Origin of the sequence: Enterococcus rivorum (assembly GCF_001742285.1) — a bacterium.
In the GTDB taxonomy this organism is placed as follows: Bacteria; Bacillota; Bacilli; order Lactobacillales; family Enterococcaceae; genus Enterococcus_L; species Enterococcus_L rivorum.
On record NZ_MIEK01000014.1, the window covers coordinates 1 to 57,671 of the forward strand.

Below are 57,671 nucleotides of genomic sequence, written 5' to 3' on the forward strand. Positions count from 1 at the left end.
TATACCAAGAAAATCATTAAAGTATCAGACACCATTAGAGGTATTTTTGAGTTACGTAAATGATAAGCATTTGTCCAGCTTAATTTGACAAATCAAACATATAAAAAAGTTAGTCATGTTTGTAAGAAAAATTAGTCTAAATCTTCTTTGGAAAATAATTTTTTTAAAATCATTTTTTGGATAATTTGAGTCAAATCTACCCATTGCTCGTATTTTTTTGAGGAGCCTAAAACAAATACACTTTTATTTGTCTTTGAAAACTCGAACGTGTCTGCAACAATTAGATTCGCTTCTTCAATATTATCGGTAATCAAAACCACTTCAGGATTAAAAATCTGAGAAATCTTGTTTTTGAAGTAGGCATTTCCGGTGATATCTTTTGATATTCGTAAATAAATGAAGACTTCTACTTTTTTACCCATTAGTAATAATCTGTAAATTAAGGTGTAAAATATTTCTTTAAAAACAAAAGCCTCTTTTTCTTCCTCAAGGTTTATTTGAAAAAAGTCATTTAAAAAAACATCAAAAAATTCTTCGATATTCGCTCTTTTAGGGTTGTCTTTAGGAACAATATAGCTGACTCTTGGGAAATATAATTCAAAGAATAGGTGGCTTTTAGAATTTAGTAATTGAAAAGCTAAGTACATAATCGTGAAAAAATAGATAAAAAGAGATTCTGTTTCATCGGTAAAAGTTCGGTTAAATTTTATTTTTGTTGCATCAATTAGCAGTTTAGAAAATTCGCTAGCTAAGAAATTTTGTTTTGAAAAAAGGGTGCCCAAATGAACCATCTGCTGATATGGAACAATATCTGAAAGGATAAAAAGTGACGCAAAAATAAAATATAAACTTTCGTTAGCTAAATAACTTTTTTCAATATCTGAAAAAATATGATAATTGAAATCATTTAGTAAATGATAGTTTTCTTTAATTAAGTTTAAAGCATCGGCTGTAGCAATGTCAGGGTTAGGAAGAAACGCCTGGTGTTGGACACGTGTATGGACTATCGCAAACCAAAAATATACTGAATTTGTAGCTATTGTTGAATCAGCAATAGTCTCTTTTGGCAGTATAGGTGCCAGTTCTTCTTTGGTTATTTGTTCAAAGGGCCATTCTAATAATTGAAAACTATTGTTTAAAAAAATAAAGCTGAAAAGGCGAATGGAGAATTCGTCTCCAGTTAGGGAAAGATACGTTTTCGAGTTAGTAATTTGGAACCCATAGGCAACCAATTCTTTATTCAATGTTTTAGTAATCCGCGTTAAATAAGAAGAGGTGATAAATAATTTTTCAGTAACTTCTTTAGAGGAGACTTGGAAGTTGGTTGTCAAAAGTACAAGTAATTGAAAGTAAGAAGACTTTTTTAAATGATCTAATTTAAGTTCATGAAAAACCAAAATCTTTTTTTCAGAGTATTTATTTGGAATCCAATATTCTCCTTTTTTATTTGATTCAATAAAGATAGACGAAGTAAAGGATTGTTCTATCTCATAATTTAAATTTTGAATGTAATTTTTTACGGTGTGTTTTGGAATATTTAAGTTAATAGATAGAGAATGAAGTGTTTGTTTTTTTTGAATAATGGAATAGAGTACTAACAGTTCTTTTTGTTTTGAGGTTGATAACATTTTTTTATACATAAGCATGTCCTTTCATATACTAGTCTAACGATAGACTAAAGTTGGAAAACACAATTCGTGTTTTACCTGATATAATAACTAGATATTAATGATAAAGAAAAGTTGTAATTTATTATAAATAACAATTAATATCGTTTTTTTCTTTAAAGTTAGTACTATTCAGATGTACATAAAGAGTTCCTTTAGATTAGCCTGATAATAGACTAATACTAGAAAATCAATAAGTGTTCGGGATGATATAATAACTATATTTTAAAGATATTGTATATTAGAAACTGAATTAAAAAAAGCTTTATCTAATTATTATTTTAAACAATTGTTACAAAAAAAGAAAGTAAATCAAAAGGAGGAGAGAAGGAATTTATGAAAAAAAAAGGTTATTTATTTGCTGTATGTCTGATAGCCTATTTTTCTTTAGCCTCAATGACAGTTACTAAAGCTGCTGAAGGAGGACAAGTAGACAATCGGATAGGTATCACGTTTGAAGAGCCTTCACAATCAACAGATGTTTCTAGTAGTTCTTCTTCAAGTACGCCAGAAGCATCCAGCGAGTCTAGTTCTTCCGCAATTCCAAGTGAAAAGCCTAGAGGTAAATTACCAAAAGCAGGGGAGCTACTTGGCAATTATGGCTTTATAGGGCTTGCTTTATTCTTATTGTTTCTGATTCTATTCGTTATTAAGAAAAGAAAGGGGGAACAATAGTGAATATAAACAAGCAAAAATTGTTTGTAGCTGCTGGTATGCTGACTTTTTTCGGAAGTTTTAATGTAGAGGTCAATGCAAATGACCTTGGAAGTACTGGCACAGTTACTGTTGAAAAAAGTCCAAAAACAGCCATTGTTGATCCAGAGCATCCTCAAGAAGAGCTAATACCAGAGAATTCACATTCAACAGAGGGAGCATTGCGAATTGACTCTGTTTCAGATTGGAATTTCGGGAAAGTCTCTTTGAATCCAAAAGAAGGAGATTTGCTCTATTATTTAAATTCCCAACGCTTCTTAAATAGTGATGCCGTTCGTGGAAGCCATGTTCAGATTACAGACAATCGAGAAGCTGCAGGTAGTTGGACACTGCAAGTGAAACAAAATAGCCAATTTAAGAATTCAAGCATTCCAAAGAAAGAAGAGCAGGAATTGAATGGAGCGACTTTTTCTCTAGACAAAATTTGGGTGAACAGTATTGGGGAGAGAGAATTGCCAACGGTGACACGTGATACCATTGCTTTTCAAAATTTCGATCAAACCTATAATATCGCTCATCTAGAAAAAGAAAAAGGTCAGAATGGCACTTGGTTGATTGTTTTTGGCGCTTCGGCGACCAACGAAGATCATCAAGAGAACACTTTAAAACCAGAGTTAGATTTAGAGGGCAATGCTGTTGTTGATGAAGAAGATGGGAAACCAATCTATAGAAATGAAGCAATTAGCATTAGAATTCCCAAAAAAACGAAGATTCATCCAGTAACCTATGAAACAACGTTCACGTGGATACTAGGGGACTTACCTTAATTAGTGATACCTTTGAGGCAACTCAAGTGATCAAATATATAAATTATACTACAGGAGGAAACACAAAATGAAGAAAACAACATTTGCATCATGGGCTTTATTAGCCGCACTAACAGTAGGAACGGCTATGCCAGCAGTATCTTTTGCTGAGGAAGCAGCAGAAAATAATCCAGAGCTAGCTAAACAATTAAACTCTACAGGTACTGTAGAAGTAACAGAAGGACAGTCTGGTGACAAAACACCGCTTGATCCAGAAGATCCATCAACTGAAGTACCAAAGGATCCAGAAGTAGTTGACAACAACCCTAATACAGGAGCAATGTCAATCGAAAAAACAACTAGTTTGAACTTTGGGAAAATAGCAACATCTGCTAACAAAGTAGTTCAATATGCTGTCCCAGTGATATTTGATATCCCAGTAATCCCTGGAGAGCTTGATGGAGAAACAAAAAAAGAGAATCGTGGGAATTTTGTACAGTGGACAGATGTTCGTGCAGGTGCAAATTATGGTTACACTATTACAGCTGAATTATCAAGTCAATTTACTGGAAAAGGTGGAACAAAATTAAACGCAGCACAAATCAATTATAGTAATGGTGAGGTTAGAACAACAGACGCTGATCAGCCACAACTAGACCAAATGAACACAGCCTTCTCATTAATGGAAGCTGAAGAGGGTAAAGCAGGCGAAAATGCAGTGACAGTTGTGACTGCTGATAAAACAAAACAACAAGGTAAAGGTCGCTTTATTATGGCATTTGGTAAATCAGACGCAGATAAAGATAAAGATACGACTGGTAAATCTGTTCAATTAGAAATTCCTTCAAAGACAGCATCTAGTATGGCTGCTGATACTTATACTGCAAAAGTGACATGGAAAATTGTTGCTGCGCCATAAGGATTAATAGAAGAGAAGATGACAGTTGTTTCGGCATAAGAAATTTTCCGAAACAGTCAAGAACGTAGTGTTTTCATATGATTAGAATAAAGTGAATCACTATTTTTGACCGCTGTCTACTCAAATTATGAGTGCCTAAATAGAGGTTGGTACAGAAAGTTTAGCTCTGTAGGAGTGACTTCTGTACCACCATTTATTCATAGTTTGAAAAAAGTATGCTGATAAGATTTATTTACTTAGAGTTCACTGAACTAAAGGAATTTAACATACATACATAAAAACATAAAAAATGTGAGGTTTAATATGAAAAAAATAGTTAGTAAGAAAAAGAGTTTAGTATTATCTGTTATTGCATTACTTGTTTTATTTTTGGGACTAAATATTTCAGAAAATGCCTATGCAAATGAAGAAAAATCAAAGAATCTAGATACAATTACAGGATTTACCTATAGTCTCACTTTTCCAGAGAATCAAGTATCTCAGGATTTGGGATACTATAAACTAAAAATGGCGCCTGGCCAGAAACAAACAGTGCAGTTTGAATTAAGTAACCCTAGCACTGAAAAATTGGTGGTAGGGATTTCTAAAAATGGCGCTAAAACCAATCAAAATGGTGTGATTGAATATGGGGAATCAACTATAAAAAATGATCCATCCTTGAAATTCGATTTTAAAGATTTGATTGAAATGCCGAAATCAGTTGAACTAGCCCCAGGCGAAACGAAAAAAGTTCAAGTGAATATTTCGATGCCTAGTACTGCCTATGAAGGTACGATTGCGGGTGGTATTCAATTAATGAAAGAAGAGCAAAATCAGCCAGAAACAAGTGGGGGCGGCTCGCAAGTTATTAATCAATATGCTTATGTCATCGCTTTTTTATTGGAAGAATCAGCGACGGAATTGAAACCAGATTTAAAATTTAATAAGGTTTATGCAGGACAGAATAATTATCGCAATACGCTTTTCGTTAATTTTTCTAATGTTTTGGCGACGTATTTAAATGACATGACCATTGAAACACAAATTATGAAAAAAGGTAGCAATGCAGTTTTGTTTGAACGGAAACAAGCAGGAATGCGAATGGCTCCTAATTCTTTTATTGGGTTTCCAGTTAGTATGAATGGAGAACAGATGGTATCTGGTGACTATACTGCTAAGATTCTGGTTACTTCCGGAGATAAGAAATGGGAATGGACAGAAGGATTCAAGATCACACAAGAAGAGGCTGATAAATTTAACGAACGAGATGTTGGCTTAGTCCAAGAAAAAGGACTAGATTGGAAATTAATCGCTCTTTTAGTTGGGGGTATTCTATTTGTTATTGTGATTGTCTTTTTGATTATTCATTTGATTCGTAAAAATAAACAGAAGAAAGCAATAGCCAAAAAAAGAGTACGAATGAACGCTAAAAAGAAAGCATCAAAAAAATAATGTGGAATCCGTTATACCGTAAGGAATAGGAGAAAATGTATGTCGATTTTAGAAATGGTTTTTATTGGTGGCGTTGTATTGACACTCCTTTCCGTTCTGAGTTTGAGTTTCAATAGCATTCAATTTATTCGTTACAATAAACAGCTTAAAGCGCTGCCGATAAAAAAAAGCAAGAATAAAAAGAGAAATAAACAAGTGAAGAATAGACGTCGTCATTTGTTAAAGAAAAAAAAGGGGAGTCTAAAAGGGATAGTGGTCTTTTTACTACTGAGTGTGATAATTGGACTAAGTTCAGTCTACGTATCCTATTATCAGTCTATGAATTTATCTACTGAAGATTCTAATTCGGTTGTGAAGGGCTATTATTTACTAAGAGATTTTGAAACGCAAGTGAAGCTTGCGAAGGAGCAAGGAGAATCCGAAAAAAAAATCCAACAAAATTTACGCTATCTAGCAACAAGTTTAGCTAGTTATGGCATAAAATCGGCTAGTGAGTTAAATGCCAAAGAAGGACAGTTGGTACTAAATCGTTACTATAATGCTTTGAAAGAAATAGGAACGAATGCAAGTACAAATACGGGTAATTTTTACGGGAATAGTAAGCTAGAAGAAGAGTTTTTGACAGATATTGGCAAAGTAAAAAGATACGAAGAGTCGGTTTTTGATTTCTATAAGGTTAATGCAGAAGCCTTTAAGGAAGAAAAGTGAGTTGTTTTGAACCAGACGGGGATTAAGGAGTGAGTTGATGAAAAAAACACGAATAAGTATTTTGTTAATGACTTTATTTGGCGTAAGTCTCTTTACAAGTCAAACAACTTTCATTGCATTGGCAGAAAAAAACGTAACAAGCGAAAGTTTGATTCAATCAAGTAAAAAAACAAGTGAGGCTAATTCAGGAAGTGATGAGACGCAGAGTACATCAGTTTCAGAACCAGAAGAACCTAGTTCATCTAGTCAAGGGTTAACAGAGTTGAATCCAACGACAAAACCGGCTAAATCTGTTATCAAGCCTAAAGCCGGTCCAGCACCAGATTTAATCAGTGAGTTTTATGTTATCAAACCTAAGTTAACAAGATATGATCATCTTGTTCTCGATTTGAATACAACGAAACAAAGTTTAAATTTAAGTAAGCAAAATAGCTTAGGGAATCAATTGCTTGGGGTTGAATGGCGTCCAGAGTCTAATGCGTATATTATTTATCTTTCAGCTGATAAGCAAGTCCTTTTGAAACCAGCTGGGAATACAGCTGGCAGTAAGATTACATCTGAAACCCAAAAAAATTCGGTAAATAATTTATCTCGTTTTACTGATGACTATTTGTGGGATATAGAAAGTGTTAATGGCAGCTACAAAATTATAAATAAAAAGAATCAATTAGTTTTAGCTTTGAAAGGGACGTCTAATCATGCTATAGGTGACGATTTAATCTTAGAGAAACGATCAACCGGAGAAAATCAAGAAATGCTGATGACACGTTTTAATGGGTATTACGCAATTAAATCAGAGGGACTATCAGCCACTGGAAGTAACGTTATTGATATAAATAATGGATTTGGTATTGGAAATGATATTATGACATCCTTAAATGGTGGTTATGCTAGTCAAAAATGGTTTGTCTTATATTCAAGTGACGTGAATGCCTATGTTCTAGGGAATGCTTTTGACAAAAGGATGTTGTTAAGTGCAGAGAAGGGACCAGGTAAATCGCCTATAACTAGTTCCTTTAATCCTAAAGCCTCATTATCGTATAAATATAGACATATCCTCTATTCAGTTAAGGATTATAAAAATAGGGAAAATATTTATGAAATTTGGGGCAATCCAGGATACATGTTTGCTTCGGAAAAAAAACCTTCCTTACCTCAATTAGTCACCTACGAGTCAAAGGTAAATGGTAATCCTATGGGGCTATGGGAATTAGATCAGGTAGGAACCATTCCACCGCCTAACTTAACGGACTTTAGGTTAGATAAGCAAGGGACAAATCCTACCTACTATGTTGGAGAAACCATCAACTATTCAGCTACGGTAAAAACATCGGATTTTAGATTTATGACGGCATATTATAGGTACGATTCCGAACGTTATAAGGTGATGGATTTAGATCTTTTTGTTGTGAATAATGAGGTTAACTTTTCTGGCGAATGGGATACCCTTCAGATGGAAAAAGAAGAAGATTTTAAAGAAGGGGAACGCTTTATTGAGCTACTAACGAAAGGTGATGGTCTCTTCAATTCAAATTCTTTGGCTGCGAGAGTTAAGATTCTTTACCCAACGCCAACAGCTGAACCGATTCCTCAAAAAATTTACCGCAATAGCAAACTGAGCCAATTTAAAGGGGAAGACTTTGTCAAAGATATCAAGGATGAAGTTGGGAATCCGATCGAGGTCAAATTAGTCAGTTTAGATACTTCCAAAGTTGGAGAAACTAAAGCGGTAGTCTCTTTAACCAATCAGTACAAAACAATAGAAATAGAAGTTCCTGTGGAAATTGTTAAAGAGCCAGCGAAACTAAAGATTGATTTTGTGAATGAAGCAGAAACCTTACTACCAGGTTACAGCATAACACTGGATGGTTTTGTTGGAGATCCTATTGATTTGACTAAAGAGCAAGAGGTAATCGATCAGTTATTAAATATCAAAAGAGCAGGGTACAAGATCGTTGGAAGGCCGGAAAATGAAACAGCAGTGGCAATGAATGCTACATCTATTTCGGTAAAATATACGTTACAGGGATTAATTACTTTGACTTCAGCGCCGAAAACGCTCGATTTTGGTGCATTGACTTATGATGCAAAAGACAAAAAGGTTGAAAGTCCTTCTTTCGATCAAAAGCTAGTTGTGACAGATACGAGAGCAGATGCTAGTAAAGGGTTTAGTGTTACGGCAGCATTGACCAAACCTTTAACGAATGAAAAAGGCCAAAAATTAGAAGATGTATTGAGTTATGTTTATCAAGATGAAGAGAAGAAATTAACTGAACAGGAGCAAGAAATTTATAAAAACACTGAAGGAGTTCCAGGAAGTTATACTATTTCTGATTCATGGAAAAGCAAAAAAGAGGCAGACGGTTTGAAACTGAAGATTAAAGGCACGACAATGCTGCATACTGGTAAGTATCAAGGTGTGATAACTTGGAAGATAATGGCGGGTCAACCGTAGAAAAGTTAGTCTAGTTTATAGTGCTAAAGATTGTTTCATAGGTGTTAATTTTTAAAAACCGAGTAGTTACTATGATTCATCATAGAATTAATGCTCTTTCGTGATTTATAATCATAAGAAGAAATTCACGAAAATTGTTGTTTAAATTTTCGTGAATTTTGGTTTATTTTAGAATAGAGCAAATGCCTTTGAAATTTACATATTACTGTTACTTATTTGCTCCACTATTTCATGGTGATTATAGTGATACAAAATATTGGAGAGACTCTTTTTTTCTCATGGTGTATTCAGATTTAGAGAGTCGAAATGAAGATGAATCTGTTTTGAAGACTAGTATGGTTCAACGTAGTTTTTCAAAGAAAAAAGTGAGTTGTTTTGAACGAAACAAAATTAAGGAGTGAATGAAGTGGTAAAAAAAACACTGATAAATTTTTTGTTAATGACCTTATTTGGCGTAAGCCTCGTTGTTTGTCAAAGAACCCCAATTGTGTTAGCGGATCAAAGTGAGAGTACAAAGCAGTCAAGTCAGGAAACTAGTGCGACTGATTTCGGTGGTGTTGAGTTGGAGACTTCCACGCCTACTGAGTCAGAGAGTAGTATTTCTAGTCAAAAGGAAACTGAGTCGAGTTCAGCGACAAAACCGAAGAAACCTGTGATCAAGCCTAAAGCAGGACCGGCACCTGGGATAATCAATGATTTCTATATCATTAAGCCGAAACTAACTAAAAATCAACACCTAGTTGTCGATTTTAGTCTAATCAAACAAAATTTACATCTATATCCACAACATGGAATGGGAAATCAATTGTTTGGCGTTGAATGGCGTCCCGAATCTAATGCGTACATTATTTTTCTTTCAAGTGACAAGCAAATTCTTTTAAAACCAGCTGGGAATAGTGCTGGAAGCAAGATTACAGCTGAGAAACAACAAGTTTCAGTAAATAATTTATCTCATTTTAGTGATGAATATTTATGGGAAATTGAAAGTGCTGAAGGGCACTATAATATCATAAATAAAAAGAATAAGTTGGTTTTAACTTTAAATGGAAATAGTAATCATACAAGTGGAGACGATCTTATTCTGGGGAAACGAAATGGGGGAGATAATCAGTTAATGTCCATTCAGCACTTTAATGGCTACTATTCAATTAAATCAGAATTTTTATCGACTCAAAATCAAAGTATCGTTTTTGACATCCAAGGTGGTATAGGTCGACTCAAAAATATTATTTCGTATCCTTATTCAGGTAATAGTAATCAACAATGGTTTGTTTTGTATTCCAGTGATGTTAATGGTTATGTGATAGGGAATGCTAAAGATAAGACCATCTTAATAAGTTCAGATCAAGGGACAGAGAATCCTCCTCTAACTCGATCCTTTAATAAAAATGTAGCACTCCCAACTAAATTTAAAAATATCCTTTATCCAGTTGGTGATTGGAGTAAGAAGGAAAATGTTTATGAAATTTGGGCAGAGCCTGGCTATATTGTTTCTTCAAAAAGTGGCGCTCCCTTGACTTACAAAAAAGGGGTGTCTGGGAGTACTTCGGCTCGGTGGGAGTTGATTCAGTTAGGGACCATTCCACCGCCTAATTTAGTTGATTTTACTTTAGATAAGAAAAGTAAAGTTCCTATGTATTATGCTGGCGAACCCATTAACTTTTCAGCAAAGGTGCAAACAGAGGATTTTAAATTCGTAACGGCATTTGCCAGAAGAGACTCTGAAAAATATACTGTTATGGACAAGGATTTGCCAGTTGCCAATCATGCGGTAGATTTTACAGGGGACTTTGATACTTCGAATATGAGTGAAGGAGAGCACTTTGTTGAGATGTTTGTAAAAGGAGACGGTCTATTTGTTTCAAATGCTTTGGCTGCAAGAGTTAAAATTGTTTACCCAACACCAACAGCTGAACGAATCCCGCATAAAGTTTACCTCAATCGGAGATTTGACCAATTAAAGGTGGAAGATTTTGTTAAGGATGTCAAAGATGAAATGTCCAACCCTATAGAGACCAAATTAGTCAGTTTGGATACTTCTAAATTAGGAGAGACGAAGGCAGTTATTTCTTTAGCAAATCAATATAAAGAAGTAAAGATAGAAGTTCCTATTGAAATCGTCAAAGAACCAGCTAAATTGAGTGTCGATTTTATGAATGAAGCAGGCACCTTGTTGCCAGGGTACAATTTAACACTGAATGGTTTTGTGGGAGATCCTATTGATTTGACTAAAGAGCAAGAGGTAATCGATCAGTTATTAAATATCAAAAGAGCAGGCTACGAGATAGTTGGAAAACCAGAAAATGAAACATCCGTGGCAATGAATACTACAGCAGTTTCTGTAAAATATAAATTGCAAGGGTTAATCACGTTATCTTCCGCGCCGAAAACACTCGATTTTGGTACATTGACTTATGATGCAAAGGATAAAAAGGTTGACAGTCCTTCTTTTGATCAAAAGCTAGTTGTGACAGACACGAGAGCAGATGCTAGTAAAGGATTTAGCGTTACAGCGGCATTGACTAAACCGTTAACGAATGAAAAAGGCGATGAATTGAAAGATGTATTGAGCTATGTCTATCAAGATGAAGAAAAAAAATTAACAGAGTATGGGCAAGAAATTTATAGAAGTAATTCAGGAATTCCAGGAAGTTATGCTATTACGGATGTTTGGGAGAATCCAGAAGAGCCAGACGGACTGAAATTGAAGATTAAAGGTACGACGATGCTCTATACTGGTAAGTATCAAGGTGTGATAACTTGGAAGATAATGGCGGGTCAACCTTAGAGGGCTGCTATGGACTGGAATTTTTTCAGTGCAATAGATTATTTGAGCCATTATATGGAAATAGGGCACTAAAAAAAGAAAGAATGAAGAAAAATGAGGCAAAAAAGTTCTTCGAGAAAAGAAGTAGTTCGTAAAAATAGAAAACCTTCCTCTGTTAAAGAACGGAGGAGACATCCGAATTCCTCTACCTCTAATAAAAAAAGAAAACACTTAACTAAAAAGAGTCATAAACCAAGTCAGAAATTTTTGAAACGAAAAAAACAGGCCAAAGTCAAACGCCTACTAATAGAATTAGCACTGTCAATTATCTTTGGCTTGTTCCTGTTTTTCGTTACGACACAGTTCTTTTTTAAGGTAGTTGATGTAAATGGATACGGAATGATGCCTACTCTGAGAGAGAATGATGTTGTTCTAGTTCAACGATACAACAATATCAAACGCTTTGATCTTGTTGCATTCAAATATGGGAATGACATTCAAGTTCGACGGGTAATTGGATTGCCGGGTGAACAAATTCGCTATGAAAATGATCATCTGTTTGTTAAAGATGAACCAATTGATGAAAAATTTATTGTTGATGAAATCAACGAGAGCCAACGAAATGGTCGAGATTTTACGGAAAACTTTCCTTCTGCAGAAGGAAAGATAGTAAAAATTCCCAAAGACTACTATTTTATTTTAGGAGATAATCGACCTTATGCCACCGATAGTCGGATATATGGCGTGGTTTCAAAGGACAGTATTATAGGGATCGTTAAAATGCAGCTATTTCCGATCAATGAGTGGAAGAGCTTTTAAGAGATGCGTTTATTTTAGAAGTAGTGTTATTGATTAACAGATTTGAATAAAAAATAGAAGATGAAAAATTACAAAGTATTGTGTTGAAGTACAGGATAAGAACTCTTAATGAGTTTTTTTCCTGTACTTTTTCTATATGACAAATGTCATGTGAAGTCATGACAAGCGTTTCTAACGGAAAAGGTTTTTCTTTAGTATGATAAATATATCAGTAAGGAGGAAGTAAGGATGATTGAAGTGAAGGGATTAAGTAAAGTCATTAAGGGCAAGAAAATTTTAAATAACATTTCTCTATCTATTAATAGAGGGGAAGTAATCGCGCTCGTTGGCCCAAATGGTGCGGGGAAAACAACATTAATTTCTTGTTTGACGGGTTTGATTCGTCCGACAAGTGGAGATATTAAATTATTCGGAAAAAATCCAGCCAACAAAAAAAGTAACGCGGCAATTGGTGTCATGCTTCAAGACAGTACAACATTAGAAAATATTAAGGTGCAAGAGTTATTTACTTTTTTTAGTAGTTTTTATTCAGATACACTGTCATTAGCAGAAGTACTTTCATTAACAGGATTAGAAGAGCAACAGAATACTTATACGACTAAACTTTCTGGTGGACAAAAGCGTCGGTTAACGTTTGGTCTTTCGATTATCGGAAAACCAAATGTACTTTTTTTAGATGAACCTACAACGGGAATGGACGTGACGAGTCGCAAAGTTTTTTGGGAGAAAATTGCTACTTTAACCAAGCAAGGAAAAACGATTATATTAACAACGCATTATCTGGAAGAGATTGAGAAAGTTGCTAGCCGGATTTTACTGATGAAACAAGGAGAAATCATCCATGATGGGACGATGAAGAGTATCCAACAAGAGATGCTACAAAATAAGATTTCTTTTGAAATGCTAGATAAAATCGAGAAGGAACAATTATTAAAATTACCTTTTGTTTCAGAAGTTGAAATAAAGGAGAAGCAAGTAACACTTTATACAGGGAACAGTGATGAAACATTAATTGACTTTTTTGATGGGAAGTTTAATTTTAGGAATTTACTGGTTATCCCTGGGGATTTAGAAACGGTCTTTAATACATTAATGGAGGAGGAAGAGAAATGAACGCTTTATTAGTCCAAACTAAAACAGATTTAACTCGTTCTTTATTTAGGAGTAAGCCTTTTGTCTTTTTTTCATTGGCGATGCCAGTTGGGTTTTATTTACTTTTTACAAAAGTTTTTAACATGGGTGTACCAGAAGAGTACATGGCCATTTTTTACAAAGATAGCATGATTCAAATGTCTACTTACAGTGTGATGATTAGTTCGTTATTTTCTTTTTCTATGACGTTAATTGAAGATCGTAAGCAAGGAGTGAAGCAACTGATCCGGTTGTCCCCTTTACCGGAAAGTAGTTATTATTTTAGCAAGATTTTGACACAGTTTATTATCAATAGTGTATTGATTATCGTTATTTTTATGTTAGGGCGTTTCGTAAATGGAGTAACGATGACGGCGATTCAGTGGATGAGTAGCGGGTTGTGGATTTTGTTCGGTTGCTTACCTGTGATGGCATTAGGGACAATTGTCAGTTTAGTAAAAGATCCTAATACAGCGAGTGTTTTAAACAATATGATTTTGATGCCAATAGCAATTATCAGCGGACTTTGGTGGCCAATCGGCATGTTTCCAGCGTTTGTGCAGAAAGTTGCGCATCAGCTACCTACTTTTTATGCCGCCGAAGGAGCCAAACAGCTAGCCGAAGGAAAATTTCCAGAAAGTAAAGGGATTTTCATTATTCTCATTTATTTTGTTGTGATTATGGTATTATCAATATACTTGAATGGTCGTAAAGAAGAAGTAAGACGTTAGGTGGGATTTTATGGGGAGAAAGATTCGATTGTATCCTGAAGAAGATGGGTTCATTTCCTTTATTTGGTTGATTTTTATATTGATTCCAATAATTAGTATGTTTCCGTATGATAGTTTTGATAAAGTGTTGGCATTAATTGTTTTAGGTGTGTTTGTTGTAACTTATCGCAATTGTTTGTTTAACTGCAAAACAGCGTACGAAATGGCTCGAAAGATGCAGTTGGCAGTCCACGAAAAAACAAAAATTTATACAAAAGTAGGAATTGGAAGCAATCCTTTTTTGGCAAAAGTTACCTTGGATATCGAAGCAAAGAAGAACAAAGATTTTATTGCCGAATGGCGATATAAAGATGTTCCAATAAAATTGTGGGGCATAAAAAACATGACGGACGTTTGTGGGATAGGTCATAAAACAGCTGTAAGACTTGAAAAAATGGGGATCCGATCAATCAAAGAATTGGCGACTACTGATTACTACAAACTAAAAGATCGCTTAGGTATTATTGGTACGCAACTACATGCTCATGCGAATGGTATTGATAGGAGTTTTTTAGGAAATATGCAAGCCCCAAAAGATAAATCTATAGGGAATAGTCAGGTGTTGCCGAAAGTTTACACCAGACAAAGTGAAATTGAGCTTGTACTAAAAGAGATTGTGGATCAAGTTGCTTCTCGATCACTGAAACAAAAAAATACCTCACCATTGGGGTAGGTGAGGAATGGATATTTCTATTGTTAAAAAGGAGTAAAACTTAAGAAATTTATAAGAGTTTGCTGTTGTTGACATATTAATTGTACAAAATAGAAATATGAATAGAAAGTTCTTGAGGAACTACTTATTTGTTTTTTTTGTGTTATTCTTAGTAAAGAAACGTACAACTGAATATTGCTAAAGACCTGTTCGTACTTTAGGACAGGTCGATTCGTTGGATCGTAATAATAACAGCGAGTTCCTCACGAACTTTAAGCAAAAAACAAAGTGGCGTATACTTACCTCATCAGCATCCAAACTGTTATATTTCATTGGTCTGCACCCTTCGGGGTGTTTTTTTGTACGGATGTTCTATTAACCCCTATGCAACGAAAAAGTACCATGATTTTCATCATGATACTTTTCGTGCTTTTAAAGTCGGACATTAGTCCTATACCTATTATAAACTACAATTAATTTCCGTTCAAAGTTAACGCTAACTACTAATATCAGCTACAGGTAGATTGAAATTTGACGATAGGCTAATGAACGCATCTTTGTTCTTATTATAAAAAATTAATTGCACTTTTTCATAGATTTCTTGCCACTTTCCTTCAGAGACATTTATTTTTGATAATTATCATTTTTGAGATTACAAAAGTTCATCATGACTTCCTGTACGCGTCATTGTTAAGAGTGAACTACTTACCATATTGCTGCACATACTTCTTATGACAGCTTGGACACTCAAACGGGCCAGAATAAACAGTTAATTTCGCTAAATCTCCACAATCACATTTCACATAAAATGTCATCGCTTTATTGAACTGACCATTCGGTACTTTCCATTGATCGTAACTTTCTCGTACCATTTCTTGTCCTTCCTATTTTTTATTAAGGTTTAATTCAGGTTTTAATCGACAATAACTAGCTGAAAACGCCTCAGAATGCTCCTCTCACAACCATAGACTTGTGATTTATTGATTTTCTGGAACATTTAGAACCGATTTCATAAATCTAAACTCATGACAGCTGTATCTTTGTCTTCTTGCGTGATCCCAATGTAACGTAAGGTCACACGCTGGGAAGAGTGATTTAATAATTCTTGAATAATCTCAATATGCGTACCGTTTTTATATAAAAAGTACCCAAATGTCTTTCGCATCGAGTGACTGCCAATATTTTTTAAGCCCATTGTGTTGCCTGCCTTACTGATAACCGCCCACAACGCTTGCTGACTCAATGGCTGATTGTTCGCTTTATGACTCGGAAATAAATAATAATCAAAGTCTTGTATAAGCAACTGCTTAGGAAACTCATTTTTCAAGTAGTCCAGGATCAACTTTCGTAATTTTCTGGAAATGATGATCGAATTATGTTTTCCTGTTTTTTGCTCCTTCATGTCCAATCTTTCTTTAGCTACGACTCGGCCACGAGAAACAGTTAGCACGTCGGATAATTTTAGTCGGCGTAAATCAGAAATTCGATAGGTGGTATTAATCCCAATAGAAAACAACAACACATTTCGTTGACCCATTTTTCCAGCTGATAAAATTCCTTTGATCCCCTCGATCTGTTTTTTTCTCAAATTGTTTCGACAACGTTCAAAAAAATCCCTCTTTTTCTCAACAAGACTTAAACATATTATACCATGTATTAAGTCTTATTCAAAACAACTATAAAAAAAGAGCCTGACCATCATCGTCTGTCACCTTTAGAGCTGTCTCATTTTCCGTCATTTAATGAATATGACATAATCAGTTTGTGTCACATTCATTTATGACATTTGCATGAACTCAATTAATAACTCTTTTTGTTCTTTTCTAGCTAATTTTGAAAATTCTTTTTGTAATTTTTTTGTTGTAACTCCAACAGGAAATCTTTTATTAAAAATACAGTCAATCGTTCTGATTATTGCTAAATCCGTAATTTCCTAACTACCAGAAATATATTTTGCCAGCTGGGTCATTTCACTTTTTATTTCATCTTTTTTTCATATTACCTCTCTCCTTTATACATATTTAATTTTTTTAGGATTAGGATCAAACATTTGATGTTACAATCAAGGATTTATCTATTTCTTTAGACTCTATAAATGAGATAGCTTATCCATTCAAGGAAATTGATTATGACGAGAGAAGTGGAGAGATACTGGAGGGTGGTAATACGTATGTTTTTGTAAAATATGACTATGAAATTCTTCAGGAAGCTGTAGAGCTACGTATGGAAGAAGCTGAAAGGCTCTTAAAAGAGATAAAAAAATTTAAACCTAATTCTGATTCAAAAATCTTAGCTGAAACGGAAACCACTGAAGCGCACTTATAGAGAGCGGATGAACACAACAATTGTCTTGCTGTTATTCGATTTAGAAATAAAGACAAGTCATTAAATTTGGATAAAAGTAGATGTATCTATTACCCTTCAGATTTAGCCGAATTTTTAGCCATTAACCAATAAATAAAAGTATCAAATTTTTTAATTAGGCAGTCAGTAAGAGAAATCTTACTAACAGTCAGTAAGAGAAATCTTACTGACTGTTAGTAAATAGATTGAAACGAGGTAATAGGAACATGAATGTAAAAAGAGAATTTAAAATCAGTTTTCAATTTTTGAAAAAGGTTATTCTTTGCTTTTTTTCAATATACTATTTACACTATAAAAAGTATATTAATATCGGCCTTTATTTTATATAACAAAATTTCTATAATAAATTAGTCTTTTAATAGAGAAAGGATAAATATATTGACTATTTTTTATTTAGACCAAACGATAAAAGAATATAATTCATTTTTTTTAAAAAGAAATATTGAAATACATGGAGAAGATTTTTTTGATAAAATTCATATAAAAAAGAGTATGAACATCGACTTCTTTTTAAAACACAAAAATTTATACTACATTAATTCTGGATCAGCAATGCGTCATTTTATTGATGTGCTCGGAAATAGGAGATCCTTAAATCTTTTTTGGAAAAGCGACATAATTGGTTTCACAACACTTTTTGATGAAAAATCTGTCGAGTGGGAAACCATCGCATTGACCGATATGGAATTGATTGTTATTACTCACAAAAATCTGTTACACGACCTTAATGATGGATTTCAGTTGGTAGGTAAAAATTTCCAATATTATACAAATATTATGTATTGTAGTCAGCAATGTCTCTCTACTTCTGGGTGTGAAAGAATTAATTTTTCCATACTTTCTTTAGCCTACTATCTAGGTAACACTAATGGAAATTATAACTATTTACCTCCCTATATTACTCACGATATTATTTCATGTCTTTCAGCAGTCACTCGATCTTATGTCACAAGACACCTAAAAAAACTCATAACTGAAAATATCATATCCATTGAAAATAGAAAAATTTGTATTAATAACATAGAGGATTTAACTGCGAGAACGCCTAGCTATCAATAAAATTATGGGTATTTTTAATGGGAAAGGGCTTCCGCTCTGGATGGGGTTGATGTATGCTATTTCGTTGTTTTATATGGTCTATTTTGGCTATATTTATTTGTTTATTTACCCTGCCTGGATGATTGGTTTTATTCCAATGAAAAAGAGAATATTTGTTTATTATTATCTTGCGCTACTTTGTACTTTGACACCACTTCCTTTTACTTTAAACAAATTGCCAGAGTATATGGCTCAAGATATGAAAATCACTATTTTTGTCTATGGACTTTTTATTTGTGCCGCCCCCTTCGCTGGACGCTCTATTCGAAAGCAAGCAGAACTTCGAAAGCAAGCGCACCAATCAACTCAACGGATGGAATATGTTATTAAACAAGAAGAACGCTATCGAATTGCCAGAGATTTACACGACACACTAGGGCAATCATTATCTATTATGACGATTAAAACGGATTTAGCAGGGAAACTTTTGGATAAAGATCTTACATTGGCAAAAAAAGAGTTGTCAGAAATTGCAGAGACATCAAGAGGAACCTTGCAGACGGTTCGAGAGATTGTTTCTAGTATGCGCCATGTCTTAATTGTGGAAGAGATGATTCTAATTGAGAAAAATTTGCGCACAGCAAAGATTATTTTAACGACAGAAGGAGAAGAATTGACAGGTGAGATTCCTTCAGCTATTCAAAATACAGTCAGTCTATGCTTAAAAGAGTGTGTAACAAATGTGATTCGACACAGTAAAGCAAGTCGCTGTAAAATTATAATCAGAAAACATGGGGACGAATATCATTTTAGCGTGGAAGATGATGGTCGTGGGATGAACCAAGGTGTACCTGGCAACGGTTTGACTGGTTTGAGGGAGCGAATAACTAGTATTGATGGCCAATTAAATTTTACTGATAAGGATGGAACGAAGGTCACTTTTTCGGTTCCTGTAAATTAAAGGAGAATAAAATGATTAAATTAGTGATTGCTGAAGATCAAGGGTTGTTGTCGTCGGCGTTAGCGACAATTTTAAATTTGGAAGCTGACTTAGAGGAGTGGGCATTGCTTCAAACGGTGAGGAAGCTTTGCAACTAATCGAAAAAGAGCAACCAGATATCTGTTTAACGGATATTGAGATGCCCCGAAAAACAGGACTTGATATAGCAGAAGCTTTAAAAGATAAAAGACAAAAAGTGATTATTTTAACGACCTTTGCTAGAGAAGGGTACTTTGAGCGTGCTGTCAGAGCAGAGGTTTCTGGTTATTTATTGAAAGATACACCTAGTGATGAGCTGATTCAAAATATTCGAGCGGTGATGGAGGGGAAAAAATTTTATTCGCCTGAACTAGTTACCGGAATGCTTTTTCAACAAGATAATCCTTTAACAGATCGAGAACGTGAGGTATTATTGGCCGTTGGCGAAGGTCTTTCATCAAAGGAGATTGCAGGAAAATTATTTTTATCTGATGGAACGGTTCGTAATTATATGTCAGAAATTCTAAACAAACTAGAGGCAAAAAATAGAATTGAAGCGGTTAGTCTTGCGAAAGAGAAGGGCTGGATTTAAGTCAATTCTCTTATTGGAGATAGCTAAAACATACTAAGATTTAGAGAGCGGGACAACTAAAAATCAGTTTTTTTCGCTCTCTAAATCCGAATAAATGGCGAGAAAAAAGCAGGATTTTCGAGATGAACTGAAATTGCCATGGAACACAGAGAATGGCACCTACTTTTGGTCACAGGAATTTGAGGAGCGCCGAATAGACAGCGCGCTTATTATTTAGTCATTCTTCCTAATGATGTCTGTCAATTTTCACGAATCCCTTCTATTTCTTGCTTTATAATGACTGAAAAAGTACTGCCTTGTTCTAATGAGCTTTCAACGACCAATTTCCCGCCACAAAGGTCCACGATTTTTTTTACTAAAGGCATCCCTAGTCCATTTCCTTCTTTTGAATGAGAAGCTTCTCCTTGATAGAATTTATCAAACAAGTGAGCTTGTGTTTCCTTGGACATGCCGATCCCAAAATCTCGAATAATTACGCAGACAGAATCAAAATCAGGCTTAATCTGAACAACTAATGGACTGTCTGGATGGGAAAATTTAATCGCGTTGTCAATCAGATTGATCCATAGTTGCTGTAGTAGTTCTTCATCTGAAAAAATTTGAATGGGTGGTAGGTCCAAATCTAGACTCATATTTTTTTCTTGCCATTTAGGTTCTAAAATCAATAAGACTTGTCTTAATTGTTCGTCTAACTGTATATTTTTTTTATTTGCTAGAATACTTCGATTTTCAATATTGGTCAGGTTCAATACGTTGCTGGAAAGTTTGGTTAAGCGCCCCGATTCTTGAATGATAATTTCAATATATTTTTGACGTTCTGCTTCCGGCAAAGTCGGATCTTTTAGCAATTTGGCAAACCCTTGGATGGAAACAATCGGTGTTTTGAACTCATGAGAAAAATGATTGATAAAATCGCTACGTAGGGTTTCAATGCTATTTAATTCAGTGGTCATTTGGTTGAAACTTTCAGAAAGGCGCATTAGCTCATACCCTCCGTGTTTAAAATGAAGCTTAACATTGAAATCTCCACGCGCAACTTTATCAAGCCCGTCCAGTGCTTTTTTGTACGGCTGCATAATTTTTCGGCTAAATAAGGCGGTCAAAGTAGTTCCGATAACTAAGCTTAGAAAGAATAAAACAATGAAAGGTGCCAAGACATTTTTCTCAGAACCATATCTAGGCGAGCGCTGAATCCAATTCATTTTCACAAAAAAGATGAAAATACTGCCGATTACCATTCCAGTTATTACTAATACAAAAAAGACAAATAAAACAAGCCCCATGGTGATACTCAGGCGTCTAAATAAATTCCTCATAGATTTTTCACCACTTTGTAGCCGAGCCCTCGTACGGTAACAATTGTAAATTCAGGATAATCTGAAAAGCGTTCTCTCAGGCGGTTGATATGGACATTGACTGTTTTTTCGTCTGTTTCTGATTCATATCCCCAAATCTCATCCATTAGAATTAAACGTGTGAAGATTTTTCCCGGATAGCTTAATAGTTTAAAGAGTAATAAGAATTCCTTTTGCGGTAGGGTTTGTTGGAAACTTTCTCGAGAAACGGTGAATGATTCTGCATCAAGAACCACCTCTCCAATCACGATCTTTTGTTCGAAAGCAATTTTTGAACGACGAAGTAGCGCTCTGATTCGTAAAATCATCTCTTCAACATCCACAGGTTTCGTCATATAATCATCTGTTCCAACTAAAAAACCACGTTTTTTTTCATCAGGTGTTTCTTTGGCAGTCACCATTAGAATAGGTAATTGAAAGTTAGCCTCCCTTAATTCTTTCGTTAATTGGAAACCATCCATTTTAGGCATCATAATATCCAAAATGATTAGGCTCACGCACTGTTTATCAAGGATAGTTAATGCTTCTACGCCATTTTCAGCCGAAATTGTACGGAATCCATTATTTTTTAAAACGATTTCCATTAGGTTTCTAGTGTGTTGGTCATCTTCAACAATCAGTATCGTTTCCATTACGAATCCTCCTTTTTCGTTAGCTTGTTCTCTACTCATCTTAGCAGAAAGCCAACATTTCTTCTTCAATTTTCTTCTTTTTTCAATTTGTTAACATTGAGTTAACCATACTTAGGTAAACTCAATATCAACAAACGATAAGGGAATGAAGAAGCTATGTTAGCATTGAAAAAAATTTATAAGCGTTATACAACTGGGGATTTCACTCAAATTGCTCTAAATGGCGTTAGTTTGACGTTTAGGAAAAATGAATTCGCAGCAATTTTAGGTCCGAGTGGTTCAGGGAAAACGACTTTGTTAAATATTGTGGGAGGGTTAGACCATTATGATGATGGTGATCTACAAATAAATGGACAATCCACGAAAAAATTCAAAGATAGCGAGTGGGATGCCTACAGAAATAATAGTGTAGGATTTATTTTTCAAAGCTATAATTTAATTCCTCATTTAAGTGTCTTAGAAAATGTGAAAATGGGGATGACTTTAAGTGGTGTTTCTAATGAAGAAAAACAAAAAAGTGCCTTAGATGTTTTAGAAAGAGTCGGTTTGAAAGAGCATGTCCATAAGAAACCAAACCAACTTTCTGGTGGACAGATGCAACGAGTGGCGATTGCTCGTTCGTTGGTTAACGACCCTGATATTATTTTAGCAGATGAACCTACGGGGGCTTTGGATACACATACAAGTGAACAAATTATGGATCTGATTAATGAAATCGCGAAGGACAAACTGGTTATTATGGTTACTCATAATCCAGAATTAGCAGAAAACTATGCTGATCGGATTATTGAACTGCGAGATGGGGCTGTTATTAAAGACTCTAATCCATATGATGCACAGGAGAGGAGCAGCCATTATCAACTGAAAAAGACTAGCATGAGTTTCTGGAATGCCTTAAAACTTTCTGGAAAAAATATTTCCACCAAAAAATGGCGTACAGGGTTAATTGCTTTTGCCTCTAGTATCGGGATTATTGGAATTGCGTTAGTGCTTTCTTTATCGAATGGGTTTAATAAACAAATTAATTCTATTGAGAATGACACTTTATCAGGCTACCCTATAATGATTAGTCAAACCGCGGAGGAGATTACTTTTGGTCCTGGGACAAGCACAGTAGGGGAAGAGGACCAGGGAGAGAAGGAAAAACAGCGGAAACAAGCCGCTATTTTTCCAGAACAGCCGTCAGAAGAGCAAACGGCTCATAAAAATGAACTATCATTAGAATATCTTGACTATTTAGAGAAAATTGATTCTAAATTGATTTCAGGTCTATCTTTTACAAGAAATGCAACAATGAATTGGCTTCAAAAGGTCAATGACACAGTGACAGTTGTCAATCCAGAAAGTCTGAAATTGGCAAGTTACCCTAGAACGGAAAATAGCGAAGAAAAACCATTTTTAGAAAAAAATTATGATCTTTTAGCTGGGAATTATCCTAGTGGCAAAGAAGAGTTAGTACTTGTTGTAGGAGAAAACAATCAATTAGACCGCGGGATTGTTGATGAGCTAGGTTTGGATGGAGAGCAAAAACAATTAGATTTTAGTCAATTTATTGGAAAAGAATTTAAAACAATTGCCAATAATGAATACTACCAGAAAGAAGGCGAGTTTTTTAAAGCGAAAGGCACGTCAGAAGAATTGACCACGCTGTATGAGGATGGAAAAAGCGGAACCTTAAAGTTGGTAGGTGTGATTAGAGCAAAAGAAGATTTATCGGTTGCTAGTTTATCAGAAGGGGTCAAGTATTCAGAAGAATTGGTAAAAGATTTCATTAATAAAGCGAAAACATCAACGATTGTTCAAGCGCAGGAAAAAGCTGACTTTAATGTTATGACAGGGGAACCTTTCAATGGAGAAGCAGCAGTCACTCAAATCCAAGATCGTCGCCGTTTTGGAAATCCGGATAGCATTCAAGCACCTGCGGTTAGTTCAATTACAAAAGAACAATTGCTAACAAAGTTTGGTGGGGTGGAAACGCCAAGTAACATTACTATTTATCCAGAAGATTTTACATCAAAAGACGAAGTATTGGATTATTTGGATCAATGGAACAAAGGGAAGAAACAAGCACAACAAATTATCTATACAGATATGGCAGCAACGGTAACTTCTTTGATGGGAAGTACATTGGATGCGATTACGATTGTTTTAGTGGCGTTTGCTGCTATTTCGTTAGTTGTCTCGTTAATAATGATTGGAATTATCACGTATATATCTGTCATGGAACGGACAAAAGAAATCGGTATTTTAAGAGCATTAGGAGCTCGTAAAAAAGATATCACCCGTGTTTTTAACGCTGAAACATTTATTATTGGAATGTGTTCAGGTTTATTAGGAATTGGGATTGCGTATCTTGTAACAATTCCGGTGAATATGGTCATGGAAAATATGACGGACATCGCCAATATTGCACAACTAAACCCGTTGCATGCTATATTACTAGTCGTAGTGAGTGTTCTTTTAACAATGCTTGGTGGACTCATCCCAGCAAGAATGGCTGCGAAGAAAGATCCAGTTGAAGCGTTACGATCAGAATAGTCATCAAAAAAACGAGAATAATCTAAAGGATAAATGAATCGTAAAAGATAAAAAATACCGGGCTGACACAAATGGAAGGAGAATTCCAGTGTTGGCTCTTTTTTTTGTAGAAGAGAAAGCCAGATAAGTAAAGAGAGCTTTTAAATAAAAGCTTAAGTCTAATTGTAGAAGAATGAATGAAAACTTTCCTTTCACTGGAAAAACCTCTATAATATCAATAGAAGTTAAAAGAGAAGAGGAAATTATTTGCGTATATTATTTATAGGGGATGTTGTCGGTTCTTTAGGAAGAGAAACATTGACTACTTATTTACCAAAATTAAAAAAGAAATATCGGCCTCAAGTGACAATCGCCAATGGTGAAAATGCTGCAGCAGGCAGAGGGATTACCGGAAAAATTTACAAAAAGTTTTTACAAGATGGTGTTGATGTTGTGACATTAGGTAATCATAGTTGGGACAATAAAGATATTTTTGATTTTATTGATGATGCAAAAAAAATGGTTCGTCCTGCAAACTTTGCGGAAGGTGTTCCTGGAAAAGGGATGGTTTTTGTCAAAGTGAACCAACTAGAATTGGCTGTTATTAACTTGCAAGCTCGCACATTTATGGTGCCTTTAGACGACCCCTTCCAAAAAGCAAAAGAATTGATTGCAGAAGCCAGAAAGAGAACCCCTCTTATTTTTGTTGATTTTCATGGAGAAACAACTAGTGAGAAGCAGGCGATGAGCTGGTTTTTAGATGGTGAAGTGTCAGCGGTTGTGGGCACACACACTCATGTACAAACGAATGATGCAAGGATTTTACCTAAAGGAACGGCGTATTTAACTGATGTCGGCATGACAGGACCTTACGATGGCATTCTAGGGATGAAACGTGGGCCGATCATTGAAAAATTTATGACTTCTTTGCCAAAACGGTTTGAAGTAGTGGAAGAAGGTCGCAGCCTGCTTTCTGCATGTATTATTGATATTGACGATCAAACAGGTCAAGCGACTAAAATTGAACCAATCCAAATTAGTGAAGATCGTCCTTTTGAATAACAAGCAACTAGTTGAAGCAAAACGAATGATGTATTGGTGTTGGCGATAAATGATTGAAAAGAGGCTAGAATCAAACTCCAAGAGTTTTGTTTTAGTCTCTATTATTTTAATACGCGATAAAAGTAGTGTTGTGATAAAATAGAGACACTAAAAAAGAAAATAAATTTCTATAAATGAAGGTGTGGGCATATGAAGCCATCAACAAATGAGGAAAAAATAAATTACGAGCTAGAGCGACTTTTAGCTTTAATTGAAGAAAATGAAACGATTCAGCAATATAAAAAGCTAGAAGTGAAAGTACAAAAAAATGAAAAATTAACTGCCCTAGTAGAACAAATCAAGCAAGCACAAAAAGACGCAGTTCAATTTGCTCATTACAACAAACCTGAAGCTGAAAGAGAAGCGCTGAAGCTTGCCGATCAGTTGACCAAAGAGTTTGATGAGCATCCGTTAGTAATCGCTTATAGAGAACAATTGGTAGAAGCGAATGATTTATTACAACATATAACAGATCAAATCCAATATAAAGTAAACGAAGAATTAGAGAAAGAAGGGTTATAATGCCACAAAAAACTAAAAATACACCCATGATGGAACAATATTTATCGATTAAAGCACAGTATCCAGATGCTTTTCTCTTTTATCGTCTAGGTGATTTTTATGAACTTTTCCATGAGGATGCAAATCAAGCAGCACAAATTCTTGAACTAACCTTAACAAGCCGTAACCGCAATGCGGATGAACCAATTCCGATGTGTGGAGTGCCGCATCATGCAGCTCAGGGATACATTGATACATTAATTGAAAAAGGCTATAAAGTGGCGATTTGTGAACAGGTAGAAGATCCTAAAACGACTAAAGGAATGGTTAAAAGAGAAGTCGTTCAGCTTGTAACACCGGGCACTGTAATGAATAGTAAAGGTCTAGAAGCAAAAGACAATAACTATTTGACTGCTGTAGTAGAAGAACAGGGGCGTTTTGGCTTTGCTTATGCAGATCTTAGTACAGGTGAACTAAAAGTGGCAATTTTATCCGATGAAGATGGTGTTATCAACGAAGCTTCTGCTCTACAAACCAAAGAAATGGTTTTAGGAAGCTCATTGTCAGAAGGGTTAAAGAAGACACTCCAAGACCGTTTAAATGTTATTTTTTCTGAACAACAATCCGCAGAGGAGAACGCTGAATTTAGTTTTTTAACAAGTGAATTGACTGATTCTTTGGAAATTGATGTAACAGGTAAATTACTAACATACTTAGCGGTGACACAAAAGCGTGGCTTATCCCATATTCAAAAAGCAGTAGAGTACCAACCAGATCATTTTTTGAAGATGGATCATTATTCAAAGTTCAACTTAGAATTAAGCCAGTCTATTCGTACGGGACAGAAAAAAGGGACACTGCTTTGGTTACTAGATGAGACGAAAACCGCAATGGGCGGTCGCTTGTTGAAGCAATGGTTAGATCGTCCGTTGATTCAAGAAAAACAAATTTTTGCTCGACAAGAAATGGCTCAGTCTTTATTAAATGCTTATTTTGAAAGAGCTGATTTACAAGGTGCGTTAACAAAAGTCTATGATTTGGAGCGTTTAGCTGGTCGAGTTGCTTTTGGAAATGTGAATGGTCGAGATTTAATTCAGTTAAAAACTTCTTTAGAACAAGTCCCTCTAATTCGTGAATTAATTGTTGGAATCAATCAAGGGGAATGGAATGACTTACTGTTGGATCTAAATCCAGCGGAAGATTTAGTTGAACTAATTCATCGCGCTATCAATGAAGAAGCGCCTTTGCAAATAACAGAAGGGAATGTCATTAAAGACGATTATAATGACACGCTAGATGAGTATCGAAACGCGATGCGAAATGGGAAACAATGGTTGGCAGAGCTAGAAGCAAAAGAACGACAAGAAACAGGGATTAAAACCCTAAAAGTCGGATTTAATCGAGTGTTTGGTTATTATATTGAAGTAACGAAAGCCAATTTGGTCAATCTAGAAGAAGGAAAATACGAAAGAAAACAAACGCTGGCAAATGCGGAACGTTTTATCACGCCTGAACTAAAAGAAATGGAAACTTTAATCTTAGAAGCAGAAGAAAAATCAGTAGATTTAGAATATCAGCTATTTTTGGAAGTTCGTGAGGAAGTGAAGAAGAATATTGAACGACTGCAAAAATTGGCGAAAACAATTAGTGCTGTGGATGTTCTTCAAGCTTTTGCGACCGTCAGCGAACGCTATCAATATGTTCGTCCAACACTTAAAAGTAATAGTAAAGAGTTGCATATTACAGAAGGGCGTCATCCAGTCGTTGAAAAAGTGTTAGGACATCAGGAATACATTCCCAACAGTGTTCATATGAATAAAGACAATACGATTCTTTTAATTACAGGTCCAAATATGTCAGGGAAAAGTACCTATATGCGTCAATTGGCTTTAACAGTTGTGATGGCTCAAATTGGTTGTTTTGTTCCAGCAGAATCTGCAGAATTGCCTATCTTCGATCAGATTTTTACTAGAATTGGTGCCTCCGATGATTTGATTGCTGGCCAAAGTACGTTTATGGTAGAAATGATGGAAGCGAACCAAGCATTGCGTCATGCGACTCCGAATAGTTTGATTTTATTTGATGAATTAGGCCGTGGAACAGCGACGTATGACGGAATGGCCTTAGCCCAAGCGATTATTGAGTATATCCACCGAGAAGTTCGTGCGAAAACTCTTTTCTCTACTCACTATCACGAGTTAACCGTTTTAGATGAAGAGCTGAAAGGGTTGAAAAATGTTCACGTCGGGGCTGTGGAAAAAGATGGAGAAGTAGTTTTCTTACACAAAATGATGGAGGGTCCAGCAGATAAGAGCTATGGGATTCATGTAGCGAAAATTGCAGGCTTACCGTTGCCATTATTGGAACGTGCAGCGACTATTTTGTCTGCTTTAGAAGCAGAAGGAAATGCTGTAACAGCAACGACGGTAGAGTATAAGGACGAGGTTAAAGAAGAGACAGAGCAATTATCCTTGTTTAGAGAAGTCTCTACAGACGAGTTAGGTGTTGTCGATACACTGAAAAAAATGAATTTATTAGAAATGACACCAATGGATGCCTTGAATCTTTTATATGAATTACAAAAACGAATCTAAATTTATTGGAGCGGAGATTTAATTGAATAGGGCAACTGCGGAGGTTCATGCTAAGCCGCATATAAAAAAACACCATTAGTGTTGTGTAGGCAATACTACCAGTAGTTGCTGCCAGTAAAAAATCGTGGAACCGCTCTGAGCCCAAAGTTCAGATCTCAGAGCTTCCAAGTTTCAAACATGGGCGAAATAAATGGCAAGCCCAAGTAATTCACATTGGCTTCTGTTCACAGTTACTGGCACTAACTGCTGATAGCCCCGCTGTTTCTTCCGAAGTGAAGGCTTTTTGAAAACGTGTTAAACGAAAGGCAGAAGTTTTGTTTAGTCTCTATTGCTTATGCAACACTTGTGAACAAATACGTTATAACAGAGATATGAGGTATGATAAGGTATCTTTTGAGTCGAAATTACTTATTTATTAATGTTGGTTTAGTATAGTGTAAACTTGTTTCAGTTGTTCTCTTATGAAGGAGGTCGAAATCCATGGGGAAAATACAAGAATTATCGGAGCAACTAGCCAATCAAATTGCCGCAGGTGAAGTTGTCGAGCGACCAGCTTCTGTGGTCAAAGAGCTAGTAGAAAATGCGATTGATGCAGGGAGTACACAAATCGATATTTTCATAGAAGAAGCTGGATTGAAAACAATTCAAGTGATTGATAATGGTGAAGGAATCGTTAAAGAAGATGTTTTAAGTGCATTTAAGCGTCATGCTACCAGTAAGATTCATACAAGAGACGATCTATTCAGAATTCGTAGTTTAGGTTTTCGAGGGGAGGCATTACCGAGTATTGCTTCAGTTTCAGAAGTAACGATTGAGACTGCAAATATGGAGGAATCTGAAGGAAGTTTTGTTCGTATGAAAGGCGGCAAGGTGGAAGAACACCGTCCATCTGCTTTAAGAAAAGGAACAAAAATTACGATTGAGAATTTATTTTTTAATACACCCGCTCGTTTGAAATACGTAAAAACGATTCAAACAGAATTGGCAAACGTTGGCGATATAGTGAATCGTTTAGCTTTAAGTCATCCGGCGATTGCGTTCCGTCTTGTTCATGATGGGAATAAAATGATGAACACAACTGGAAATGGAGAGTTGAAACAGACGATTGCTGGAATTTATGGGATTAGTACAGCCAAAAAAATGGTGAAAATTGCTTCTGAAGATTTGGATTTTTCTTTAACTGGATATGTTTCGTTACCAGAAGTGACCCGAGCTAGTCGTAATTATTTATCTACGATTATCAACGGACGCTATATCAAAAATTTTGCTTTAAACAAGGCGATTGTCGATGGCTATGGCTCTAAACTAATGGTTGGACGTTTTCCAATTGCTGTTTTAGAGGTTAAAATGGACCCGCTTTTAGTAGATGTAAATGTTCATCCTACCAAACAAGAAGTACGTTTAAGTAAAGAAAAAGAGCTAATGCAATTAATCAGTCAAGCGATTCGGGATGCTTTGAGTCAGGAACAGCTAATTCCTAATGCAGCAGACAATTTAGGTTTTAAGAGAAAAGTAGAACAGCCTAAAGTCGAGCAGATGGAGATTCCTTTAAACGAACAGGCCGAGACTGAAAGTTCAGTTGGAACGCCGGGCAGTTTAAGTTATGATGCAGCGAGTGGTAGTTTTTTTGTTCGTAAAGACCCAGCAGAGCAGTCTGTAGAAGTAGCGTCAGGTGTTGCAGAGCCAGCTATAACAGAATCTACTGCCTCTCAAGAACCTATTATAGCCGAGACGGATGAAGTGTTTAATGAGTTCATACCAAAAGAAGTAGTGGTTGGAGAATCGATGGTCGAAACGCCGGTTTCTGGGTTGGAAACATTTGTAGAAGTTAAAGAGGATGCCGAGGAAAATCAAAGAGTTGCTTTTTCAGAGAATTCTTCTTTTGAAAATGAACAAAAGAATCATCCAGAATTTGACTTCTCTTCTGAAGGAGCTTTAAATCGAACAATTGAAAAGCTGGAACGGGAACAAACCAAAGCAAGATTTCCTGAATTAGAGTATTTCGGACAGATGCACGGGACATACCTTTTTGCTCAAAGTAAAGAAGGGCTATATATTGTGGATCAACATGCCGCTCAAGAGCGGATTAAATATGAATATTTCCGAGAAAAAATTGGCGAAGTAACTAATGATTTACAGGAACTTTTAGTACCGATTGTGATTGATTATCCTAATAGTGATGCGTTAAAAATCAAAGAGTACAGAGAAACATTAGCTGAAGTAGGCATTCATTTGGAAGATTTTGGTCAAAATAGCTTTATTATTCGAGCCCATCCAACCTGGTATCCTGCTGGGGAAGAAGAGAATATTATTCGAGAAATGATTGATATGGTGTTAACTACTGGCAAAGTGAGTGTGAAAAAATTCCGAGAAGCAACAGCGATTATGATGAGCTGCAAAGGTTCTATTAAAGCGAATCACTATTTAAATGAGCAGCAAGCGAGAGTTTTATTAAAAGATTTAGAAACCTGTGAAAATCCTTTTAATTGTCCTCATGGTCGTCCAGTTTTGATTCATTTTACTAATTCTGATATGGAAAAAATGTTTAAGCGAATTCAAGACCCTCATTAATTTATGAGTGTAGAAAGATAATATTTATTTTGTTAGAGAAAGAAGGAGTCACATATGGCTGTTATCCTGGCATCGCAATCTCCCCGGAGAAAAGAATTGCTGCAACGAATTGTTCCAGAGTTTGAAGTAGTACCAGCAGATATTGATGAAGAAGTCAGAGGTTTTATCACTCCAATGGATTATGTTTTAACGATGGCGACAAAAAAAGCAAAGCATATTGCAGCGAAATATCCTAATGATTTAGTGATTGGCTGTGATACGATTGTTGCTGTTAATAACGAAATTTTAGGGAAACCAGCTTCACGGGATGAAGCATTTAAAATGTTGAAAAAACTAAGTGGTAAAAAACATGAGGTATACACGAGCGTAGTATTGTTAAAAGAGGATCAAGAATCTTCTGCAACTGTTCCAGCAACTGTAGAATTCTACCAATTGAGTGATGAGGAAATCAACCATTATTTAGATACAGAAGAATATGCAGATAAAGCTGGGGCGTATGGAATTCAAGGTCAAGGAGCCCTACTTGTAAAGGGGATTCATGGCGATTATTATACTATTATGGGTTTGCCGATTGCCCAATTAAGTCGAATGATTGCGACGTTTAAATAAAAGGACTGTGAGGAGTAACAGAATGAAGTGTTCAGAAACAAGAGCGATACAAACGCATATCGTAACCTATCCGTATTTAAATTTTCATGAAACGTTGTTTGGAGGTCAGTTAATGGCTTGGCTAGATGAAACGGCGGGAATTTCTGCCACTCGTTTAGCAAGAGAAGCTATTTTTACGGCTTCTGTAGATCATTTGGATTTTTTAGCTCCTTTACGAGCGAATCATTCTGCTTGTATTGATGCTTTTGTTTCAGGTGTGGGAACACGTTCAATGGAGGTTTTTGCCAAAGTGATTGGCGAGGATTTGTTTACAGGGGAGCGCTATCTAGCAGGTACTTGTTTTATGACGTTTGTTGTTCCTAGCAAGCAGCATTTGCCAGCTGTGGAACCAGAAACAGAGGAAGAACGATTTGTTTGTGAAGGCTACGAAAAAAGAAAACAGATCCGCTTGTCAAAACGTCAAGAAAGCATTGAGTTTGCTAATAAGATTGCTACGGATATTCCGTGGACGTAGATTGGAAATCGATTGATAAATAAAGGAGAGTTGTTTTGTCAAAAAAATGGCAGACATTTACGATTAAATATCCGTACTTTAGTATTTTAGTAGTAGCGATTGTTGCGAGTTGTATTGGAATTGCCGTTGAGTACTTAGTAAATCGGGATTTTTTAAGTGGTGGTTTTTGGGTAACCTTCATTTCTATTTTAGGACAATGGGCAATTGTTAGAAAACGAATAACCAAAAATCGAAAAAAAGAAAAGTCTGGAAAATAACTTTTCGAATGATATCTAAGATTACTACGCTAAGTCACATATAAAAACAAGTGCTATTAGTCTTGGATAAACTAGATTAGACTATTCTAATCTTTCAATTAAAAAGGGCGACAAGGCTCTACTATGGACAGTTATTGCGAGTGAAAAAACCGCGGAGCCGCTCTGAGCCCAAAAATCAGGTCTCAGAGCTTCCATGCTTCAAACTTGGGCTAAATAAGTAACAAGCCCAAGGAATTCAGATTTTATTTTGGTCACGATTACTGTCACCAACTTCTGGTAGCTTCACTGTTTCTTTGGAAGCAATCCTTTTTGAAAATGGGTTAAACTAGGGGAAGAAACTTTGTTTCGTCTCTTTTTTTTATGCACCAATAGTGGACAAGTACGCTATAACCAATACTTGACTTATAAGTAAGATATCTTTTGAGTAAAAATTACTTCGTTGTTTATAAATTTCTGTGGTTTAGTATAGAATCCAAATGAGCTATTTTTTATATGGACTGTTACGTCAAAGCCAAGTCAAATTCATATTGTTTTATTCGTTCAAATGCTATGATAAAGTCAAAATCATAGTAAGGATGTGAGGCATTATGGAAAAGCTATCAAAAGAAGAACTGAAAAAGAAATTAACGCCTATTCAATATGAGGTAACGCAAGAAAACGGGACAGAGCGTCCATTTACAGGGGAGTATGATGATTTTTATCAAGAAGGTATCTATGTTGATGTGGTTAGTGGCGAACCGCTGTTCAGTTCGCAAGACAAGTATGATGCTGGTTGTGGTTGGCCTGCTTTTAGTCAGCCAATTAAGAAACGAGGGGTAAAAGAAAAAGCTGATTTTTCCCATGGGATGCATCGTGTTGAAGTGCGCAGTAAAGAAGGCGATTCACATTTAGGACATGTGTTTAATGATGGGCCTCAAGAGCAAGGTGGGTTACGTTATTGTATCAATGCAGCGGCACTAAAGTTTATCCCTTTAGCGGATTTGGAAAAAGAAGGCTATGGGGAGTATAAAAAGCTGTTTGATTTAAAATAATTGTAAGCTATTTATTCAAATATAAAGCGAATGAAAACTAAGCTGATAGTTTTCATTCGCTTTTTTTAGATAAATAAGGTTTTACATTTTGAAAGTGAGAAATTTATATGGCGAATCACTAGTAAAAACTCTCTTCTTTGATTGATTCTAATTATGATGAGTCTACAAAATCTTATGCTGGCAAAGCAGTTAGACCGTTTTAACGTTTGCAATTGCGGTGTGTTTTTAGTATTATAAAATCAATAGTAAAATGGTAATATCGTTAGTCGGGGATTAGAAAATGAAGGTGGAGTGATGAGTAAAATGAAAAAGAAAAAAGTATTTGGGCTATTATTGTTGGCATCATTTATGCTAGTAGCTTGTGGAAGTGGCGGCAAAACAGCCACAAATGAGAGCGAATTAAAAGGAAAAGACTCTGAGCAACTCTCTAGTAATCAGGTATTCAACCTAGTGGTTCAGCAGGAAATGCCAAGTGCCGATTTGTCTTTGGCAACAGATACAATCAGTTTTTCCGCTTTAAACAATGTTTATGAAGGACTTTATCGTCTAGATAAAAATACTAAACCAGCAGCTGCTGGAGCGGCTGAAATGGCTGAGATTAGTGAAGATGGTCTAACCTATAAGCTAAAGTTAAGGAAAGATGCGAAGTGGTCAAACGGGGACCCCGTAGTTGCAGAAAATTATGTATTTGGTTGGCAGAGAACAGCAAATCCTAAAACAGGCGGAGAATATGCTTATCTTTTTGAATTAGTGAAAAATGGGGCAGCGGTTGTTTCAGGAGACAAACCAGTAGAAGAGTTGGGAATTAAGGCAATTAATGAATATGAACTAGAAATCACTTTAGAAAAAATCACCCCATATTTTGATTACTTATTAGCGTTCCCATCTTTCTTCCCGCAAAACAAGAAAATTGTTGAAGAAATGGGGAAAGATTACGCAACCAGCAGTGAAAAATCAGTTTATAATGGTCCGTTTGTTTTAGAGAATTTTGATGGACCAGGAACGGACACGAATTGGACTTATACAAAGAACGATCAGTATTGGGACAAAGATACTGTAAAATTACAAACAATCAATAATGACGTGGTAAAAGAGGCACCAACCGCGTTAAATCTTTTCCAAGATGGGCAAGCTGATGATGTGATGTTGACTGGTGAGTTGGCTCAGCAAATGGCAAATGATCCGGAGTTAGTTATTGAAAAAGATGGTCGTACAGTATATTTAGAATTCAATCAAATTAAAGAGGACTCTCCATTTAGAAATGCCAATTTACGTAAAGCTATTTCTTATGCAATTGATAGAGAAGCTGTTGTAAATCAAATTTTAGGTGATGGATCTATCGAATCAAAAGGATTAGTTCCGCAAGGCTTAGCTTCTTCACCAGAGGGGAACAAAGACTTTACTGAAGAAAGTAAAGTAAAACTGTCATACAATGTGGAGAAAGCAAAAGAATACTGGGATAAGGCGAAAAAAGAATTAGGGATTACAACGTTCAAAGCAGATATTATTGCAGCAGACACGGACTCAAACAAAAAAATTCTAGAGTATTTACAGGGTGCATTGAAAGAGAATTTAGCTGGTTTTGAAATGACAGTTAGTCCAGTACCATTTTCTGTTCGCCTAGATCGCGAATCGCGTGGTGACTTTGAGATAACCTTAAGTGGTTGGGGTGCTGACTATGCAGACCCAAGTAGTTTCTTAGATTTGTTTATTACAGGAAATGCATATAATAGAGGGAAATATTCGAATAAAAAATATGATGAAGTTGTGAAATCGTCAAATACGACGAATGCAGGGAATCCAGAAAAACGTTGGCAAGATATGCTTAGTGCTGAAGACATCATTATAGAAGACATTGGTATTGCTCCAATCTATCAAAAATCAGAAGCACATATGCGGAACAAAAAAGTTAAAGGTGTTGTTGCGCATGCTGCGGGAGCACGTTTTGATTATAAGTGGACGTATATTTCTGAATAAGTAAGAAAATTTTCGTTGATTTTAATAGATAATAAAGACATTTTTACACTGGTTTGGTGTTGCATTTAACATCTTTCTAGTTGTAAGGGTGTCTTTTTTTAAGACAAGTGCTGCAAAATCCGTAGGAGACTATGCAGCACTTGTCGGTTTATAAAACCCACAATAATTCGATGAACTATCATTACTAGAGTATTGGTATTTAAACTTGTGTTGAGAAACAATCGAGTGCAACTGCAAAGATTTTCATGTGTTTGTCAGGTGTATTTTTTATGTATAAGTCTGATAAAAATAAAAGTCTAAATTTATCTAAGTTGTTGTGAGCTTTTCTGGTGCCTTTTTTACGTCTTAACTACCATGTTTACTAGTGTTTGAGACTAACTCTTTAGGCTTATTTAAAAGGTTGTGCTTTCTAATATGGTTATAAACAGTAGGGACAGAAATGTTACATTTTTTGGCTATTTCCGGAACTGATAGGTTGGAACTACAATAAAGCTTTAATGCTTTTTCCACTTCTTTTGTTCGAGGCGGACGACCTAGTTGTTGTCCATTTTCCTTAGCTGCAGTCAATCCTGCGATAACTCTCTCTCGAATCAACTCAGCCTCCATTTCAGCAAAAGCTCCCATAACGGTAAAAAAGAATCGTCCCATAGGTGTTGTAGTATCAATGTTATTTTGTATACTGACAAAATGAATATTTTTCCGATCAAATTCTTCTAACAGAGTTAATAATTGTTTTGTTCCTCTTGAAAGTCGGTCTAGTTTGAAAATAACCAAGGTATCTCCCGATTTCAAATGAGCCAAAGCTTTATTTAATTCACTTCTAGATTTTTTTCGTCCACTTTCATATTCTTTATAAATGACATCTACACCATATTGTTCTAGTGCTCGTTGCTGAGAATCGAATTTTTGTTGATGTGTACTAACGCGCATATAACCAATTGTTGCCAATTTTTACTCACTCCTAAAATTTTTTATTTGAAAATAAAACGTCAAAATCTGCTTTGTCACTTAAGCTGGTTTTCTTTTGTATAACATTCATTTTTAACAAAATACATAACAACTATTCCCTCCTTAGAATTAGATAGGTTAGAAGAACTTCTTGACTTCTAATATATTCTATAATAAACTAATGATTTTTATACAAAGAAAAACGACGATATTTCACTTTAAGAAGATTTAGAAAAGATACGACATGAAAGGGTTTGTCCTCTCAGTTGTATTTTTTTGTGCATTAAATTTGATTTTCTCAATATCATTAGTTTTTTGGAGATAGAAAAACGCAAAGAGCGTTGCTAAACAAAGATTATGGATAAGGGCAATGAATGGCTTGTTGACTGTTTTAAAGGCAAAGTGCAAATTAAGCGATTGAAATATGTTGTGAGACAAGGGTTGGTGAGTAAATGGATGAGAAACGGGAGCGTAAGAAGAAACGACGTCCGCAAAATCAAAGTTCTGTAAAGGTATCAAAGCAAAGAAAAACAGAAGCTATTTATGCCGAGAAAAAAACAAGTCAAAAGCGAAGGAAAAAATCGAATCGGCCCCCTGACAAAAGTCGGGCGAAAAAGACTTCTAATAAAAAAAAGCGGATTGTACGAAGAAAAAAACAACCAGTGTATTCATTTTTATTTAATTTTCTATTTTACGCATTTATTTTAGCCATTATTGGTGCTTCCATTCTTTTTGCAACGAGTAAGAATACGGATAAAAGTGTGTTAGGCTACCGTTTTTTTGGCGTACTAACTGATTCCATGGTACCGAGAAATCCTAAGGTACAAAAAGGTGGATTTCATTCCGGCGACATCATTGTTATAAAAAATATTGCTGGGGATGAAGCGGAAGTAGGAGATATTATTACTTTTCGCCCGAATATTAAAAGTCAAACATTCTTGACCCATAGAGTGAAGAAAAAACTAGATCATCTTGGAGAAGCAAAGGGAACTTACTACATTACTCAGGGAGATGCCAATTTGGCGGAAGATGTGCCTGTCAATGAAAAACAAGTAGTAGGGAAAAAAGTATTCGTAGTGCCAAAAGTTGGCTCGCTATTGAATTTTGTCAGCAAAAATCTAGTTGTTTCAATTATTTTTATTATTTCAGTTTTTGGATTCATTACAATTATTAGGTATTACATTCTGAATAAATAAAGCTATTTTCTTTTTAGTGTTTTAGTGGAAAAGGTTGATTTCTGTTGTTGAGGCTAGACGCTAAAAGGTTAATAATAAAAAAATTTTAGGAGGAACATTAGAAATGAAGAAAAATAACAAGAAAAAAATACTTGCATTAGCAAGTGGCTTTGCTCTTGTTGCTGTTTTGGCAGCAACCTTTGCTTGGTTTACAAGTAAAGACGAGAAAACAAACCATTTTGAAGGTGAAATTGCAACGGGCAAAGACATCGAGGTTGTGGAAACGTTTGAACCGCCTACCACGTGGGAACCAGGTTCAGAAGTCAATAAGGATGTAGCTGTAGCCAATATTGGGAAGTATGACACATTAGTTCGAGTTTCATTAGTCGAGTCGTTGGAATTATTGGAAGATTATGCCTCTAAAGCGACTACTGGTACAGAACTTAATGGAAAGACAAAAGATGACGTATATGTATTGCCGGGAACAGCTGCTCCAACTGGATTCACTGATTCAACATTTGAAGGAACTGCACCACAAATCGTGGTAACAGGTGGAGACTTTGCGGGTACTTACACTCTTAAAGTAAAAGAAGATTCTACGACAGTTAATAATAAGGTTGTCTACACTTATCGCTATGTGTTTGAAAAAAATGGTGGAGGCTTGTATTACGCAAGTGGAATCAATGGCTTTGAAAGAAATGCTGCGGGAGAAATCAAAGTCAAGGCTGGAACACCTTCGCTTGAGTATGTTTCTTTAGAATATAAAACCCCTGAGACGGCTGATTGGAGAAATCCTGTATACAATCCAACATTTACTGCGGGTGGAACGAATATTTGGAATGTATTCGCGAAAACAGGTAGCAACAATATTCAAATTTCATTCAATAACATTACAACAACTGCTGGAACACCAAACAAATGGTACTTCAATACTAAAGATGGTTACTTCTACTATACAGGTGTTGTAGCTCCAGGAGCAAATACAGTCCAATTGATGGATGCAGTGAAATTATTAGGAACAGCTGGAAACGAGTACAGCAAACTGAAATATGATTTAACGGTTAAAGGTGAAGGGATTTCTGCCTTCAAGGATGCTGTTGATGAATGGGTGAAACCAGGAACGCCAGGTTACAATGATGAATTGTCAATAGCCTTGAAAGCTTTAGTACCTGAGAAATAATATGTAAGAATGTATTAGTTTTTCTAGAGGAGGAACAAATGAGAAGAATACAGAGCAAATTAAAAAGGAACTTGATAATCGGGTTGTTTGTCTGCTTGAACTTATTAATAATTCCGCAGTTTGCTGCAGCTGATTCTTCTCCAAATCTTCCTTCTGGAATGATAGTTGGAGACGAACAAGGTGTCAAAGTAAAGAGTGACGGGGATTATTTGATTGATGTAAGAGATGTGCAACCGGGGAAAAAATGGTCAAAAAAAATCACAATATTTAACATGGAAGAAGATATTCCGTACCAACTAACTATGCATATAAGCCCGCCAATCCTAGTTGAAGGCAGTTTAGACTTATCTAAAGCAATTCAAATGGTATTAACTTACGAAGGGAAAAAAATTTATGAAGGTCCTTTATCCGGAGTGAGTTCTTCGTTAGATTTACAAAATGAATTGACCCCACTAAATTTAGGTGTTTTTAAAGGCGGAGATGCTCGTATGTTAGAAGTATCACTTGAATTAGATGGGAAAAAATATACAAACAAAGATTTTTTAAAGAAAAATGTCGTCGAAAATATTTGGCATTTTAAAGCAGTAAAATCTGTTCTTCCAGATACGAAAGGCTCAGAAGATCCTCAAAATACCAGTAAGCGATTGTTTCGTCTGCCTCAAACTGGAGAAGAATGGCGAGATGCGATTATTTTTTCTTGTATTGGGTTATTTCTACTGTTAGTAGCATTATTGATTTGGAAATATCGCGTAGGAGAAAATAACAAGGAGAAGAATAATCAGTCAAAGAAATAGTAAGTGTTTCTTAGAACGATTAAATTAGGGAGGGAAAAGCAAGGTGAAAAAGAAAAAACGTCCGTCTACAAAAAAGAAACCGTCCAGAAAAAGACGAAGTTTTAATTTCAAATTTATGATTGCCGCGATCACTTTTCTTTTTTCTGGTTTGATGGTTCTAGGAAGTACTTATGCTTGGTTTGTATCTGAAGACACTAAGATGAATCAATTTATAGGCTCTCTATTATCTGCAGAAATTGTAGAAGAATTTGAACCGAATGAGGTTTGGCAGCCGGGGGTATCCGTAAAAAAAGTCATTCAAGTGAAGAATACTGGAGAGGAGCCAGCCTTTGTTCGTTTAAGCTTCTATGAGTATTTACTAATGTTTCAAATTGATGTAACCGATCAAACAGGGAATGGAAATTTGGTTGTGTCTTCGCAAGAAAAAATACCTACTGTTGATTTTGATAAAACAAGCACTTGGGTCCCGGCGGCTTCAGCAAGCGGAACATATACTCGTGATTATATCCATTACGTTGCAAAAAAAGCCATTGTTCCAAATACGACAACTGGAACTGAGATGTACAAATATAAGGATTCTTTAAGAGAACAGTCGGATTTTAAATGGTTCAACCTAGTTTTTCCTGAAAATGTTTACGATTCAGCACCGCCAGTTGGAACTAAAGAATATTGGTTATATAGTGATGGCTACTTTTATTATTCGGAGTTACTGAATCCAAGTGAAATCAGCAAACCTGTTCTATCGAAGGTAAACTTAAAGGAAAGTGCTCCAAACAAAATGAAGGGGGTTCTGTATCAATTGAATCCTATAATGGATGCTCATGATAGTACGAATTCATTGTTAAGTGCTTGGAATATAAGTAAATCTGGTGACGTCTATAAAATGCTCTCTGGAAAAATAACTAATTAAGGAGGAAAAAGGTTATGAGAAAAAAGGCTTGTAAAAACAAAAAAAATTCTCGGAAATATTCCTCGAAAAAAAATCTAATCCTGCTACTAGGATTATTAATTGCAGTTATTAGCTTATCAGCAAGTCTTTATCAAAAAACCTTTGCTTCTTTGACCGATCATGATGAAAAACAGAATAAATTCCGAATTGGCGATTTGAAAGTGTCTGTAGAAGAAGAGTTTCAGCCACCCATTACTTTTGAACCTGATGTAATATATCCTAAGAAAGTTTGGGTTAAAAATACAGGGGAGCTAAACAGCTTTGTTCGAGTGCTTGCATTACCAATTCTTTCAAAAAAACAAGCAAATGGTAGTACTCTCCTGCTACCTGCGACAACTACTGGGATAGCCCCTATTTTAACGATTGATTACAATTTATCCGATTGGATTGATGGAGGGGACGGCTACTTTTATTACAAAAAAAAGTTGTCAAAGGGGGAAAAAACACCCTTGCTATTTTCAAGTGTGACACTGAATCAGGATAATATCACTGAGGAATATAAAGATGTCAAATTGTCATTTGAAATAAAAGCAGAAGGAATTGGGATCAGTAAGTATGCCTATAGAGATGCTTGGTGGAATAGTAGCATACCAGTTAGTGGTGAATTATTGCAGGTAGATAACTTACTTAAAGATCAGGTAGCGAATGAATAGTAAAAGAAATGAAGGTGAAGAGTTGAAGAATAAGAGTGGAAGGTTAATAAATAGTCTAAGTCTGTTGAAAGGGTTTCTCCTATTTTCTGGTTTGATAGGTTTGTTTTACTTTGTTACTTATTCTTCAAACTTTCATGAATCGAAAATAAAAGCAGAGAACCCTGTAATTCAAACAAGGCTATCTCCTGGAGAGGTAGCGTTATCGAAGACAGCCACTCCAGTAGCTGGAATGGTCAATCAATGGGACATTAAACTGAGAATTGAAGCTAGAAACCAATTTCCGCCACCAGCAACTGATGTGGTATTAATTATTGATACATCTGGAAGTATGGATGAGACAACCCTTGATGGTGTAAAGAGGATGGATAAAGCGAAAGAGGCTGCTGAAAAATTTATTGAACAAGTGTTAAAAGATGATTATATTAACAGAATTGCTTTGGTTACGTATGACAAAACAGCAAAAAGTTATACATTTACTGAGAATGGATGGACGGGTCAATTTGTAGATTCAGCTCATCGGAATATTCTTATTAAAGCAATTAAAGAAATCCAACCAGTTGGGGGAACTAACACTCAAGCAGCGATTAGAACAGCTACAGAAGTGATGAAGCAGGCGACGAATGCTAGGCGAAACATGGTCTTAATTTCTGACGGCGTCCCAACCTATAGTTATCCGCCTACAAATCCCTATAATACGGTAGCTGGAATGGAGTCGTTCAAACACTCAAACTCTGTCATTGCAAATCAATACAATACCTATCAAACAGTGAAGAATATTCCCGAAAGTCATTTTATTTATGATGATAATGACATCGCTGGATTGGGTGGAGAATATTTGTTTACAGGTCGTCCACCACATTTTCCGGAGCCAGATGATCCTAAAGATCGTCTCTACCTTAATAATGCAAATAGTGCTATCGCTCAAGCAACGATTGCAAAACAAAAGCAGACTCTCTCAGGTGAGAAGCTTGTGACCGACTTGTACTCAATTGGCTTAGATATGGACTTGCAACCTAATCCAGGAGATCGGCCTGTCGGGAACGAAACTATGAAAGAAATAGCGTCCTCGCCAGATAAATGTTTTTCTATTAGTTCGGAAGATTTAGAAAAAATTATGCTTGATATTGGTGGGAAAATTGTCGGTGCTGTAAAGACAGCTAAAGTTGTTGATCCCATGGGAAAGGGCTTTGAATTAGCAGAGGCTGTAAACGATAGCAATGTCTCTCAAGGTAATGTAGTCGTAGACAAAGTAAAAAAAGAGATCACTTGGAATATGGGCGCTTTAACAGAGCCTATTTCTGCACACCCCAATGAAGACGTCATGTTCGTTGAACTAAATTATCGTGTAAATGCTAATAAGGATGTTCTAGATGCTATTGATTCTGAGGATAAAGCACCGACCAATGGGAAAACAACGATTGAATACCAAGATTACAATGATGATATACAACATAAAGAATTTGTCGTACCGAAAGTCAAACCGACTGTTGTTAGTTTAGAGAAAAAATTGTTTGATGCAAAAGGAGCGCCAATTACTAATGAAACAGATAGTTTTGAAGTGACTTATGGAACGGATAGATTCACAAAGAATGATTCATTTTTAATCTATTCAAATAATGTGGTAACTAAGGTTGTTCATCCTTGGCAAGCAAATGTTGATTACACCGTGGAGGAACATTTACCTATTAGTCCTAAATACGATACTGAAATAAAAGTCAACGGTCAAGCAACTTTGGGGAATAAAGCTACCTTTAAGTTTCTGCCTATTACTGGTGAGTATGAGCATCAACAAATTGTCATTACAAATAAGAGAGTAATCGAGAAGAAGACCGTCTATTTAAACATCCGACAGTGTGTTGTTAAACCACAGGAAGAATTGGTCATTCCTTCAAAAGGATATTACCAAGCGTTCATGGATAATGATAATGGGACTAAACAAATAAACCTGAGTTCTGATAGTACGTCAAAAGATCGTGCGACAGAAATTGATGAGAGCTTGTTTGATAAATATGAAATAGTGTTATCTAAAGATCCGAGCTATTATCTAGCTTTGAAAGACCTAGTACCAGAATATTATCGGTTTTACGGATATATTGCCACAAAAAATAACTGGAACTTAAAAAACAAGCATCTTTCAACGAATGATGCAGAATTAATTAAAACAAATGAAGCAAAACTTGATTATGAAGGATCAGATAGCTACTGGGTAACAATGTTCATTACACCTAAATTTGGAAAAGATGTGAATGATATCCCAGAAGAGTCACCTAGACCTTTTAGCTGGTCCTATAAAACAAATAATTTTGGTAAATAACAAGTTAGTACAAATGATTTTCTTCTAGAATCTCCTGGTATTCTTTTACAGTTTCTATAAAATCTAGTGACTGTAATAATTGGATTAGCTGGTTTGCTTTTGGACTTAGACAATCATGTTTTTCTATTGAGGAGCGTGCAATTTCATAATTTAATTCAGAGACTATTCGCTCAAAAAGACGATAGTTAATTTGAGCACTCTCTTTAGCCAGCGCAGAAAAATGTAAAGCAGCAGAGTAGTTTTGATGTTTCAAGCATAAGAATGAAAGATTTAGGTAAATTCGTAACTTAACATCTTGGAACTCTGCTGTATAAGTTAAAGTTTCAATCTTAGAACCAATCAATGTGACTAAGGAAATCGCCTCATCGAGTGTAAAGCAATACAATGAATTATTTAAAAGTTTTAATTCATATACGTGCCAAGTTTCGATTCCAATGAGGTACTTTTTGATAGGAAGCATTAGTTCCTCCAATGATTTCGTTTCGGAGAGACATGGTTCTTCAAAATGAATACGAAACATGGATTCCGCAATCAATTGCAAATGCCAATATTTTTTATTTTCTGTTTCTTTATAGAGTCGAAGTGCATTTTTAATAAACAAGTATAATCCGTTTTTATCTTTATTAAAAGTGAGCTCGGCTAACTCTTGGTATAAAAGTTTTTCGTTAGGAAAAATGGTTGGATTTAATAAACTTAGAAATTCATCGATAGATAAAAAAAGCTTTTCTAGTATCAATAGAAATTTGTCAAAAGAAGGCATGCTGACATTGGATTCTATTAGGTAGTAAGTCTGTCTGGTCATGATGCCTTCATAGATGTCTTTTTGGGACAATCCTTTTTCCATTCTAATTTTTTTAATAAGCGTACCGTAATTTTTCAAATATATAGCCCTCTCTGTGTGAAAACATTTTTAATAAAAAAGTATTTACTTTGATTATATTATAACAAATATAAGAAGATTTTTTAAGGTGTTATTTAAAATTATTTGTAAATAAATAGCTTTCAAATTAATTATTTTAGCGTTTTCTATAAAAATAAAATGATATAAAATTGGTATTTTAAGTCGTGAGGACTTAATTTCCTACGAACGTATAGTGAGATTTTTTTGTACAAAATAATATACCTAAGGGTAAAATTAATTAGGTTCATGGTATTATAGCGAAAAATGAAGAGAACAAAAAGAGAGAATTGTTCTTTCTAAAGGAGTTGATTAAGATGCCGATTTTATATATATGGTTTATTACTTATTAGTTTTTTGGAATAAATGAAAAAATAAGTAGTTGGGGGAATTTAAGTTTATGAAACAAAGAATGAAGTTTCTATTTTTTCCGATAGCCTTTTTTTTAATTATGGTCGGGGGAATGAATTATAGTGTTACAGAAGTATCCGCTGTAGGGCAGGGAAATACTTCTTGGGAGGTTATACCAGAAAGTAGTGAACAAAACACGCCAAAAATTGGGCTAGAAAAAGCAGTTTTAAATCCTAGATATACGCCGAGATTTTTCCCGAGACCTTGTGAAGGAAAAGTTAAGATTGCGAAATATGATAGTCGCACAGGAGCTAGGTTAGCAGGAGCTCAGTTTACAATCTATGATCGATATAATAGGGTCGTTCAAGCCATTACTACTGATTATAATGGTGTCGCGCAAACAACATTACCTCTAGGGTATTATGCAATTGCAGAAACAAGAGCACCAGCAGGGTATCAATTAGAAACGACTAGAAGAAAGATCAACCTATGCTATTCAGGTCAAATAATCTGTTTATCTAAATGTAATGTGCCGATACCTGTTCAAAAAGGCTGTATCCAAATAATTAAAAAAGATGAGTCTGGAAAAGTCTTAGCAGGGGCTGTTTTTGATGTGTATGATTCAGCAAATCGATTTATGGGCACGGTTACAACCAATGTGAATGGAATAGCTTCACTAGGAAATATACCTTATGGTACATATAAAATTATCGAGAAAAAAGCACCTACTGGGTATGCTTTAGATTCAACCCCGCGTTATGTTACACTTTCGGCATCATCTCTAAACCGAACAGCCTGTATTACTATTTTTAATAAAAAAGCTGTTGGAACTTTAGGGATTTGCAAGAAAGATGAACAAGGCGTGAAGCTTGCAGGCGCTGAGTTTAACGTCTATGATTCAGCGGATAAATTAGTGAAGACTGTGACAACCGATTCAAACGGTTTAGTTTTACTAAGTAATTTACCATATGGCACTTATAAAGTAATTGAAACGAAAGCGCCAGTGGGCTATGTCTTGGATAGTACACCTAAGTATGTAACAGTCTCTAAAGATAATCCAAATGGCACCGTTATTTTAACAGTAATCAACAAAAAAGCTACTGGCTATTTGTGGATACTTAAGAAAGATGAGCAGGGAGTAAAACTGTCAGGAGCTGAGTTTAAAATCTATGATTCAGCGAATAAATTAGTGAAGACAGTGACAACCGATTCAAATGGTCTCATTGTCATAGCAGATTTACCGTATGGCACTTACAAAGTAGTGGAAACAAAAGCGCCAGCAGGTTACATCTTAGATAGTACACCGAAGTATGTGACAATCTCAAAAGATAATTTAAATGTTGTATTAACAGTAACCAATAAAAAAGCAGTGGGCACACTTGAAATTACAAAAAAAGATGAGGCTGGTACGCTTTTATCTGGTGCTGAATTTGACGTTTATGATTCGACGGATAAATTAGTGAAGACAGTGACAACAGATGTAAACGGAGTAGCATCGCTAGCTGATTTACCATATGGCACTTACAAAGTAGTGGAAACAAAAGCGCCAGCAGGTTACATCTTAGATAGCACACCGAAGTATGTGACGGTTTCAAAAGATGATCCAAATGGCAAAGTTGTTTTAACAGTGGTCAATAAAAAAGCAGTAGGCACACTTGAAATTACGAAAAAAGATGAGTCTGGCACGCTTTTATCTGGCGCTGAATTTGACGTTTATGATTCGACGGATAAATTAGTGAAGACAGTGACAACAGATGTAAACGGAGTAGCATCACTAGCTGATTTACCATATGGCACTTACAAAGTAGTGGAAACGAAAGCGCCAGCAGGTTACATCTTAGATAGCACACCGAAGTATGTGACGGTTTCAAAAGATGATCCAAATGGCAAAGTTGTTTTAACAGTGGTCAATAAAAAAGCAGTAGGCACACTTGAAATTACGAAAAAAGATGAGTCTGGCACGCTTTTATCTGGCGCTGAATTTGACGTTTATGATTCAAAAGATAAGTTAGTGAAGACAGTGACAACGGATGGAAATGGAATGGCGTCACTAGCTGATTTACCATATGGCACTTACAAAGTAGTGGAAACAAAAGCGCCAGCAGGTTATATCTTAGATAGTACACCGAAGTATGTGACAATCTCAAAAGATGATCCAAATGGAGTAGCACTATTAGAAATTATTAACAAAAAAAATCCAGCTGGCACATTGAAAATTATTAAATACGCCAATGATAGAATTGGTGATCCTACGACAATAAGATTGTCTGGCGCTGAGTTTGAAGTAGTAGATTCTAAAGGCGCTGTATATAACGTTGTAACAGATTCTAATGGAGAAGTGCTTTTAACTGATTTGCCGGTTGGGACAGTAACCGTTACAGAAACGAAAGCACCGATAGATTACAAAATAAGCTTTACGCCGATACAAACAACAGCGATTGTTGCAAATGAGACGAAAGAATTAGTCTATTATAATGACCCGATTTGGGAAGGACGTGTCTTGGTTTTAGTTTCAAGTTCAGATTCTAAATTGAAGACTGAAGGAATAGAATATGAAATTACAGGGGATAATGGGGAAATTTATCTAGTGAGAACAGATGAATTAGGCCAAATTAGTATGAATTTACCTGTAGGGGAGTATAATATCGCTCCAGTCAAAAAAACATATAGCAAAGAGAATTATCTAGCTGAACAGGATATTTTAAACCTTCCAAGAGAGACGGTATTTGAAATTGAATATAAAAAATTGACTGTAGTGAAATTGTTAAAGATGTAAAAAAGTAATTTTATTTTTATTTGTTTTGAAATAGAATCCTCGTTACTATTGAGAGTTCTATTTTAAATAAATGATAGCAAAGTGTACAATTTGCTATCCATTGTATTACGAAGGGAGGATAAGTGTATGAATAAAGAGGCTGAAAAAAAGGTTGGAAAATCATTTGAAGAATTAACGCCAGAAGAAATGAACAAAGTTCAAGGTAGTTTCTTTGGTGGAAGTTGGTGGACATCTTCATCATCTTCGTCATCACGTAGTTGTTATTCTACAAGATGCAGCTATAGTTGCTATTCGAGCAGATGTTGTGGTTGGTAATTAAAAGTAAATAGGGTTATAAGGTTGGGACAGAAATTATGAGGCTGAAACAAGACTATTTTAGTTTTGTCCCAGCCTCCCTTATTTTTAATATTAGAGTTATTTGCATTTACATAAAATAAAACGTGCTTAAAAGGAGTATACTATGGGACTTGAAAGTTTAGCGAAAGGAACATCGATTAAACAACGATTTGCTATTTTAAATAAGTATTATTCTAATCAAATGTTGAATGAAGAGCGTTCCAAATTAGAAAATTATACGACATGGCGTCAAAGACCGACGACAGTTACGGAAGAAAGATTCCAAGATATCTTAGCTGATTTCCAGTTAACGAAAGAGGAATTTGATTTTGCTATAAAAAAATTAACAGTCGAGGAACAGGCCTTTATTTTTGAGGCTATTTTAAACGACTCTTGGGTTCAAACGACGCAACAGATTTTTGCTGAAGAAGATCGCTTATCGGAAGATGTTTTTAAAGAAGAGACAGCTAACTTCACTTATGCACTTAGATTACATATCGATTATGTCGATCTAAGCATCAGAAAAATTTTGAATGAATTTCCTGAAATAAATGTACAAGAGCAAGCGATTACGGAATTTGTTGGTGAGATTATTAATCGGTTTATGGATATCAGTTTACGGACATTTGTTTATGATTTACATGAAAAAAAAGAAATGATGTCGTTTCCAGAAACAGCGGATGAAAAAGTGAGATTCCAAGAATTCTTAGTTGGACGTTTTTATAAAAAAAGTGATGTCATCGAATTTTTTTGTGACTATCCTGTTTTAGCGCGTCTATGTGCAGAAACAATCGAGTTTCAATTAGAAAATTTTCGTGAATTGCTTCAGGCAATTGTTGAAAGTAAAGAAGAGTTGGCGCAAATATTTCAAGTGGTATTACCAGTAGAAGTAAAAGGGATAAAGATGGGTGCCGGTGATTCTCATGATAAAGGGAAATCAGTGGCTATTTTGACTTTCAGCAATGATATAGAGGTGGTATTTAAACCAAAAAATTTAGCAATTGGGCAAAGGTTTGATCATTTTGTTCAGGAAATAAAGCAATTGGAGCCACGGTTTGATTTTTATTTAACGACCAAGATAGTAGAAAAAAATTACACCTTTGAAGAACGGCTTCGTTATTCCAGTTGTCAAACTGAAGAAGAAGTCATTCATTATTATCGACAATTTGGACACACCATTGCGTTAGTTTATTTGTTGAATGGCAATGATTTTCATTTGGAAAATGTCTTAGCTTTCGGAAAATACCCGGTTTTAATTGATTTAGAAACCATTATTCAAAACCATTTCCCATTACCAAATGTGGAGAGTGCGCTAGTAAAGGTGATGCAGAACAATGGAGAATCTGTCGTGATGAGCGGTTTGGTTCCTATTTATTTATTTGAAGAGAAAGCAGAAGAGGATGTGGAAGGTGCATCTAAGGGAATTCAGTTAAGTGCATTAAGTGGTGGAGAGCAGAAGCTACCTTACAAAGTGTTGAAACTGATTAATTTTGATTCTGATAACATGCAATTTGTCTATCAAGAACATATTACGGATGCTGCTGAAAATATTCCGCTATTCAAGGGAGAAAAAGTTGATTTTGTACCATATATTGACGAAATTATTGCTGGTTTTAAAGAGTTTTCAACTTTTGCTCGTCATCATAATAATGAATTGGCGGATTTAGCTAAAGAAATTTTTTCTAATGTTTTGGTAAGAAATGTGATTAAGACAACTCAAAGCTATGGTGATTTATTGGATTATTCCACTCATCCAAGCTGTATGGTTGATTACATTGAACGGGAAAAATTGTTTGAAAATCTTTGGATGCATGGCTATTCTAGTGCTAAACCTGTTCCTTACGAAGTTCGTGATATGCTGCAACATGATGTTCCAATCTTTTTTAATCCAACCAACACATGTGATTTAGTGGCAAGCCAAGGAGAAATTCTGACAAACGTTTATCAGGATAAAGCAATTGATCTTGAGAGAGAACGACTAGTGAATTTTTCTATAGAGGAAGAAAAAGAGCAGTTAGACTATCTGAAAACATCATTTGGACTTTATCACTCGATGGATTTACAGGAACAAAAAATAGAAGTAATTAATCCATCAGAAGAAGAGCTGTTTTTAGAGGGAGCAATTGCTGTTGGGGAAGCTATTTTGTCCAAAGCTTTTATAGGGGAAGAGTCAATTGCATGGAAAGATGTAGAAGAAACAACGGCGGATAATTATATCGTGAATGTCATGAACGAAAATTTCTATGATGGTATTACAGGCATGTACTTATTCTTTAGTGAATTATATTTTGCTACAAAGGATGCGCGGTTTAAAGAACCTTATGAACTGGCGCAGGCGCATGTTTTAAAATTAGAAACAGAGTATGTAGATAGTATTTCAGCTTTTTATGGTTCTTTTGCGGCTGTCTATCCATTACTAATTACTTTTGGCTATTCTGGAGATTCTAGATTGTTGACGGCAGCTGAGAACATTGCTAAGACTTACATGGAAAGATATGATGCTAATACAGTTGAGAGTTACGATTGGAATGGTGGCACAGCTTCGATTGTAAAAGGGTTTATTCATCTGTATCAAGTGACTAAAAATGAGCAGTATTTGTCATTCGCTAAGCAACTTTTAATGGATATTAAGGTACATGAAATACATCAAGGCGGCTTTGCTCACGGGTATGCTGGAGTCATTCATGCAGCAAATAGCGTGTTGAAGCAAGAGGCTGATAAAAAAGAGGCAGCAGTAATAATTCAGCAGTGTTTGACAAAAGAGAGAGCAACATTTGATTCTCAACAGCAAGGTTGGTTGGATACACGAATGAATCCGCCAATGATAAACGATTTATGGTGTTACGGAGCGACGGGAATTGGGATGGCCTATTTAGATCTTGTGCTTAGTGGGTTTAAAGATGAACAGTTGATAAATGAGATTCAAGTGGCTGCTAAGCGGTTATTAGGACAAGAAAAAATAAATGATTGTTTATGCCACGGAAGTTTTAGTGATTTGGAATTTTTAACTGCTTTTGGGCAAACAGATTATGCGACTCCACAGCAGAAAGAACAGATTCAAGGGCGAATCGACAAGGTGAAAGAAAAAGTGAATGCTGGAACGTATACCTTTGAAGGATTACCAACGATTCCGAAACAAGGGCTTTTCACTGGGTTAGCAGGAATTGGTCACCAGCTTTTAAGGTTATATGATCCAGAAAAAGCAGCGAATCTATTGCTAATGGAATTGCCAACAAGCTAAAAGGAGGACAGTAATTTTGGTAAAAAAAGTACCTTTTGTTGAACAAAGTGAACATAGTGAATGTGGGTTAGCTTGTACGGCGATGGTTTTAAATTATTATGAGGACAATGTGACGTTGAGCCACTTACGGGATGTTTATGGTGTTCCTAAAGGTGGCAATACCTTGACAAATTTGAAACAAATTTTAGCTGACAGAGGCATCAATACGATGGCGATTCGAGTTCTTGAGTATGATATTTTGGAAGAACAAAATGCACCAACTATTTGTTTTTGGGAGGAACGTCATTACGTTGTTGTAGAAAAAATAACGGCAACCGAAGTAATTATTTTAGACCCTTCTTTTGGACGAAAAAAAATAAAGCGTAAAGAATTCGAGGAAAGTTTTTCCAATATTGCGTTAGTAGTGACGGATATTGATGTAGAGATTACGCAGCGACAAAAAAAGAAAAATGCGACTTGGGTAATTTTGAAAGAGATTTTAACAAACCAAAAATCGAAAGTATTATTATTTGTTGCTATTACACTATTGATTCAGCTTGTGACAATTTTAATTCCAAAGTTAACAGAAATGATTATCAATGACCCGGTTGTAGCTGTTACAGATGTTGGGAAAATTACGTTAGTCATTGTGGTTTTGTTTGTCAGCTATTATCTACTACAAGTAATGAGAGGATTAGTATTGATTGTTTTAGAAAATCTTTTTGATCTGACGTTGATGAAAAAATTTATGCAAAAGATTATAAGTTTGCCGTTGCGCTTTTTTGTGAATCGTTCGACGGGGGATTTGATTTTCAGAGCAAATCTTAGTGTGATTATTCAACAAATTATGAGTCAACGAATGTTGGCTATTTCGGTAGACTTTTTCTTTGTCTTTATCTATTTGATTTTGATGTTTCAATTGTCAGTGAAGCTGACCTTGATTGCGATCGTCGGGGCTATTGTGATGGGAGGGATTTCTCTAGTGAATTCTAAGAGAGTCCAAAGTATCACGAATAAAGAATTGATTGCGCAATCAAAAGTTCAAAGAATTTTAGTGGAGCTATTTGAAGGAATGGAAACGGTAAAATCTTCGGGATCAGAGCATCAATTTTATGAAAAATGGCGACTTGATTTTAAAAAGCAAATTGAATTGCGAGCTGAAAAAAATCGTTTTTCAACATGGGTTAGAACAATTCAAACGTCAATCCAATTTATATTACCGATTGTTTTGATTTACTCGGGCCTGTTCCAAGTAACGACAGGGCAGATTACTTTGGGAGCGATTATTAGTTTTAATGCTTTAGCAGGAGCTTTTATTGCCCCAGTTGTGACTGTTTTTGACTCTTACACAGAGCTCTTACTTTTACGTTCTTATTTCGGAAAGTTGAATGAGATTTTAGAAGCGAAAGGGAATCCGAGACTTGAAATCAGTGGTGAAAGACTAGGAGCTATCCATTCGTTGGACGTGGAAGATGTGTCTTTTAAATACAGTTATTTTGAAGATGAAATTTTACATGCTGTTTCTTTTTCTATTCAAGCGGGCGAAAAAGTTGCCATTGTAGGAAAAAGCGGTTCTGGAAAAAGTACGCTTTTAAAACTACTAGCCGGATTATATGACACAACGACAGGTTTTATTCGATTCAACGGAATAGATTTGAAGGAGATTGCTGAAGAGTCTTTGAAGAAATCAGTGAGTATTGTTAACCAGAAACCAACGATTTTCAATGCTTCCCTCTATGAAAATATTGTGCTAAATCAGTCGGATACGAAGCCAGAGCGAGTAGAACAGGCAATCTTTGATTCACGAGTAGATGAAATCATTATGAATTTACCTTTAGGATTAGAAACTCAAATCTCAGAAGGAGGAATGAATTTGTCGGGTGGACAAATGCAGCGAATTTCTATTGCACGTTCTTTGGTAAAAGAAACAAGTTTGTTGTTGATGGATGAACCAACAAGTTCTTTAGATAATATCTCTGAGAATTTTATTATGGATCGTCTTAAAATGTATGATTTTACTTGTATCGTAGTGGCTCATCGTTTAAATACGATTAGGCACTTTGACCGCATTTTAGTAATGGATCAAGGTGAAATTGTGGAAGAAGGGACACATGAAGAGCTATTAGCATTAAGAGGATACTATCATGCGATTTATTTTGATTCAGCAGAATAAGGAAGGAATAAGTTTTTAAAGTGGGTTGATAAAAAAGGAGGAGACTCTCATGACGACTATTGGCTATATGCGTGTGAGTACACAGTATCAAAAATTTGATTCTCAAGAGCAGGCGCTACAGGAGTATGGGGTTGATATGATCTTTAAGGAGCATGAAAGTGGACGTAAAAATTGTCGCACAGAATTGAAAAAAGCGATGGCTATTTTACAACCGGGAGATACTTTTGTGATTTTTAAGTTAGATAGGTTGGCTAGAAATACGAAGCAATTACTGGTTTTATTAGAACGGTTTAATGAACAAAATATAAACTTTGTTAGTATTGAAAACAATATTGATACTTCCACGCCAATGGGTCGTTTTTTCTTTACTATTATGGGAGCTTTTGCTGAAATGGAAGCCGAACTTATTCGAGAGCGCATCATGGCAGGCTTGACTGCTGCCAAAAAGAAGGGGGTCACATTAGGTCGACCGCCATTAGTGAATCAAGTCAATGAAGCAATTGATATGTACCACAACACAGACCTTACAACGGATGAAATTTCTAAACAATGTGGGATCGCTGCTTCAACAATTTATTATCATTTGAAGAAAAATGGTGTCTATCGGAAGAAAAGATTAATTGAGTAGAGTCTTCGTTTTTTTATGGAGAAAAAAGAGGTTGCCAGAATAGTGTCTAACCTTTAGAAATAAGCCGAAGACTTTCAAGAACTTATTTAGGGCTGAATGAGATTGGAGCAAAGTATAGCGGCTGTATTTTTCTCACTGTTTATTTAGAGTTAGAGAGCGAACCGAAACTAATTTTTAGTTTTGGTTCGCTCTCTTTCAATATTTATACCGCATCATAGTCTTCGAGGCGGATTTCTTCTAATTCTTTTTCGTCTAAATCTAGCTTTCTATCCAATAATTTTTCAATTCCTCGAATTAGCGCGGTGGCATCAAGACTGTATTTTTTCATTAAATAAGGCTTAGAAGCGCCATGCGTCCATTCGTCATTAATACCGACTTTGACTAATCTTGTATTTAATTGGTTGTCTAAAATGACTTCGCCAACAGCCGTTCCTAATCCACCGATAATAGTATGATTTTCCATTGTCACAGCGCCATATTTTACTTTTTTAAGAGTTTCTACTATTAAAGGGTCTGTAAAAGGTTTTAAGGTTGTAACATGAACATGCTGGACGGAAATCCCTTGTTTTTCTAACCATTGAGTAGCTCGCATTGCTTCTTCCGTACAAATGCTACTAGAAAATAAAGCGATATCTGTTCCTTGGCTGATTAAGCGCCCTTTGTTGAACTCTGTCGGTTGGCTTGGATCGAAAAGTCGAGGGATTTCTCCTCGAAGCATCCGCACATAAATCGGTCCGTTTACTTCTTTACAGATTCTTAAAACCGCATCAATATCCGTTGCGTCGCCACAATCAAAGATCGACATGTTGGGGATGGTTCTTAAAATCCCGATGTCTTCGATGGATTGGTGAGTGACGCCTCCTGGAGTTGTAATACCAGGAACGAACCCTAACAATGCGACTGGTAGGTTAGGATAAGCAATCGACATCTCCAACTGATCTAATGGACGGCGATATAAGAAGACTGCAAAAGTATGCAGAAAAGGATGCAAGCCTTCTTTAGCCATTCCAGCTGCCCAAGAAAGCATATTTTGTTCGGCAATTCCCATTGAAAAGTATTTTTCTGGTAACTCTTCCGCAAAGTCTTTGATTTCGCAAGAACTCCCTAGGTCCGCAGAAAGAACAACCACATCGTCGTGCTCTTTAGCAAAATTAATCATATTTTTTGAATGTACACCAGATTCGATTTTCATTGTATTTCTCCTTCCGTTTATCCATTACATGTTTTTATAAAAGTCCAAGTACTTATCGTATTCTGTTCCTTTTTTTAAGCGGACGAAATGCAAGCTAGGTCTTCGCTCTTCTAGTAAAGGGATTCCTTGTGTTGGATTAGTGTAACAAAGAATAACGAGAGGTTTATCTTTTTCTCCTTGTTTCGCTGCAGCTTCAATTGCTGGGATGTCATGACCATCTACGGTAACGACTTTCGCACCAAAGGCTTCAAACTTCTTGTCCAAAGGCTCGATAGCCATTACTTTTTCAGTCGTTCCTTCGACTTGTTGTCCGTTGATATCTACCACCAGGATTAAATTGTCTAGTTTATAAAAAGCAGCTGCTTGAATGGCTTCCCATAGTTCTCCTTCTTGTAATTCACCATCCGACATTAAAACATAAATATTTCCATCTTCTTTTCTTATTTTTCGAGTATGGGCAGTTCCACCAGCAGTGCTAATCGCTTGAGCTAAGGTTCCCGCTGCAGTTTCAAAGCCGGGCGTATGATTGGCGCCAATCATTTCCATCGCATAGCCATCTCGATTGAATTTTTCTAAAGCGTTAGGCGCTAGTCGTCCACATTCGATTAGCGAAGCATAGACGGGTGCCGCATAATGAGCAGGAGAAATGAAAAACCGATCATAAGGAGCGGTTAATTTTCCGTGATAGGCAGCTCCTTGTAAATAGTCCATATTGCCTTTTGAAGGGGTTCCTGGAAATGCTTCAGGAATTGCAGGTGCAGAACTTTCGGTAATGTTTAAGACACGCATATAAAGAGTTGCTAATATTTCAGCGACAGAACAGGCTTGGGATAGATAACAGCCATTTCTTTCTAGCGTAAGTTGGAGAACATGTTTTCTAATGTTTGTTGCGGCGGATTGAATTTCTTCGTTTGAATATTTTTTTGACATAGATAGGACTCCTTTCAATAGGGTTAGTTGGTTTTCTTTTGTCCATAATTATTTTGGTAAAAATCATAAACTTCTTTGACATATTCTGGTTCCAAAGGCTCTAGTTGAGGATTCAAATCTTTTGCAAAATAAACACTTTGTGCTGTTTCTTCAAGAATTACTGCGGCTTTCAATGAGTCGGTGGCACTTTTTCCTACGGTGAAGATACCATGGTTTTTAAGGAGAACTGCGGGACAAGCTGTTTCTTTATAACAACGAACAATTTCGGCTCCAATTGCTTTTTCTCCAACTGCAGCGATTTTAGAAATAGGAATAGCGCTTCCAAAAACAGCGGCAGAAGTAGTAGTATAAATAGACATGGGTTCCCCTAAGATTGAAAAGCAAGTCGCATAGGGCGAGTGCGTATGGGTTATGCCAAACACTTCAGGACAATGTTGATATACGTATAGATGAGATTCGGTGTCGACTGAGGGGGTTAAATTTCCTTCAATAACTTCCCCTTCTAAATTAACGACAATCATTTTTTCTGGTGTTAAATCATCAAATTGAATCCCGCTAGGTTTGATTACTATTAAGCCAGTGTCTTTATCCCGAGCGCTGACATTTCCGCTAGTCCAGAGAACCAATCCATTTTTAGGTAAAGCAAGGTTGTTTTTACAAACCTCTTTCTTTAAACTTTCCAACATTCTGCAATAACCTCCGTTCTTAATATGTGCACATTATTTCATCAAAAAGAACATATGTCAATAAGAATTCTTCTTTTTTTGGAAAAATAGTCAGAGTAGATTATTGAATTATTTTTCTTTTTATGATGTTTATTTTCTTTTAAATAGAATGGAACAAAGAATTGTAATCGATTTCATTTTGTTGTTGACTTTGCTTTTCTAGCGTGTAATAATTTATTTAGTTTAAATTATTGAACAAATGTTCATGGAGGAGGAAGTTAAATGTTGGAAGTATTGCAAAATGTTTTGAATTCTTTTGGGGCGGCAGTGGTTGTACCAATTATGTTGTTCATTGTGGCATTGTTTTTAAAAGTTCCCCCAAAGAAAGCGTTTCAATCTGCACTGAATGCTGGAGTAGGGTTAACTGGGTTTAACTTGATTATCAATTCCTTTGTACCGATCATTACTCCAGTAATTAACAACATGGTTGAACAAACGGGAATCAACTTGCCAATTTTGGATACTGGTTGGCAGGCGACATCAGTTATTGCGTATTCAACTCAGGTAGGAGTGATCTTTTTAGTTGTTGGGTTGGCATTACAAGTCGGCTTGTTTTTACTAAAATGGACCGATGTTTTTATGCCAAGTGACATGTGGAATAACTATTCTTTCATGGTTTGGGGCTCAATGCTATATTTGATTACTAATAACATGGTATTGGCGATGGCTTGTATGATTGTTCAAAATCTTTATGTACTGTTGTTTGGGGAAGTGATTTCTCGTCGTTGGGAAAATTATTATCAATTGCCAGGAACAACACTAACTGCTCCTCACCACGTAGGAAGTGTTTGGTATGCTATTTTAATGAACTGGATTTTGAACAAGCTTGGAGCAGATAAAGTAAATTGGGAACCACAAGCGTTAAAGAAAAAAATGGGCTTTTTAGGAGAACCGGTAACGTTAGGGTTAGTATTGGGGCTGCTAATTGGGGTTTTAGGAAATTTATCTAACCTAGGCACTTTAGAAGGCTGGGGCACCGTTTTTGCTGTAGGATTAGCAACCGCAGCGGTAATGGCTG

General features: G+C 35.7%; 45 protein-coding genes and 1 pseudogene (1 of these 46 running past the window's edge). 36 read left to right on the plus strand and 10 right to left on the minus strand.

Annotated elements, in window-relative coordinates; genetic code table 11:
* Positions 1–131: 131 nt before the first annotated feature.
* Complete coding sequence (locus BCR26_RS06470; protein ID WP_069698168.1) at positions 132–1,640, minus strand: helix-turn-helix domain-containing protein; 1,509 nt, start codon at positions 1,638–1,640, stop codon at positions 132–134.
* A 363-nt stretch (positions 1,641–2,003) separates the two neighbouring features.
* On the opposite strand from BCR26_RS06470, the gene BCR26_RS06475 reads away from it, so the two are divergent.
* From BCR26_RS06475 to BCR26_RS06525, 11 genes are all read left to right on the plus strand, one after another.
* Positions 2,004–2,342 carry an EF2685/EF0750 family sortase-dependent surface protein gene (locus BCR26_RS06475; protein WP_069698169.1) on the plus strand — a complete coding sequence of 113 codons (339 nt, stop codon included), beginning with the start codon at positions 2,004–2,006 and terminating at the stop codon, positions 2,340–2,342.
* Entirely contained in the window at positions 2,342–3,148 is an 807-nt protein-coding gene (locus tag BCR26_RS06480; protein WP_084387046.1) for a WxL domain-containing protein, read from the plus strand. Before BCR26_RS06475 ends, BCR26_RS06480 begins: the two co-directional genes overlap by 1 nt.
* A gap of 67 nt (positions 3,149–3,215) precedes the next feature.
* On the plus strand, positions 3,216–4,046 hold the full coding sequence (locus BCR26_RS06485) for a WxL domain-containing protein (RefSeq protein ID WP_069698170.1): 831 nt from the start codon (positions 3,216–3,218) through the stop codon (positions 4,044–4,046).
* Positions 4,047–4,349: 303 nt separating this feature from the next.
* Positions 4,350–5,477, plus strand: a complete 1,128-nt coding sequence (locus BCR26_RS06490; RefSeq protein ID WP_069698171.1) for a WxLIP family cell surface protein — start codon at positions 4,350–4,352, stop codon at positions 5,475–5,477.
* Between the two features lie 39 nt (positions 5,478–5,516).
* On the plus strand, positions 5,517–6,185 hold the full coding sequence (locus BCR26_RS06495) for a hypothetical protein (protein WP_069698172.1): 669 nt from the start codon (positions 5,517–5,519) through the stop codon (positions 6,183–6,185).
* A 37-nt stretch (positions 6,186–6,222) separates the two neighbouring features.
* Complete coding sequence (locus tag BCR26_RS06500) at positions 6,223–8,640, plus strand: RICIN domain-containing protein (protein ID WP_069698173.1); 2,418 nt, start codon at positions 6,223–6,225, stop codon at positions 8,638–8,640.
* A 406-nt stretch (positions 8,641–9,046) separates the two neighbouring features.
* Positions 9,047–11,428, plus strand: a complete 2,382-nt coding sequence (locus BCR26_RS06505) for an RICIN domain-containing protein (protein WP_069698174.1) — start codon at positions 9,047–9,049, stop codon at positions 11,426–11,428.
* Between the two features lie 246 nt (positions 11,429–11,674).
* Positions 11,675–12,226, plus strand: a complete 552-nt coding sequence (gene lepB / locus BCR26_RS06510; RefSeq protein ID WP_245676922.1) for a signal peptidase I — start codon at positions 11,675–11,677, stop codon at positions 12,224–12,226.
* Between the two features lie 228 nt (positions 12,227–12,454).
* Entirely contained in the window at positions 12,455–13,339 is an 885-nt protein-coding gene (locus BCR26_RS06515) for an ABC transporter ATP-binding protein (RefSeq protein ID WP_069698176.1), read from the plus strand.
* A complete protein-coding gene (locus BCR26_RS06520) occupies positions 13,336–14,088 on the plus strand; it encodes an ABC transporter permease (protein WP_069698177.1) in 753 nt (250 codons plus the stop codon). Before BCR26_RS06515 ends, BCR26_RS06520 begins: the two co-directional genes overlap by 4 nt.
* 10 nt (positions 14,089–14,098) lie before the next feature.
* Positions 14,099–14,800, plus strand: a complete 702-nt coding sequence (locus BCR26_RS06525) for a DNA polymerase thumb domain-containing protein (protein ID WP_069698178.1) — start codon at positions 14,099–14,101, stop codon at positions 14,798–14,800.
* A 680-nt stretch (positions 14,801–15,480) separates the two neighbouring features.
* Here the strand turns inward: BCR26_RS06525 and BCR26_RS18270 are convergent.
* Together BCR26_RS18270 and BCR26_RS06530 are read right to left on the minus strand one after the other, a co-directional pair.
* On the minus strand, positions 15,481–15,651 hold the full coding sequence (locus tag BCR26_RS18270; protein ID WP_139124897.1) for a transcriptional regulator: 171 nt from the start codon (positions 15,649–15,651) through the stop codon (positions 15,481–15,483).
* A 137-nt stretch (positions 15,652–15,788) separates the two neighbouring features.
* A complete protein-coding gene (locus BCR26_RS06530; protein WP_069698179.1) occupies positions 15,789–16,367 on the minus strand; it encodes a tyrosine-type recombinase/integrase in 579 nt (192 codons plus the stop codon).
* Between the two features lie 1,154 nt (positions 16,368–17,521).
* On the opposite strand from BCR26_RS06530, the gene BCR26_RS06535 reads away from it, so the two are divergent.
* The 3 genes and pseudogenes from BCR26_RS06535 (at position 17,522) to BCR26_RS06545 (ending at position 19,752) form a co-directional block, all read left to right on the plus strand.
* Positions 17,522–18,202 carry a Crp/Fnr family transcriptional regulator gene (locus BCR26_RS06535; protein WP_069698180.1) on the plus strand — a complete coding sequence of 227 codons (681 nt, stop codon included), beginning with the start codon at positions 17,522–17,524 and terminating at the stop codon, positions 18,200–18,202.
* Positions 18,203–18,251: 49 nt separating this feature from the next.
* On the plus strand, positions 18,252–19,142 hold the full coding sequence (locus tag BCR26_RS06540) for a sensor histidine kinase (RefSeq protein ID WP_245341940.1): 891 nt from the start codon (positions 18,252–18,254) through the stop codon (positions 19,140–19,142).
* An 11-nt stretch (positions 19,143–19,153) separates the two neighbouring features.
* A pseudogene (locus BCR26_RS06545) lies at positions 19,154–19,752 on the plus strand (response regulator).
* Between the two features lie 239 nt (positions 19,753–19,991).
* Here BCR26_RS06545 and BCR26_RS06550 read toward each other — a convergent pair.
* Both BCR26_RS06550 and BCR26_RS06555 read right to left on the minus strand, forming a co-directional pair.
* Positions 19,992–21,035 (minus strand): HAMP domain-containing sensor histidine kinase, encoded by a 1,044-nt coding sequence (locus tag BCR26_RS06550; RefSeq protein ID WP_245676924.1) that lies wholly within the window; start codon positions 21,033–21,035, stop codon positions 19,992–19,994.
* 29 nt (positions 21,036–21,064) lie between these two features.
* Entirely contained in the window at positions 21,065–21,739 is a 675-nt protein-coding gene (locus tag BCR26_RS06555; RefSeq protein WP_069698182.1) for a response regulator transcription factor, read from the minus strand.
* 156 nt (positions 21,740–21,895) lie between these two features.
* Here BCR26_RS06555 and BCR26_RS06560 point away from each other — a divergent pair, with 156 nt between their 5' ends.
* From BCR26_RS06560 to BCR26_RS06605, 10 genes are all read left to right on the plus strand, one after another.
* A complete protein-coding gene (locus tag BCR26_RS06560) occupies positions 21,896–24,277 on the plus strand; it encodes an ABC transporter ATP-binding protein/permease (RefSeq protein WP_069698183.1) in 2,382 nt (793 codons plus the stop codon).
* A 246-nt stretch (positions 24,278–24,523) separates the two neighbouring features.
* On the plus strand, positions 24,524–25,318 hold the full coding sequence (locus tag BCR26_RS06565) for a TIGR00282 family metallophosphoesterase (RefSeq protein WP_069698184.1): 795 nt from the start codon (positions 24,524–24,526) through the stop codon (positions 25,316–25,318).
* A gap of 189 nt (positions 25,319–25,507) precedes the next feature.
* Positions 25,508–25,879, plus strand: a complete 372-nt coding sequence (locus tag BCR26_RS06570) for a YlbF family regulator (protein ID WP_069698185.1) — start codon at positions 25,508–25,510, stop codon at positions 25,877–25,879.
* Positions 25,879–28,452, plus strand: a complete 2,574-nt coding sequence (gene mutS / locus BCR26_RS06575; protein WP_069698186.1) for a DNA mismatch repair protein MutS — start codon at positions 25,879–25,881, stop codon at positions 28,450–28,452. Before BCR26_RS06570 ends, mutS begins: the two co-directional genes overlap by 1 nt.
* A 480-nt stretch (positions 28,453–28,932) precedes the next feature.
* Entirely contained in the window at positions 28,933–31,023 is a 2,091-nt protein-coding gene (gene mutL / locus BCR26_RS06580) for a DNA mismatch repair endonuclease MutL (protein WP_069698187.1), read from the plus strand.
* Between the two features lie 54 nt (positions 31,024–31,077).
* Positions 31,078–31,632 (plus strand): Maf family protein, encoded by a 555-nt coding sequence (locus tag BCR26_RS06585; protein ID WP_069698188.1) that lies wholly within the window; start codon positions 31,078–31,080, stop codon positions 31,630–31,632.
* A gap of 22 nt (positions 31,633–31,654) precedes the next feature.
* Positions 31,655–32,146 (plus strand): acyl-CoA thioesterase, encoded by a 492-nt coding sequence (locus BCR26_RS06590; RefSeq protein WP_069698189.1) that lies wholly within the window; start codon positions 31,655–31,657, stop codon positions 32,144–32,146.
* A 35-nt stretch (positions 32,147–32,181) separates the two neighbouring features.
* Entirely contained in the window at positions 32,182–32,403 is a 222-nt protein-coding gene (locus BCR26_RS06595) for a hypothetical protein (protein WP_069698190.1), read from the plus strand.
* Positions 32,404–32,990: 587 nt separating this feature from the next.
* On the plus strand, positions 32,991–33,434 hold the full coding sequence (msrB, locus tag BCR26_RS06600; protein ID WP_069698191.1) for a peptide-methionine (R)-S-oxide reductase MsrB: 444 nt from the start codon (positions 32,991–32,993) through the stop codon (positions 33,432–33,434).
* A gap of 303 nt (positions 33,435–33,737) precedes the next feature.
* Complete coding sequence (locus tag BCR26_RS06605; protein ID WP_069698216.1) at positions 33,738–35,411, plus strand: peptide ABC transporter substrate-binding protein; 1,674 nt, start codon at positions 33,738–33,740, stop codon at positions 35,409–35,411.
* A 345-nt stretch (positions 35,412–35,756) separates the two neighbouring features.
* On the opposite strand, the gene BCR26_RS06610 is transcribed toward BCR26_RS06605, so the two are convergent.
* Positions 35,757–36,359 carry a recombinase family protein gene (locus BCR26_RS06610; protein WP_069698192.1) on the minus strand — a complete coding sequence of 201 codons (603 nt, stop codon included), beginning with the start codon at positions 36,357–36,359 and terminating at the stop codon, positions 35,757–35,759.
* A 452-nt stretch (positions 36,360–36,811) separates the two neighbouring features.
* Here BCR26_RS06610 and BCR26_RS06615 point away from each other — a divergent pair, with 452 nt between their 5' ends.
* The 6 genes from BCR26_RS06615 to BCR26_RS06640 all read left to right on the plus strand — a co-directional run bounded on the left by BCR26_RS06615 (position 36,812) and on the right by BCR26_RS06640 (position 43,424).
* Positions 36,812–37,555, plus strand: a complete 744-nt coding sequence (locus tag BCR26_RS06615; protein ID WP_069698193.1) for a signal peptidase I — start codon at positions 36,812–36,814, stop codon at positions 37,553–37,555.
* Positions 37,556–37,658: 103 nt separating this feature from the next.
* Entirely contained in the window at positions 37,659–38,714 is a 1,056-nt protein-coding gene (locus BCR26_RS06620) for a BsaA family SipW-dependent biofilm matrix protein (RefSeq protein ID WP_069698194.1), read from the plus strand.
* Between the two features lie 38 nt (positions 38,715–38,752).
* Positions 38,753–39,508 (plus strand): hypothetical protein, encoded by a 756-nt coding sequence (locus tag BCR26_RS06625; protein ID WP_069698195.1) that lies wholly within the window; start codon positions 38,753–38,755, stop codon positions 39,506–39,508.
* 43 nt (positions 39,509–39,551) lie between these two features.
* Positions 39,552–40,418, plus strand: coding sequence for a BsaA family SipW-dependent biofilm matrix protein (locus tag BCR26_RS06630; RefSeq protein ID WP_069698196.1), 867 nt, complete (start codon positions 39,552–39,554; stop codon positions 40,416–40,418).
* A 14-nt stretch (positions 40,419–40,432) separates the two neighbouring features.
* Positions 40,433–41,110 carry a hypothetical protein gene (locus tag BCR26_RS06635; protein WP_069698197.1) on the plus strand — a complete coding sequence of 226 codons (678 nt, stop codon included), beginning with the start codon at positions 40,433–40,435 and terminating at the stop codon, positions 41,108–41,110.
* Positions 41,103–43,424: a vWA domain-containing protein gene (locus BCR26_RS06640; RefSeq protein WP_084387049.1), complete on the plus strand. Its 2,322-nt coding sequence runs from the start codon at positions 41,103–41,105 to the stop codon at positions 43,422–43,424. Before BCR26_RS06635 ends, BCR26_RS06640 begins: the two co-directional genes overlap by 8 nt.
* 4 nt (positions 43,425–43,428) lie before the next feature.
* On the opposite strand, the gene BCR26_RS06645 is transcribed toward BCR26_RS06640, so the two are convergent.
* Positions 43,429–44,304, minus strand: coding sequence for a helix-turn-helix domain-containing protein (locus tag BCR26_RS06645; RefSeq protein ID WP_069698198.1), 876 nt, complete (start codon positions 44,302–44,304; stop codon positions 43,429–43,431).
* 418 nt (positions 44,305–44,722) lie between these two features.
* Here BCR26_RS06645 and BCR26_RS06650 point away from each other — a divergent pair, with 418 nt between their 5' ends.
* From BCR26_RS06650 to BCR26_RS06670, 5 genes are all read left to right on the plus strand, one after another.
* Positions 44,723–47,449: a SpaA isopeptide-forming pilin-related protein gene (locus BCR26_RS06650; protein WP_069698199.1), complete on the plus strand. Its 2,727-nt coding sequence runs from the start codon at positions 44,723–44,725 to the stop codon at positions 47,447–47,449.
* A gap of 126 nt (positions 47,450–47,575) precedes the next feature.
* A complete protein-coding gene (locus BCR26_RS06655) occupies positions 47,576–47,764 on the plus strand; it encodes a serine-rich class II lanthipeptide (RefSeq protein WP_069698200.1) in 189 nt (62 codons plus the stop codon).
* A gap of 145 nt (positions 47,765–47,909) precedes the next feature.
* Positions 47,910–51,026: a type 2 lanthipeptide synthetase LanM gene (gene lanM, locus BCR26_RS06660; RefSeq protein ID WP_069698201.1), complete on the plus strand. Its 3,117-nt coding sequence runs from the start codon at positions 47,910–47,912 to the stop codon at positions 51,024–51,026.
* Positions 51,027–51,042: 16 nt separating this feature from the next.
* Positions 51,043–53,178: a peptidase domain-containing ABC transporter gene (locus BCR26_RS06665; RefSeq protein ID WP_069698202.1), complete on the plus strand. Its 2,136-nt coding sequence runs from the start codon at positions 51,043–51,045 to the stop codon at positions 53,176–53,178.
* 49 nt (positions 53,179–53,227) lie between these two features.
* Positions 53,228–53,806, plus strand: a complete 579-nt coding sequence (locus BCR26_RS06670; RefSeq protein WP_069698203.1) for a recombinase family protein — start codon at positions 53,228–53,230, stop codon at positions 53,804–53,806.
* A 202-nt stretch (positions 53,807–54,008) separates the two neighbouring features.
* On the opposite strand, the gene BCR26_RS06675 is transcribed toward BCR26_RS06670, so the two are convergent.
* From BCR26_RS06675 to BCR26_RS06685, 3 genes are read right to left on the minus strand one after another with little or no spacing between them, the layout of a single operon-like run.
* Positions 54,009–54,998, minus strand: a complete 990-nt coding sequence (locus tag BCR26_RS06675; RefSeq protein ID WP_069698204.1) for a transketolase family protein — start codon at positions 54,996–54,998, stop codon at positions 54,009–54,011.
* A gap of 24 nt (positions 54,999–55,022) precedes the next feature.
* Positions 55,023–55,928: a transketolase gene (locus BCR26_RS06680; RefSeq protein ID WP_069698205.1), complete on the minus strand. Its 906-nt coding sequence runs from the start codon at positions 55,926–55,928 to the stop codon at positions 55,023–55,025.
* Between the two features lie 23 nt (positions 55,929–55,951).
* Positions 55,952–56,614, minus strand: a complete 663-nt coding sequence (locus BCR26_RS06685; protein ID WP_069698206.1) for an L-ribulose-5-phosphate 4-epimerase — start codon at positions 56,612–56,614, stop codon at positions 55,952–55,954.
* 261 nt (positions 56,615–56,875) lie between these two features.
* On the opposite strand from BCR26_RS06685, the gene BCR26_RS06690 reads away from it, so the two are divergent.
* Positions 56,876–57,671 carry the 5' portion of a PTS galactitol transporter subunit IIC gene (locus tag BCR26_RS06690; RefSeq protein WP_069698207.1) on the plus strand. 581 nt of this gene lie beyond the right edge of the window, so the window shows 796 of its 1,377 coding nt (coding positions 1–796); the start codon lies at positions 56,876–56,878; its stop codon lies off the right edge, out of view.

Excerpts from the sequence above, each read along its gene's own strand:
- BCR26_RS06500 (WP_069698173.1), top strand. The coding sequence starts at position 6,223 with ATGAAAAAAACACGAATAAGTATTTTGTTAATGACTTTATTTGGCGTA.
- BCR26_RS06620 (WP_069698194.1), top strand. The coding sequence starts at position 37,659 with ATGAAGAAAAATAACAAGAAAAAAATACTTGCATTAGCAAGTGGCTTT.
- BCR26_RS06615 (WP_069698193.1), top strand. The coding sequence starts at position 36,812 with ATGGATGAGAAACGGGAGCGTAAGAAGAAACGACGTCCGCAAAATCAA.
- BCR26_RS06495 (WP_069698172.1), top strand. The coding sequence starts at position 5,517 with ATGTCGATTTTAGAAATGGTTTTTATTGGTGGCGTTGTATTGACACTC.
- BCR26_RS06635 (WP_069698197.1), top strand. The coding sequence starts at position 40,433 with ATGAGAAAAAAGGCTTGTAAAAACAAAAAAAATTCTCGGAAATATTCC.
- BCR26_RS06540 (WP_245341940.1), top strand. The coding sequence starts at position 18,252 with ATGTATGCTATTTCGTTGTTTTATATGGTCTATTTTGGCTATATTTAT.
- BCR26_RS06470 (WP_069698168.1), bottom strand. The coding sequence starts at position 1,640 with ATGTATAAAAAAATGTTATCAACCTCAAAACAAAAAGAACTGTTAGTA.
- BCR26_RS06550 (WP_245676924.1), bottom strand. The coding sequence starts at position 21,035 with ATGGGGCTTGTTTTATTTGTCTTTTTTGTATTAGTAATAACTGGAATG.
- BCR26_RS06685 (WP_069698206.1), bottom strand. The coding sequence starts at position 56,614 with ATGTTGGAAAGTTTAAAGAAAGAGGTTTGTAAAAACAACCTTGCTTTA.
- BCR26_RS06520 (WP_069698177.1), top strand. The coding sequence starts at position 13,336 with ATGAACGCTTTATTAGTCCAAACTAAAACAGATTTAACTCGTTCTTTA.
- BCR26_RS06590 (WP_069698189.1), top strand. The coding sequence starts at position 31,655 with ATGAAGTGTTCAGAAACAAGAGCGATACAAACGCATATCGTAACCTAT.
- BCR26_RS18270 (WP_139124897.1), bottom strand. The coding sequence starts at position 15,651 with ATGGTACGAGAAAGTTACGATCAATGGAAAGTACCGAATGGTCAGTTC.
- BCR26_RS06490 (WP_069698171.1), top strand. The coding sequence starts at position 4,350 with ATGAAAAAAATAGTTAGTAAGAAAAAGAGTTTAGTATTATCTGTTATT.
- BCR26_RS06515 (WP_069698176.1), top strand. The coding sequence starts at position 12,455 with ATGATTGAAGTGAAGGGATTAAGTAAAGTCATTAAGGGCAAGAAAATT.
- BCR26_RS06680 (WP_069698205.1), bottom strand. The coding sequence starts at position 55,928 with ATGTCAAAAAAATATTCAAACGAAGAAATTCAATCCGCCGCAACAAAC.
- BCR26_RS06650 (WP_069698199.1), top strand. The coding sequence starts at position 44,723 with ATGAAACAAAGAATGAAGTTTCTATTTTTTCCGATAGCCTTTTTTTTA.
- mutS (WP_069698186.1), top strand. The coding sequence starts at position 25,879 with ATGCCACAAAAAACTAAAAATACACCCATGATGGAACAATATTTATCG.
- BCR26_RS06570 (WP_069698185.1), top strand. The coding sequence starts at position 25,508 with ATGAAGCCATCAACAAATGAGGAAAAAATAAATTACGAGCTAGAGCGA.
- BCR26_RS06560 (WP_069698183.1), top strand. The coding sequence starts at position 21,896 with ATGTTAGCATTGAAAAAAATTTATAAGCGTTATACAACTGGGGATTTC.
- BCR26_RS06670 (WP_069698203.1), top strand. The coding sequence starts at position 53,228 with ATGACGACTATTGGCTATATGCGTGTGAGTACACAGTATCAAAAATTT.
- BCR26_RS06675 (WP_069698204.1), bottom strand. The coding sequence starts at position 54,998 with ATGAAAATCGAATCTGGTGTACATTCAAAAAATATGATTAATTTTGCT.
- BCR26_RS06475 (WP_069698169.1), top strand. The coding sequence starts at position 2,004 with ATGAAAAAAAAAGGTTATTTATTTGCTGTATGTCTGATAGCCTATTTT.
- BCR26_RS06585 (WP_069698188.1), top strand. The coding sequence starts at position 31,078 with ATGGCTGTTATCCTGGCATCGCAATCTCCCCGGAGAAAAGAATTGCTG.
- BCR26_RS06555 (WP_069698182.1), bottom strand. The coding sequence starts at position 21,739 with ATGGAAACGATACTGATTGTTGAAGATGACCAACACACTAGAAACCTA.
- mutL (WP_069698187.1), top strand. The coding sequence starts at position 28,933 with ATGGGGAAAATACAAGAATTATCGGAGCAACTAGCCAATCAAATTGCC.
- msrB (WP_069698191.1), top strand. The coding sequence starts at position 32,991 with ATGGAAAAGCTATCAAAAGAAGAACTGAAAAAGAAATTAACGCCTATT.
- BCR26_RS06525 (WP_069698178.1), top strand. The coding sequence starts at position 14,099 with ATGGGGAGAAAGATTCGATTGTATCCTGAAGAAGATGGGTTCATTTCC.
- BCR26_RS06655 (WP_069698200.1), top strand. The coding sequence starts at position 47,576 with ATGAATAAAGAGGCTGAAAAAAAGGTTGGAAAATCATTTGAAGAATTA.
- BCR26_RS06605 (WP_069698216.1), top strand. The coding sequence starts at position 33,738 with ATGAAAAAGAAAAAAGTATTTGGGCTATTATTGTTGGCATCATTTATG.
- lanM (WP_069698201.1), top strand. The coding sequence starts at position 47,910 with ATGGGACTTGAAAGTTTAGCGAAAGGAACATCGATTAAACAACGATTT.
- BCR26_RS06485 (WP_069698170.1), top strand. The coding sequence starts at position 3,216 with ATGAAGAAAACAACATTTGCATCATGGGCTTTATTAGCCGCACTAACA.
- BCR26_RS06640 (WP_084387049.1), top strand. The coding sequence starts at position 41,103 with ATGAATAGTAAAAGAAATGAAGGTGAAGAGTTGAAGAATAAGAGTGGA.
- BCR26_RS06625 (WP_069698195.1), top strand. The coding sequence starts at position 38,753 with ATGAGAAGAATACAGAGCAAATTAAAAAGGAACTTGATAATCGGGTTG.